Annotated in this window: 48 protein-coding genes (1 of these 48 running past the window's edge); 31 read left to right on the top strand and 17 right to left on the bottom strand. The window is 37.8% G+C overall.

What is annotated here, in order from left to right; all coding sequences use genetic code 11:
* Nucleotides 1–1,965: the 5' portion of an elongation factor G gene (gene fusA, locus J4Q03_RS19385; RefSeq protein ID WP_426049761.1), read on the bottom strand. The gene continues 102 nt to the left of window position 1, outside the view; the window shows 1,965 of its 2,067 coding nt (coding positions 1–1,965); its start codon is at nt 1,963–1,965; its stop codon lies off the left edge, out of view.
* 510 nt (nt 1,966–2,475) lie between these two features.
* Here fusA and J4Q03_RS19380 point away from each other — a divergent pair.
* The 7 genes from J4Q03_RS19380 (at nt 2,476) to J4Q03_RS19350 (ending at nt 8,548) form a co-directional block, all read left to right on the top strand.
* Nucleotides 2,476–3,144, top strand: coding sequence for an HAD family hydrolase (locus tag J4Q03_RS19380; RefSeq protein ID WP_426049760.1), 669 nt, complete (start codon nt 2,476–2,478; stop codon nt 3,142–3,144).
* Between the two features lie 7 nt (nt 3,145–3,151).
* On the top strand, nt 3,152–3,976 hold the full coding sequence (locus tag J4Q03_RS19375; RefSeq protein ID WP_426049759.1) for a phosphoribosyltransferase family protein: 825 nt from the start codon (nt 3,152–3,154) through the stop codon (nt 3,974–3,976).
* Complete coding sequence (locus tag J4Q03_RS19370; RefSeq protein WP_073331796.1) at nt 3,966–4,523, top strand: TerD family protein; 558 nt, start codon at nt 3,966–3,968, stop codon at nt 4,521–4,523. The genes J4Q03_RS19375 and J4Q03_RS19370 overlap by 11 nt, the downstream gene beginning before the upstream one ends.
* Before the next feature lie 2 nt (nt 4,524–4,525).
* On the top strand, nt 4,526–5,695 hold the full coding sequence (locus J4Q03_RS19365; protein WP_426049758.1) for a toxic anion resistance protein: 1,170 nt from the start codon (nt 4,526–4,528) through the stop codon (nt 5,693–5,695).
* 166 nt (nt 5,696–5,861) lie between these two features.
* Entirely contained in the window at nt 5,862–6,659 is a 798-nt protein-coding gene (locus J4Q03_RS19360) for a hypothetical protein (protein WP_426049757.1), read from the top strand.
* A 61-nt stretch (nt 6,660–6,720) separates the two neighbouring features.
* On the top strand, nt 6,721–7,329 hold the full coding sequence (locus J4Q03_RS19355; protein WP_426049756.1) for a TerD family protein: 609 nt from the start codon (nt 6,721–6,723) through the stop codon (nt 7,327–7,329).
* 175 nt (nt 7,330–7,504) lie between these two features.
* Nucleotides 7,505–8,548, top strand: a complete 1,044-nt coding sequence (locus J4Q03_RS19350) for a TerC/Alx family metal homeostasis membrane protein (RefSeq protein ID WP_426049755.1) — start codon at nt 7,505–7,507, stop codon at nt 8,546–8,548.
* Nucleotides 8,549–8,669: 121 nt separating this feature from the next.
* Here J4Q03_RS19350 and J4Q03_RS19345 read toward each other — a convergent pair whose 3' ends face one another.
* Nucleotides 8,670–9,674, bottom strand: coding sequence for a catalase (locus J4Q03_RS19345; protein ID WP_426049754.1), 1,005 nt, complete (start codon nt 9,672–9,674; stop codon nt 8,670–8,672).
* A 220-nt stretch (nt 9,675–9,894) separates the two neighbouring features.
* Here J4Q03_RS19345 and J4Q03_RS19340 point away from each other — a divergent pair, with 220 nt between their 5' ends.
* The 5 genes from J4Q03_RS19340 to J4Q03_RS19320 all read left to right on the top strand — a co-directional run bounded on the left by J4Q03_RS19340 (nt 9,895) and on the right by J4Q03_RS19320 (nt 13,922).
* The gene (locus tag J4Q03_RS19340; RefSeq protein ID WP_426049753.1) at nt 9,895–10,329 is read left to right on the top strand and encodes an FKBP-type peptidyl-prolyl cis-trans isomerase; all 435 of its coding nucleotides are present in this window, start codon (nt 9,895–9,897) and stop codon (nt 10,327–10,329) included.
* 258 nt (nt 10,330–10,587) lie between these two features.
* Nucleotides 10,588–11,538 carry a hypothetical protein gene (locus J4Q03_RS19335; RefSeq protein WP_426049752.1) on the top strand — a complete coding sequence of 317 codons (951 nt, stop codon included), beginning with the start codon at nt 10,588–10,590 and terminating at the stop codon, nt 11,536–11,538.
* 66 nt (nt 11,539–11,604) lie between these two features.
* Nucleotides 11,605–12,015: an Rrf2 family transcriptional regulator gene (locus J4Q03_RS19330; protein ID WP_426049751.1), complete on the top strand. Its 411-nt coding sequence runs from the start codon at nt 11,605–11,607 to the stop codon at nt 12,013–12,015.
* 60 nt (nt 12,016–12,075) lie between these two features.
* Nucleotides 12,076–12,729 (top strand): NAD(P)-dependent oxidoreductase, encoded by a 654-nt coding sequence (locus J4Q03_RS19325; RefSeq protein ID WP_426049750.1) that lies wholly within the window; start codon nt 12,076–12,078, stop codon nt 12,727–12,729.
* A gap of 17 nt (nt 12,730–12,746) precedes the next feature.
* On the top strand, nt 12,747–13,922 hold the full coding sequence (locus J4Q03_RS19320) for a MoaF-related domain-containing protein (protein WP_426049749.1): 1,176 nt from the start codon (nt 12,747–12,749) through the stop codon (nt 13,920–13,922).
* Between the two features lie 574 nt (nt 13,923–14,496).
* Here the strand turns inward: J4Q03_RS19320 and J4Q03_RS19315 are convergent.
* Complete coding sequence (locus tag J4Q03_RS19315; RefSeq protein WP_426049748.1) at nt 14,497–15,528, bottom strand: M23 family metallopeptidase; 1,032 nt, start codon at nt 15,526–15,528, stop codon at nt 14,497–14,499.
* Between the two features lie 226 nt (nt 15,529–15,754).
* Here J4Q03_RS19315 and J4Q03_RS19310 point away from each other — a divergent pair, with 226 nt between their 5' ends.
* Entirely contained in the window at nt 15,755–16,795 is a 1,041-nt protein-coding gene (locus tag J4Q03_RS19310) for an NAD(P)H-dependent glycerol-3-phosphate dehydrogenase (protein WP_426049747.1), read from the top strand.
* A gap of 120 nt (nt 16,796–16,915) precedes the next feature.
* Here J4Q03_RS19310 and J4Q03_RS19305 read toward each other — a convergent pair whose 3' ends face one another.
* Nucleotides 16,916–18,313, bottom strand: coding sequence for an aminopeptidase P family protein (locus J4Q03_RS19305; RefSeq protein ID WP_426049746.1), 1,398 nt, complete (start codon nt 18,311–18,313; stop codon nt 16,916–16,918).
* A 259-nt stretch (nt 18,314–18,572) separates the two neighbouring features.
* Between J4Q03_RS19305 and mqo the strand changes: the two genes are divergently transcribed.
* From mqo to J4Q03_RS19290, 3 genes are all read left to right on the top strand, one after another.
* A complete protein-coding gene (mqo, locus tag J4Q03_RS19300; protein WP_426049745.1) occupies nt 18,573–20,078 on the top strand; it encodes a malate dehydrogenase (quinone) in 1,506 nt (501 codons plus the stop codon).
* Nucleotides 20,079–20,168: 90 nt separating this feature from the next.
* Nucleotides 20,169–20,570, top strand: coding sequence for a hypothetical protein (locus tag J4Q03_RS19295; RefSeq protein ID WP_426049744.1), 402 nt, complete (start codon nt 20,169–20,171; stop codon nt 20,568–20,570).
* A gap of 13 nt (nt 20,571–20,583) precedes the next feature.
* On the top strand, nt 20,584–21,450 hold the full coding sequence (locus J4Q03_RS19290) for an AadS family aminoglycoside 6-adenylyltransferase (protein ID WP_426049743.1): 867 nt from the start codon (nt 20,584–20,586) through the stop codon (nt 21,448–21,450).
* Here J4Q03_RS19290 and J4Q03_RS19285 read toward each other — a convergent pair whose 3' ends face one another.
* Nucleotides 21,451–23,034: a GMC oxidoreductase gene (locus J4Q03_RS19285; protein ID WP_426049742.1), complete on the bottom strand. Its 1,584-nt coding sequence runs from the start codon at nt 23,032–23,034 to the stop codon at nt 21,451–21,453.
* Between the two features lie 137 nt (nt 23,035–23,171).
* Between J4Q03_RS19285 and J4Q03_RS19280 the strand changes: the two genes are divergently transcribed.
* The 4 genes from J4Q03_RS19280 to J4Q03_RS19265 all read left to right on the top strand — a co-directional run bounded on the left by J4Q03_RS19280 (nt 23,172) and on the right by J4Q03_RS19265 (nt 27,980).
* Nucleotides 23,172–23,789 carry a DUF1684 domain-containing protein gene (locus tag J4Q03_RS19280; protein WP_426049741.1) on the top strand — a complete coding sequence of 206 codons (618 nt, stop codon included), beginning with the start codon at nt 23,172–23,174 and terminating at the stop codon, nt 23,787–23,789.
* Between the two features lie 4 nt (nt 23,790–23,793).
* Entirely contained in the window at nt 23,794–24,267 is a 474-nt protein-coding gene (locus J4Q03_RS19275) for a GNAT family N-acetyltransferase (protein ID WP_426049740.1), read from the top strand.
* Nucleotides 24,268–24,340: 73 nt separating this feature from the next.
* Nucleotides 24,341–25,150, top strand: a complete 810-nt coding sequence (locus J4Q03_RS19270; RefSeq protein WP_426049739.1) for a glucose 1-dehydrogenase — start codon at nt 24,341–24,343, stop codon at nt 25,148–25,150.
* Nucleotides 25,151–25,322: 172 nt separating this feature from the next.
* Nucleotides 25,323–27,980, top strand: a complete 2,658-nt coding sequence (locus tag J4Q03_RS19265) for an MGH1-like glycoside hydrolase domain-containing protein (protein WP_426049738.1) — start codon at nt 25,323–25,325, stop codon at nt 27,978–27,980.
* A 32-nt stretch (nt 27,981–28,012) separates the two neighbouring features.
* Here the strand turns inward: J4Q03_RS19265 and recO are convergent, their stop codons facing one another.
* Genes recO through J4Q03_RS19245 form a run of 4 tightly spaced genes read right to left on the bottom strand, consistent with a single transcriptional unit; the run spans nt 28,013 to nt 32,667 of the window.
* On the bottom strand, nt 28,013–28,699 hold the full coding sequence (gene recO, locus J4Q03_RS19260) for a DNA repair protein RecO (protein ID WP_426049737.1): 687 nt from the start codon (nt 28,697–28,699) through the stop codon (nt 28,013–28,015).
* Nucleotides 28,699–30,957, bottom strand: coding sequence for a hypothetical protein (locus J4Q03_RS19255; RefSeq protein WP_426049736.1), 2,259 nt, complete (start codon nt 30,955–30,957; stop codon nt 28,699–28,701). The genes recO and J4Q03_RS19255 overlap by 1 nt, the downstream gene beginning before the upstream one ends.
* 1 nt (nt 30,958) lies before the next feature.
* A complete protein-coding gene (locus tag J4Q03_RS19250) occupies nt 30,959–31,909 on the bottom strand; it encodes a bifunctional metallophosphatase/5'-nucleotidase (protein ID WP_426049735.1) in 951 nt (316 codons plus the stop codon).
* Nucleotides 31,909–32,667 (bottom strand): 5'-nucleotidase C-terminal domain-containing protein, encoded by a 759-nt coding sequence (locus J4Q03_RS19245; protein WP_426049734.1) that lies wholly within the window; start codon nt 32,665–32,667, stop codon nt 31,909–31,911. Before J4Q03_RS19245 ends, J4Q03_RS19250 begins: the two co-directional genes overlap by 1 nt.
* A gap of 106 nt (nt 32,668–32,773) precedes the next feature.
* Here J4Q03_RS19245 and dapA point away from each other — a divergent pair, with 106 nt between their 5' ends.
* From dapA to J4Q03_RS19225, 4 genes are all read left to right on the top strand, one after another.
* Nucleotides 32,774–33,646, top strand: a complete 873-nt coding sequence (gene dapA, locus J4Q03_RS19240; RefSeq protein WP_426049733.1) for a 4-hydroxy-tetrahydrodipicolinate synthase — start codon at nt 32,774–32,776, stop codon at nt 33,644–33,646.
* A gap of 155 nt (nt 33,647–33,801) precedes the next feature.
* On the top strand, nt 33,802–34,305 hold the full coding sequence (locus J4Q03_RS19235; RefSeq protein ID WP_426049732.1) for a GNAT family N-acetyltransferase: 504 nt from the start codon (nt 33,802–33,804) through the stop codon (nt 34,303–34,305).
* A 294-nt stretch (nt 34,306–34,599) separates the two neighbouring features.
* On the top strand, nt 34,600–35,181 hold the full coding sequence (locus tag J4Q03_RS19230) for a helix-turn-helix domain-containing protein (RefSeq protein WP_426049731.1): 582 nt from the start codon (nt 34,600–34,602) through the stop codon (nt 35,179–35,181).
* Entirely contained in the window at nt 35,174–35,623 is a 450-nt protein-coding gene (locus J4Q03_RS19225) for a response regulator (RefSeq protein WP_426049730.1), read from the top strand. Before J4Q03_RS19230 ends, J4Q03_RS19225 begins: the two co-directional genes overlap by 8 nt.
* Before the next feature lie 592 nt (nt 35,624–36,215).
* On the opposite strand, the gene recG is transcribed toward J4Q03_RS19225, so the two are convergent.
* The 7 genes from recG to J4Q03_RS19190 form a co-directional block, all read right to left on the bottom strand.
* Nucleotides 36,216–38,300, bottom strand: a complete 2,085-nt coding sequence (gene recG, locus J4Q03_RS19220) for an ATP-dependent DNA helicase RecG (RefSeq protein ID WP_426049729.1) — start codon at nt 38,298–38,300, stop codon at nt 36,216–36,218.
* A 118-nt stretch (nt 38,301–38,418) separates the two neighbouring features.
* Complete coding sequence (locus J4Q03_RS19215; protein WP_426049728.1) at nt 38,419–38,952, bottom strand: thioredoxin family protein; 534 nt, start codon at nt 38,950–38,952, stop codon at nt 38,419–38,421.
* Between the two features lie 41 nt (nt 38,953–38,993).
* Nucleotides 38,994–40,505: a peptide MFS transporter gene (locus tag J4Q03_RS19210; protein WP_426049727.1), complete on the bottom strand. Its 1,512-nt coding sequence runs from the start codon at nt 40,503–40,505 to the stop codon at nt 38,994–38,996.
* Between the two features lie 22 nt (nt 40,506–40,527).
* On the bottom strand, nt 40,528–41,523 hold the full coding sequence (locus J4Q03_RS19205; protein WP_426049726.1) for a PDDEXK nuclease domain-containing protein: 996 nt from the start codon (nt 41,521–41,523) through the stop codon (nt 40,528–40,530).
* Nucleotides 41,524–41,580: 57 nt separating this feature from the next.
* The gene (locus J4Q03_RS19200) at nt 41,581–43,335 is read right to left on the bottom strand and encodes a peptide MFS transporter (protein ID WP_426049725.1); all 1,755 of its coding nucleotides are present in this window, start codon (nt 43,333–43,335) and stop codon (nt 41,581–41,583) included.
* A 132-nt stretch (nt 43,336–43,467) separates the two neighbouring features.
* A complete protein-coding gene (locus J4Q03_RS19195) occupies nt 43,468–45,123 on the bottom strand; it encodes a peptide MFS transporter (RefSeq protein WP_426049724.1) in 1,656 nt (551 codons plus the stop codon).
* 143 nt (nt 45,124–45,266) lie between these two features.
* Entirely contained in the window at nt 45,267–47,396 is a 2,130-nt protein-coding gene (locus tag J4Q03_RS19190) for a S9 family peptidase (RefSeq protein ID WP_426049723.1), read from the bottom strand.
* 118 nt (nt 47,397–47,514) lie between these two features.
* On the opposite strand from J4Q03_RS19190, the gene J4Q03_RS19185 reads away from it, so the two are divergent.
* Complete coding sequence (locus J4Q03_RS19185; RefSeq protein WP_426049722.1) at nt 47,515–47,988, top strand: hypothetical protein; 474 nt, start codon at nt 47,515–47,517, stop codon at nt 47,986–47,988.
* 10 nt (nt 47,989–47,998) lie between these two features.
* Nucleotides 47,999–48,187, top strand: a complete 189-nt coding sequence (locus J4Q03_RS19180) for a DUF6496 domain-containing protein (RefSeq protein WP_426049721.1) — start codon at nt 47,999–48,001, stop codon at nt 48,185–48,187.
* A gap of 707 nt (nt 48,188–48,894) precedes the next feature.
* Here the strand turns inward: J4Q03_RS19180 and glgP are convergent.
* Nucleotides 48,895–50,553 carry an alpha-glucan family phosphorylase gene (gene glgP / locus J4Q03_RS19175; RefSeq protein ID WP_426049720.1) on the bottom strand — a complete coding sequence of 553 codons (1,659 nt, stop codon included), beginning with the start codon at nt 50,551–50,553 and terminating at the stop codon, nt 48,895–48,897.
* A gap of 202 nt (nt 50,554–50,755) precedes the next feature.
* Between glgP and J4Q03_RS19170 the strand changes: the two genes are divergently transcribed.
* From J4Q03_RS19170 to J4Q03_RS19150, 5 genes are all read left to right on the top strand, one after another.
* Complete coding sequence (locus J4Q03_RS19170; RefSeq protein WP_426049719.1) at nt 50,756–51,553, top strand: hypothetical protein; 798 nt, start codon at nt 50,756–50,758, stop codon at nt 51,551–51,553.
* A 169-nt stretch (nt 51,554–51,722) separates the two neighbouring features.
* Nucleotides 51,723–53,831, top strand: coding sequence for a T9SS type B sorting domain-containing protein (locus J4Q03_RS19165; protein ID WP_426049718.1), 2,109 nt, complete (start codon nt 51,723–51,725; stop codon nt 53,829–53,831).
* A gap of 93 nt (nt 53,832–53,924) precedes the next feature.
* Complete coding sequence (locus J4Q03_RS19160) at nt 53,925–54,512, top strand: DUF1572 family protein (protein ID WP_426049717.1); 588 nt, start codon at nt 53,925–53,927, stop codon at nt 54,510–54,512.
* Nucleotides 54,513–54,581: 69 nt separating this feature from the next.
* Nucleotides 54,582–55,928: a tRNA (N(6)-L-threonylcarbamoyladenosine(37)-C(2))-methylthiotransferase MtaB gene (gene mtaB, locus J4Q03_RS19155; RefSeq protein ID WP_426049716.1), complete on the top strand. Its 1,347-nt coding sequence runs from the start codon at nt 54,582–54,584 to the stop codon at nt 55,926–55,928.
* Between the two features lie 51 nt (nt 55,929–55,979).
* On the top strand, nt 55,980–57,497 hold the full coding sequence (locus J4Q03_RS19150) for an FMN-binding glutamate synthase family protein (protein WP_426049715.1): 1,518 nt from the start codon (nt 55,980–55,982) through the stop codon (nt 57,495–57,497).
* Nucleotides 57,498–57,671 lie beyond the last annotated feature (174 nt).

Below are 57,671 nucleotides of genomic sequence, written 5' to 3'. Positions count from 1 at the left end.
AATATATCCGAACGTAGAACCTAACGGAACTTCCGCTGTGAAAATCTTTCTTCCTGATCTTTCATCAATAGACGAAATAATTCCCCTTCTCCGGTTGATATCAGCAGTCACAGCGCCTGTGTATTCTTCAATACTTTGGATCTCAACCTGCATTACCGGTTCCAGAAGCTTAGGAATGCATGATAAAGCAGCCGCTCTGAATCCGTCTCGTGCAGCATTTTCAAAATCAAATGCAGCAGAATCCTGAGGATGGAAAGCACCGTCCAGAAGTCTGATCTTCATACTTTCCAAAGGATACCCTTTCAATGGTCCGTTTTCCATGGCTTCTCTGAAACCTTTTTCTATGGAAGGAATGAATTCTCCCGGAATAACACCTCCTTTGATCAGATTAATGAATTCCAGTCCAGGCTCACCGTTCTCTCTGGGTCCGATTTCAAAAGTGATATCAGCAAATTGTCCACTTCCTCCATTCTGCTTGGAAAGTCTCTCCCTGTAGGTTTTGGTGTCTGTTAAAATCTCCCGGTAAGATACTTTAGGTTTCCCCTGATTGACTTCTATACCATAATTCAGGCGGATTTTTTCCAAAGTGACTTCAAGGTGAAGTTCACCCAGGCCGCTCAATAAAGTTTCTCCGGTCTGCCGGTCTCTTTCCACCACTAAAGAAGGATCTTCTTCCTGAATCTTAGCCAGAACCAACCCGAAAGATTTTTCGTCACTGTTCGTTTTAGGCTCTATGGAGACTCTGATCACAGGAGCAGGAATGGTAATGGCTTCCAGAAGTACAGATTTACCAACCGCTGATAAAGAATCTCCCGTTTTAGCATCCTTTATTCCTGTTAAAGCTACAATATCCCCTGCTTTTCCTTCCTCAATAGATAACGTTTTATCAGACTGCATCTTCAGAATTCTTGAAATCCTGAAACTTTCCCCTGTTCTTACATTCAGGACCATATCACCGGATTTTATCGTCCCGGAATACAGACGGAGCATAGCTAGTCTCCCCATGTGTTTATCGATCACGACCTTAAAAACAAGGCCTGAAAAAGATTCCGTTTCATTTCTTACCAATTCTACAGCTTCTTCCGTGTAAGGGTCTTTCCCCTGAACGGCGGGAAGTTGATCCGGTGCCGGAAAATAAGTCACTACCGCATCCAAAAGAGGCTGTACCCCTTTGTTTTTGAAAGCAGAACCACAGAGAACCGGAACGGCAGCTCCAGATCTGCAAACTTTCTGTAAAGCTTCAGTGATCAGTACCTCAGTAATTCTGTTGTCAGAATCCATGAAAATCTCAAAGAACGTTTCATCATATTCTGCGAGCGTTTCCATTAATTTCGTTCTGTATTCAGCGGCATCGGCTTTGTGATCTTTAGGAATTTCCTTTTCAACAACGGTTTCCCTGTTTTCATCCGTCCAGTATAAAGCTTTCTGTTTGATTAAATCAATCACTCCTTCAAACTGGTCCTCAGCGCCGATCGGAATTTGAAGGGCTATAGGAACTGCATTAAGTTTCGTCTCAATTTCGTTAAGAACGGCAAAGAAATCGGCTCCGATCCTGTCCATTTTATTGATGAAGCATATCTTTGAAATTCCATGTTTTTCAGCCTGGAACCAAACATTTTCAGTTTGTGGCTGAACACCTGAAGAGGCACAGAAAACAGCAATTACACTGTCCAGAACTCTTAAAGAACGCTCGACTTCCACTGCGAAATCGATGTGTCCGGGAGTATCAATGATATTGATGTTATAAACTGTTTCCTCTTTCTTCCATTGTGTGGAAACCGCCGCGGATGAAATGGTAATTCCTCTGTTTTTTTCCTGGATATCTTTATCCATGGTCGTATTGCCATCATCTACATTTCCGATCTTATGAATAAGTCCTGTGTAATAAAGAAGCCTTTCTGTTAAAGTGGTTTTTCCTGCATCTACATGCGCTATGATTCCTATATTTCTTGTGTTATATTTCATTTTGCTGAATTTAAATTGTTGATTTTAAGAATACGGTATGTATTCTCCTCTTTTTGAGATCTGAAAATAAGGCAGCAAAAAAGACCCATCTGAACAGATAGGTCTTCAATATATTTTAGTAATAAAAGATCTAAGGAACTATTCAGATAAATATTGATTGCTGCCAGAGTACACAGCTCTCACAGGGTTGTTTAAAGTTATTATATTTATCATTATTGTTGACATTGTTGATTTTTAATCGGTTGCGAAATTAGATAATTTTTTTAATTGTTCAAAACTTTTTAGAAAAATCTTTTGCGAAATGAATTTAAACAAATTGTTAAGTCCGGCTGTAATCAGTAGAAAAGTGGGCGAAAATTCATAAAAATTTCTTAAAACAGAGAAGTACGTCATGCTTTTATGAGAAAAATTTTATCTTTGGGAAGAATACCTAATGAAACACCTGTTGATGATTAAACAATTTTAAAAATCTTTTTCAAAAAGCTAAATAAAACTTTTAACTTAAAACTATTGAAAACGGATATCGACATTCACAACCACTGTCATTTTTCTTTTGACCTGTGGCTCACCTTAATCAAATCTCACCCTGAATTTAAAACAAAAAGAGTTGAGCTGTTCACCTCGTTTTTTGATATTGACAAACCTGTTGAGGAAGTTGCGAAAACAGTAAGATATTACGATGATTTGTGCAATACGATTAATGAGGTGACAGGCGGGAATATTGATACTTTTGAAATGTACTTACTCATCCTCGGTTCGCTGGATGTAGATGTAAAACAATTAGATAAAGAAATATTGGACGGGTTTTATCTGAAAAGCGAAGACTTGTTTTTAGAATATAAGCCTGTTGTCATTTTTGAAAGTATAAAAGATTTTTTTGATCAGATCAAAAATCAGGGAAAAACGGTGAATATTCTGAGCAACACAGGATTTATCAAAGGAAGAACCATGAGGAAATTTCTGATTCAGGAAGAGCTGGATCAGTATATAGACTTCCATATTTATTCTGATGAGATCAATATTTCCAAACCGAACCCCCTTATTTTCCAGGAAGTGAAAAATAATCTTAAGGATCAGGATCTTCCCATGCACCGTATTCTTCATATTGGAGACAATCCGGTAGCTGATTTTAAAGGGGCAAAAGATTTTGGTTTCAGTGCACACCTACTTAAACACTAAAATTAATATGAATAAGAGATACAGCTTACACCACATTCATTCGGCGGATGAGTTTACTTTTTCACCCGCAGAATACAGCTATTTTAAGTATGGCGATAAGTCGTATGCTGAAAAGTTTGCTAAAGAATTATTCAGCGGGTTTATCGCAGGACATGCAGAGCTTTTAAACACAGAAAAGGAAATTGTAGTTCTTCCAAGTCCGTATATGGCGATTCCTACAGCTTCTAATTTTTTATGTTTTTTCTTTAAAAAGCATCTTGACCTGTACCTTTTTCAGATGGGAATGAGATCCAGTATTTTATCGAAGATCAACCGTAACCACACCTATATCACGGATTATGGCAACCTTAATTTTGAAGACCGGAAGAATCTGATCGCGAATGATACTTATTATATTGATAAAGATTTTTTACGCGGAAAACTTTGTATTTTTATAGACGATATAAAAATCACAGGAAGCCATGAATACACGGTAAACAGGATTTTGAACGAATATAATGTAGAAGCAGACTTTATGTTTCTCTATTATGCGGAACTGATGAATTTTGAGATTGATCCGACCATTGAGAACTTCTTTAATTATTATGCAGTGAAAAATATAAAACACGTTGCAGAAGTAATGGGAAAGCCAAGTTTTGAATTTAACACAAGAATCGTGAAATATATTTTAGGCCTGGATTCAAGTAATTTTGACTATCTTACGTCTAAAGTAAAAAAGGAGCAGATGGACCTGCTTTTGGAGCTGGCTATCAGCAATAATTATCATTTAATAAAAGAATACGAAAATAACATCAATACTTTAACGCAAACGGAACTATATTATGGCTATTAACTTACAAAAAGGACAGAGAGAAAACATTAACGCACCTAAATTCACTGTGGGCTTAGGATGGGATATCAATAATACTTCTACAGGAACAGGATTTGACCTTGACGCCTCTTTATTTTTATTGGGCGAGGACAAAAAGCTGGTTTCAGACAATCACTTTATTTTCTATAATAATTTAGAATCTCCGGACAAATCTGTGATCCATACAGGAGATAACCTTACAGGAGAAGGTTCAGGAGATGATGAGCAGATCAAAATAGATCTTACAAAAATAGATTCAGCGATTCAGGAAATTACAGTAGTGGTTACAATCCACGATGCTGATGCAAGAAAGCAGAACTTCGGACAGGTAAGAAATTCTTTCATCAGAATTTTCAATACAGATACCAATGAAGAGATTCTGAAATATGAATTAGACGAAGACTTCTCTATTGAAACTGCCGTAGAATTCGGAAGAATCTACAACAGAAACGGAGAATGGAAATTTGAAGCTGTGGGGGCAGGTCAGCGAGACGGTCTCGACAAATTCGTATCAATTTATCAAAAGTAATTATGGACAATCAGGACAACCAACCTATAGATCCAATGGGATCAATTGAACCTCTTAAAACATTTGAACCCACCCCAATGGCTCCACCGAGTCAGCCTGTACAAAATACAGCACCTGCGGTTCTTGTGGATAAAGAAGGAAATGTAAATCTGAATCAGCTGCAGGTAGAAGAACGTCAAAAATATGAGGTTCTTGCCAATTCTATCGATGAGAGCAATCCAAGCTCCATTGTGAATTACGGAGCAGAACTTCAGAAAACCTTATCCAACCAGAGTGACAGCTTTTTAGGAAACGTAAGAAGATCCAACTCAGGAGAAGTAGGCGTGCTTATCAACGATTTATTGGTAGAACTTAACTATGTAGACGTTGATGAACTTCAGCAGAATAAGGTGAAAAGCTTCCTTAGCAAGATCCCGTTCATGAAAAAAATTGTTTCGCAGGTAGAAAATCTGTTCGCGAAATATGATAAAATCATCAACAATATCGAGCAGATTGCTCATAAAGTAAATGCAGGAATTATTACATCTACCAAAGACAACGCTGTACTTCAGACGATTTTTGAGAGCAATGTGAATTCAATCAAGCAGATCGAAGAGCTGGTGATCGCCGGAAACGTAAGAATGGAAAGAGCTGCAGGAGAACTGGCCCAAATGGAAGCAGATCCTCAGAGCTACCAGGATTATCAGATCGCTGATAAGAGAGATTTTATCGCAAGATTAGACAGAAGAATGGCTGACCTTAAAGTGGTGCGTATCATCATGATGCAGTCACTTCCGCAGATCAGACTGGTACAGAACAACAACGTGTCTATCGCTGAAAAAGCACAGACAATTCTTACCACGACACTTCCTGTTTGGAAAAACCAGCTTTCACTGGCTGTGGCGATGTACAGACAGCAGCAGAATATTGAAATTCAGCAGAAGGTATCTTCCACTACGGAAGCGATTCTTAAGAAAAATGCTGAACGTCTGGGTCAGAATTCAGTGAATGTGGCGAGAGCAAACGAACAGACCATTGTATCTGTAGAAACATTGAGAGAAACGACCTCAATGCTGATCAACACATTGAATGAAGTGAAACAGATCCAAAAGCAGGGTGCTGAAGGAAGAAGAAAACTGGATCAGGATCTTCAGACACTGGAACATGAATTAAAAGCAAACGTAAGAGGTTAATAATCAGGATACCAAGGTGGGGGATGATGCAGCAACCATAATGTCTCAGAGTAAAAGAAGATTAACAAAGCTTAAACTTCTTGCTAATTTTTTTGAACATATTGATATCATATCTATTTACATCAAAACAGATATTATACACAATTTATTTCAGGAAAATAAGACTTTGGACTACAAGAAGCTGGAGCTTTTTCACCTGCAGTATACCGACAGTCTCATAGAACTTCTCACCAAGATCAAAAGGCAGAAGGAAAATGATATGCTGGCTGTGATTAACGAAATCGACGTTAATAATAAATATATTGAAGGTTTTGAAGAAAGGCGTGGAGACAGCTTTCAGACCGAACGGAAAATGTACAGCGGTATATTTTCCCAGCATCTGAAAACAGTTTATAAAGATCTTACCGAAAATATCTTTACGGCAGACTGGAACAAGGTTCTGTATTTCCATAAAAGATACGGACAGGAGTTCTACAGGTCTAATGCAGATGAAGAACAGCTGAAATCCCAGCCTTTTCCTGCCTACCAGTATAAAGATTATACGATAGAAAGGAAACTTTTGGGAAGACTGAATATTCAGAGCTTTAAAGTTCGCTTTGTCTGCGGTTATCTGATCGGGACTTATGAGTATGAGCTTTTTAAGATATTTCAGTCAGATGATTATTTTATTTTTGGCATTGATGAAAAAAAACTTTATCTGTTTGACGGTGATCTGGAAAAACTTGATATTTCTGAGAACCAGTCGAATCAGACGACGATCATCAATCAGCTGAAAAATAAAAATGAGCTGCTGGAAAATTCCATCAATGAAAGAAAGCGGATGCTTCCTGAAGAAGTGGAAAATGTGCTGAAAGATTATCTCAGAAACCTGGAAAATATAGATATTATGAGCAAAATATTTGATTTCGACGAAGAAACGAATATCCTGCGTGCCATGCTTAATTTAAATCTGAATAATAATTAAAGCGAAAAGAAAAACTTATCATTTCGCCCAATAATAAAATAACAATATAAACCATAAAAGAATGGCTATTAACTTACAAAAAGGTCAAAGAATTAACCTGAAAAAGGAAAACGGTGCCGAGCTTACCCAAGCCTGTGTGGGAATCAACTGGGGAGCAATTGAGAAAAAAGGACTTTTCGGAACTAAAAAAGAAGCAGTAGACTTAGACGGAAGCTGTATCTTATTTGATTCAAACAAAACGCTTACAGAAGTAATCTATTTCGGAAACCTGAAGTCAAGAAACGGTTCTGTAAAACATAGCGGGGACGACCTTACCGGAGATGTAAACGGAGACGATGGACTGGACAATGAAGTGATCACGATAGATTTCAGCCAGCTGGAACCTAATGTAGAACACGTTGCACTGGTACTGAACAGTTACCAGGGACAGGATTTCGGAACAATTCCTTTCGCTTCTATCCGTATCTATGAAGGAACTCCTACCAATGTAAGAGAGGTGTTTGCTAAATATGATATCGCCAATGATGCCTCATTCAAAGGACACGTTGCCATGGTAATGGGTGTTTTCTACAAAAGAAACGGCGAATGGAAATTCAATGCAATCGGAGATCCTACCTCGGACAGAAAGCTGGAACAGACGATCCAAACGGTTCGGGCCAATTATTTATAACCAATAGATAATCAGTAAGAATGGGCCTTGGCTCATTCAGGAAAAATGAATAGTTTTACAGGCTTAAGCCAAAACTTATTTATAATATTGATATCAAAATAAAAACATTAAAAATTAGCAATATTTGTGCATACCGTACATCTATTGCTTTTATCATATAATAACATAAACTGAAGTGGAACATCAAAGTATTTTAGAATTGCACCCGGGCTTGGTGTGGGGATTTGCGGTAACAGTCGTTATCATGTTGCTCCTGGATTTAGGAGTATTCAACAAAAAAAGCCATGAAGTATCGTCCAAAGAAGCTACCATCTGGTCTATCGTATGGATTTCATTATCTATGATATTCTCCGGAGTAGTGTATTGGGTTTTCAATACAGACGGAAGTCCTGAAAGCCATTCCGTGGCCGTAGAGAAATTTACGCAGTATCAGGCTGCCTACTGGATTGAAAAAGCCCTCTCTGTGGATAACTTATTTGTATTTATCCTTGTTTTCGGGTTCTTTAAAGTTCCGAAATACCTCCATCACAAAGTTCTCTTCTGGGGAATTATTGGAGCATTGATATTCAGAGCGATATTTATCTTTGCGGGAGTAGAACTTATTAACCTGACGTATCTTCCTGAAATGAATGTTTTTGGAGAGGCGGTGAAAATTAATGTGGTGATGACCCTCTTCGGTCTTTTCCTTGTGTATGCCGGAATCAAATCCTGGGGTGAAGGAGATGGTGAAGATGATGAAGATTACAGCAACACAGCTGGTGCAAGACTGATCAAAAGTTTCTGGAAAGTTTCCGATAACTATGATGGAGATAAATTCTTCACCATTCAGAACGGAATCAAAATGGCAACACCGCTTCTGGTAGTGGTGGGAGTTATTGAATTTACCGACGTTCTTTTCGCGGTAGACTCTATTCCGGCGATCTTTGCCATTTCCAATGATCCGTTCATCCTGTATACATCGAATATTTTCGCGATTTTAGGATTGAGATCTTTATATTTCCTGTTGGCGAACTTTATCTATATGTTCAGCAAGCTTCCGTACGGACTGGCTATTATCCTGGCATTTATTGGGGTAAAAATGCTGATTGCTCCTTGGATCCATATTCCGTCTCCGATTTCACTGGGAATCGTTGGAGGAGTATTGGTGCTTTCCGTTCTTGTTTCCGTTCTTTTCCCTGAAAAGAAAGACGATGAAAAAGAAAAGCTTGAAGAAGAATAAGCATTACAGATTCTTTTATAATATAGAAGCTCCTGAAGTCAAACTTTCAGGAGCTTTTTTTATGGTCTTCTTTATTGAAAAGAATATTGGCCGTATTAAACGTTAATAATTAATTCTGATTTTATTGATGCTTGTTCAGCAACTTATTAATTTTCCTTCTGGTCTGTAAAGAAATCTTATACGCCTCATCACGCAGTTTCTGTATTTTTCCTACAGGTTGGAAAAAAGGTTTGCTTTCAAATGGGTTGAATGAAAGCAACTCATTGGTACAGTCACGGGGGTCAAGAAGTGCTCCCTGATTGATGATCACTTCCCCGACTTTAATGTAAGGAGAATGTTTCCATTCTACATTCAGCCGGTTAATCGGCTGGTCTTTCAGATCATAGCAAAACTGTATAAAAACCTCCGCTGTATAACTATTGTCCCGGAAATAGCTTTTCAAAGCATCTTGCATTTTTAATTTCAGGCCGAATTTTTTATTGACAGATTTCGGAACCAGTTTTATCTTAATCATATTTTCACCAAGACGGTAAGCGCCCACAGAATGATAATCAAAAGAGAGAATAAAGTCATTCCTTTTGCCCAGAAGCTTTAAAATATTTTTGAAAAAAGACAGTGTAAAAAAATAAGGAATCATCTTAACAGCCTGAACGGCCAATGAAAACATACCTTTCCATTTCTTTATATACAACCGGTTTACCGCCGTAAAAAGTTTCAGAAAATGGGAAACCGAATTGGTGGGAAATAAAGGAAAATTAACCAGTGGAAAATTAGCGATCAGTCCACCGTTTTCATCCTTTACTTTTACTGCAAATCCATAAGCTGGAACATCTTTTTCAGTCGAATTGATTTTCAGATTGGCATTCGAAATCCTTATGGTCAGGTCAAATTTTTTACCGTCGAAAAACTGAAAAAGTTCTTCAGGAATATTTTTATCAATAATGAATGTGCCATCAGCTGCAGCGTAAGTTTTTGCATGGGCATTTCTGGTAGCATAATTGACATCGCTTATAGAAGAAGACTGTTCAACAAAGTCGGCAATCGACTTTTTATTGATTTCGAGAAGTTGTTTTTCCTCTTCATTAAGCTCATCGAATTTCTTATTATATTTTAGTGGTTGTGGCATTTAGTTTTTAAATTCAATTATAACGCCAAGTTTCCGAATCTGTGTTAACATAATATTAAAATTGTTTGAATTTTGAGAGAAAGGGTTTTCATTAGTGGTTACTGGTTGCTGGTTACCAGTTTTTTGAGATCTGGATAAGCAGAATTACTTTTAAACTTGTCGCTATTTGCTATCAATCCTCAACCAATAAAAACCCCTATCTTTGTAAAAAATATCAACAATGGGAGTAGCAGATATGTTATTTAAAAAGAAAAAAGAACTTGCCGAAAAGAATCTTAATGACGGTAAAGAGTATATGGAAGAATATGGTAAGAGAGAAAGTGTTGTACAATTGCCGAGCGGTTTACAGTATGAGATCATTACCGAAGGAAACGGGGCAAAACCGGGTCCTAAATCCACAGTAAAGTGCCATTATCATGGAACTACCATTTCCGGTAAGGTTTTCGACAGCTCTGTAAAAAGAGGAACTCCTGCATCTTTCCCTTTGAACAAGGTAATTAAAGGATGGACAGAAGCCCTTCAGTTAATGCCGGTTGGAAGTAAGTGGAGACTGATTCTTCCTCCTCACCTGGCCTATGGAGATCAGCAGATCAGTAAAGAAATAGGACCGAATTCTACCCTGGTTTTTGAAGTGGAACTGTTGGATATAAAATAATCCTGCTTAAAAATAGCTTAAAAAATTACCTGAATTCAGGTAATTTTTTTTATTTGTACTATATTCGTGTTGATCAATTTCAAAGAACAAAGATTGTTGTAATTTTTTAAGGTTTCAGAGAGTCCCGAAAGGTGATGTACAAAATATGCAGTTTAAATTTATCGGAGATAAAATCTTTGCGCCTTAAAAAGTAAACCATTAATCTCTTTGCACCTTTGCGATTAAACAGCACATCACAAAGCAAAAAATATAAACTGAATGAAAAAACTCTTTTACCTTTTTGCGGTATTCAGCCTGCTGGCTTCCTGTGTTTCAAAAAAAAATCAGGTAATTAAGCAGAATATTCTTACGCTGAAGGACAGTTACTGTAAAGCACCCTTTAAATACAACTACAGCAACAGAATCCCATCTTATAATTCGGATTCTATCCTGACAGCTAATAAAGAACTGCAGGGTATGTTTTCCGATCAGAGCATCCTTATTCTGAATGCTTTGGATAATCTGGATGAAGTTCACGAAATTATCGATCTTAAAAAAGACTCATCCATTGCTTCCCAGGTTAAAGTACTGCAGCTTAAAACGAAGATCAACAGTAAAATCACCATTGCCCTCACAGAACTGGATGCTGTAGCTGCGGAATTTGACTGTGAAGGAGAAAGAGTTGCCCAAATTGGAAATTATGTGGATAATCTTAACGATTCCAAAAATAATAAACTGATCCTGCTTTCCATTGTAACAGGGGCTGCTGCATCTGTCGCCGGAGGAATCATCAGTGATGGAGGCTGGAGTAATGCCGTTGATATCAGTGGAGGAGTCCTGGGAGCAGGCTTCGGGCTTGCAACCCTTAATCCAAAAGGTAAAAAAGTGGAATTTATCCATCAGAGAAACCTGTTGAGAGACATTTGGAGAGAAAAGCTTGAATCTCCGAATTTTCCTCCCTTCATCTGGTATATGTATACAGAGAAAAAATTTTCCAATAAAGAAGAACATTCCATTATCAGCAGTATGAAGGAAAGATGGCTTCATTACCAGTTTGATGATGTTAAAATTGCTGCTGACCAGTCTGTGATTTTCAGTGATGGAGGCTTTTACAGGGCAGATGACCTTCATAACCGTGCTGCCATGCTGAACCAGATGCAGTCTGCAACCAGAACCATTAACCAGAATATCAATTATCTGCTGCTGGATCTGGATAAATTAATCCTTTAAGAAAAAAATAACTGTAATAAAATTTGTTACATTTAAAAATTTGTTTACCTTTGTCCTGTAATTACAATGAACAATACAAGATTTGCTACGGCAATACATATTATGACCTTATTGGCAAAAAGTCCTCAGGAGTGGCTCACTTCTGACTGGATGGCGGGGAGCATCAATATCAATCCGGTGATTGTCAGAAAAGAGATCAGCGTATTGAGAGAAGCAGGCCTGATTGCCAGCAGACAGGGAAAAGACGGGGGAAGTCAGCTTGCCAAAAATGCAGATCAGATCAGTATCTCGGAGATTTACAGAGCTGTGAAGAATACTGAGGTTTTAGGTAAGAAAAATCAGAATCCCAATCCTGCATGCAGTGTTGGAAAAGAGATTAATATCCATTTGAATACCTTATTTGAAGAAACAGATGTATTGGTTACTCAGTTTTTAGGCGATAAATCCCTGAAAGAATTTTCGGAGCAGTTTGAATAAAAATTTTTTAACCCAAAATGTAACAAGTTTTATTACAATTTAATTTTAAATAAAAATATTATGAAAAAAGTATCAGTAATCGGTGCGACCGGTTTTGTAGGAAAAAAAGTAGTTAATGAATTAGCGGAAAGAGGTTATGTTGTAGAAGCTTTGGTAAGAGATGCCTCTAAAGTAGAATCACAGGAAAATGTAACAGCAAAAAGTGTTGACGTAAACAATACAGAAGAACTTGCAGAAGCTTTAAAAGGAAGTGATGCTGTGATCAGTGCTTTCAATGCAGGATGGACGAATCCAAATCTTTACAACGATTTCCTGAACGGGTCCATTAATATTGAAAAAGCAGTAGAGCAGTCAGGAGTAAAAAGACTTATCGTAGTTGGGGGAGCCGGAAGCCTTTACACGCCGGACAATGTACAGATTGTAGATACCCCGGATTTCCCTGAAGCGTATAAGCCGGGAGCAACAGCCGCAAGGGATTATTTAAACAAAATTAAAGATAACAATACACTGGACTGGACTTTTTTCAGCCCTGCCATTGAAATGAATCAGGCTAATGTAGGGGAGAGAACCGGAAAGTACAGAACATCTTTGGAAACTCCTGTTTTTGATGAAAACGGAAGAAGCCGTCTTTCCGTAGAAGATGTAGCAGCTGTTTTGGTAGACGAGCTGGAGCAGAACAACCACATCCGTGAACGTTTCACAGCAGCTTATTAATCTAATAAAAATAAACAATGTTAAAAAAGAAATTATTATCAATGCTGGCACTGCTGGGGTTTGTAAGCATTATGTTTGCAGGAAACCTGAAGATCAAAGTCTACAATCCCGGTCCTAAAGCCATCTTTCCTATTACTTCCACCATTATTTACGGAGATAAAGATGCTGTGCTCATCGATGCTCAGTTTCAGAAGCAGTATGCAGAACAATTGGTCAGGGAAATTAAGGCAACAGGAAAAAACCTGAAAACAGTTTTTATTTCCCACAGCGACCCTGACTTTTACTTTGGGCTGGAAGTGATCAAAAAAGCATTCCCCAATGCAAAAATCATTTCAACAGCACAGACTGCGTACCTTATATCTGCATCTAAAGATGAAAAAATGGCCGTATGGAAGTCGCAGCTTAAAGAAGATGCTCCCTCAGAAATCATTATTCCGGAAGCCGCCAATGCAATTCCGGATCTGGAAGGAAATAAAATTGAAATCCAACAGAATACTGAAGATACGGCTCACAGTTTTGTGTGGATTCCATCTTTAAAAACAGTGGCCGGCGGTATTTCTGTTTCCGTGGGTTCCCATCTCTGGATGGCCGATACCCAGAATATCAAAGCAATTGATCAGTGGATAGGACAGATTGATGCCATGAAAGCTCTAAAACCTGAACAGGTGGTCCCTTCTCATTTTGCAAAACAGTCTCTGTCTCCCCAGTCTCTGGATTTCGTTAAAAACTATCTGGAGAACTATAAAAAAGCAGTCACCGAAAATAAGGCATCTGCTGCCGTTGTAGATTTTATGGTTAAAAAATATCCTGATCTTCACGGAAAAGAGGAACTGGAAATGGGAGCAAAAGTTTTCTTTGGCGAAATAGACTGGGATCTGAAGTCTCCTTATCCGGTGATAGGAAAAAAAGTGGAAGTTGATTTCGGAACACTAAAGTTCATCCTGGATTTTAAAGATAACAGAGAGATGTCTTTCACAGGAGTTTCAGGAATTGGAAAAGGCAATACAGATACCGTACAGTACACTGCTGTAGAAGTAGCAAAGAATGTCTTTATGGTATACTGGCACGAACCTAAATTAGGCTCTAACGTTACCCATATTCAGGATTACAATAAGAATATAATATATACCAATATTGCAGAACCTAACGGCTCGTTCACCCACCTGAAAGGAACCCTTAAAATTCTGAAATAATATATAAAACTGCTGTCCAACGATAGCAGTTTTTTTATTGATAATACAGGATATTTTCCGGTAACAAGATCATTGATGACAAACACTTCTGGGGGCTGAGGCTCCCGAAGCCCCCATGCACTTCAATTATTTTAACCACAAAAGTCACAAAAGCTTATAGTTTTAAACACTTTAGATCACTTTAGTTTCAAAAGTTTTATCATCCTGAAAAATAATAAGACCACATAAAGCAGAAAATCAAAGATTTTCATAAAACTTTAGTGTACTTTATAGGTATATTATATTTAACTTAAAAAAATAACTTAAGTGTTTGAAAAGCTTTTGTGTGAGTTTTTATTGACCACAGATTTTCACAGATGTTATACATGTTGTTTACTATAAAATCTTTGATTTTTTTTTAACTTATGTGATCTTCTTATTCACAAAGTATTTAAGCTTCAAATAACTTGAGTGTTAAAAGCTTTTGTGACTTTTGTGGTTGATGTTTTTCGTTTTCCGCGGAGTTTTCAGAATACACAGATACTCTTTTGATAGTATTACATAAAAATGGCCGTCCAACAGACAGCCATTTTTTTTATAAATTCATAAACAGTTTCGGGTTTACCGGAGTATTGTTTTTATGGACTTCGTAATGAAGATGAGGTCCTGTAGAACGCCCGGAATTCCCGGATTTGGCAATAACCTGTCCCACTTTTACCTTATCGTTTACTTTTGATACCAGCTGTGATAAGTGGCCGTAAAGCGTAGCCAGCCCGTTTCCGTGAGAAACAATAACACAGTTTCCATAACCTCCTTTCTGACCGGAGAAAATAACGGTTCCGGCGGCAGCGGCTCTCACATCTGAGCCATAAGCAACTGCAATGTCCAGTCCTTTATGAAACTGCATCTGGTCTGCTTCGGCAGGAGGATTGTTTTTTTCCATGGGAGCCTTCGCTGATGAGGTATTGCTGGCAACAGCTTTTGTGGACGCAGCAGCGGGAGATGGTGCCGGAGCAGCAGGTGCCGCTTTTGGAGTCACCATTACTTTTACTTCTCTTTTATTACCGTAACTGTCTGTTAACTCAATGATTTTCTCAACAGGTTCAGCTTTTACTTCCGGTTTTGGTGCAGCAGCAGCCATTGGTTTGGATTCTGCGGCACTGGACTTTACAGATGCAAACACGGTTTTAAAAGGAATTGGATTTTTTCTGATGCCGAAATTAGAGGAGATATATCCATCGGTAGGCATTCCCAGGGGAACTTCCATCAGTTTTTTCTGAAGATTCATCAGATACTGGCTGTAGCGGTTGGCCTGTTTGGCCAGGTATACAGAATTCGAGATACTGTCTTTACTCAGGATCATCACTTTTTCGTTAGTGATATCTTTGGACCTCAGAAATGAATTGAGTTCGGCTACGGTCTGATCTACCAAAGTAAGATCTGTTTTCATCTTTAAATAATCTACACTGTCTTTTTCAGTGTTTATTTTGACAAGGTTCACTTCATACTTCTTGTCATCCTTCTCAGAAAATAACCTGGCAATAAAGATCGCCTGTGCAAAAACTACTAGCAAAAGTCCTCCGAGGAGAACATTCACGTTCTTCTTGCTGTTTAGAAATTTCTTCATTTTTCTTCTCTTAGTATATTACAAAACAGTTTTAAGCATGCAAATTTAATTAAAAATACTCTTTTAGGGATATTTTTAAAGAAAACTTAGTTTTTTCTGTATTTAACGTCTGATTAGATATTTAATTGTGTTCGAGTGTTAATTTTTTCAGAAAGTGGTTTTTATCATAGCTCCAAAGTCTGCGTTCCGTCTTTGTTTTAATATATTTGCAGTTCACATTCCAATTATGGCTAAAAAGAAAATAATTTCAGAATCTTCTCATCCAAAAAAGAATAAGAAAGACATTTCTGTAGGAGTAGTAGGAAGCGGAAGTTTTGCAACCGCTATCGTAAAAATGCTTGTTGAAAACTGTAAAACAGTACACTGGTGCGTAAGAAGTGAATTCGTAAAGGGAGCCATTGAACTCCGCGGACACAATCCTTCTTATCTTACAGCAGTTAATTTTAATCTTAAAAGTCTAAAACTTACAACAGATATCAACGAACTGGTGAGTGCCTGCGATGTGATCGTATTGGCAACACCTTCCATTTACCTGTCGGATACCATGGATAAAATGACCTGTGAATATGGCGACAAGATCTTTGTTTCCGCCATTAAAGGGATCATTCCTAAAGTAAATGATGTGGTAGCGCATTATTTAAGAGATGAATTTAAGATCGGTTTCAGAAATCAGGCTGTGATTGCAGGACCATGTCATGCAGAAGAAGTCGCTATGGAAAGACTTTCCTATCTTACTGTTGCTGCCGTAGAGGATGAAACGGCTGACAAACTGGAAGGAATTTTCAGTTCAGATTTTATTAAAGTACATTCCAGTAAAGATATTTTAGGAAACGAATACAGTGCCATTCTTAAGAATATTTTTGCAATTGGTGCCGGTATAGCAAGCGGGCTGGGTTATGGAGATAACTTTACAGCTGTTTTTGTTTCTAATGCGATCCGTGAAATGGAAATCTTCCTGGAAGCTGTATACGAGGCCCCAAGAGATGTTAACGAAAGTGCTTACCTTGGTGACCTTCTGGTAACAGCCTACTCTCTGTTCTCAAGAAACCGAAGTTTAGGAAATCTTATCGGAAAGGGATATACCGTAAAATCTGCAATCCAGTCCATGAACATGGTGGCAGAAGGTTATTATGCAGCAGATTCAATCTATAAAACGGCTAAGCAGAAACATCTTAAACTTCCGATCATCGATACAATTTACGCCATCCTTTATGAAGGTAAAAATGCAGAAAAACAGTTTAAGAAATTAACGGCAAAACTGAATTAAGCTATATAGTTTATACAGTGTAAAAAAATAATAAACCGTCATTTGCTCTTTTGAGCGGATGACGGTTTTTTGTTAGCTATCATATATTCATGATTTGTATCTAATGGAGTGTGGATTTTTCTAATAAGCCTGGCTCCTGATCGATTCGATTTCTTCAGTAGTTAAGGCTAAATGTTTACCCAACATTCTGCTGCCGCTTTCCGTAATCAGAAAATCATCTTCCACTCTGATGCCGCTGAAGTTTCTGAATGTTTCCAGTTTATCATAATTGATGTATTCGGCAAACTGATCAGATGCTTTCCAACGGTCGATAAGTTCCGGAATAATGTAAATACCCGGTTCCACGGTTAATACATAACCTGCTTCCAGTGCTTTGCCCAACCTTAAAGATTTAAGGCCAAACTGAGTAGTATTTTTAACAAGATCATCAGTATATCCTACGTATTGCTCACCCAAATCTTCCATATCATGTACATCCAGACCCATCATGTGGCCTGTACCGCACTGAAAAAACATAGCGTGGGCACCAGCCTGGACCGCATCTTCAATATTACCTTTCATCAGACCGATGTCTTTTAAGCCCTGTGCCAGTATTTTGCAGGAAGCCAAATGCACATCCAGATATCTTACACCAGGTGCCAGAAGACTTTTTGCATGGTGATAGGCACTGAGTACAATATCATAAACATCCTTTTGCTCCGCACTGAATGTTTTGCCCACAGGGAAAGTTCGGGTAAGATCTCCGGCGTATCCTAGAGCAGTTTCCACTCCGGAATCGTTCAAGACTAATTGACCTTCCCTGAGTTGATTACCATAATAATGATTATGGAGGATTTCACCCTGAACCGTTAAGATTACGGGATACGCCAGACTGCCTCCTGAAGCCAGTACCTCACTTTGTATTTTTGCAGCAAGTTCACGCTCATACATTCCGGGCTTAGCCTGCTGCATCACCATCAAATGAATATCAGCCGATGTTGATGCTGCACGATCAAGTTCTGCAACTTCCTCAGCCGATTTTATTGAACGCTGTGCAACAACGGCTTTTATAAAACTTAATGAAGCACGTTCTTTAAGCTGATCTACAGGAATGTCAAACCAATTTGTCAGTTTAATTTTATTTTCCGGACGGTAAGGCGGTAAAAAATGGACGGGACGGTTTTTCTCCTGGTATTTTTTGAGATAAATATCGAGCTGGTCCAGCGGAAGAATATTTGATAAGCCGGAATCTTCACTTTTTTCAGCTAACGTTTTCTGTCTGCCCATCCATACAATATCATCAATACTCATCTCATTTCCGAAAAGAATGGTTTCATCTTCATCCAAATCGATAATGGCTGCCAGTGAAGGTTCGTTAATTCCAAAATAATACAGAAAGGTACTGTCCTGTCTGAAGTGATAAATATTATCTTTAAAGTTCATCGGGCTGTCTTCATTACCTAAAAAGAGCAATATCCCTGAATTTAATTTCGATTTTAATGCAGAACGTCGTTGAACGTACACTTTCTTTTCAAACATATCATTAAGTATTAAAACAAATATCTTAAAAAGCGTTCATGAATCGATATTTGCAAATTATAAGCTAAAATATAAAAGTTATAATAAATAATGAAGGGATTATTCAATTACTTATTTCGATAGGACAGTATATTGACCGTTTCATAGATTTTTTTGTCTGTTTGAATACTTTTTAAGTACAAAAATTAACGTGTTAAAATCGTTAAACCCATCTTTATTTATAAAACTTTTCCCGAAATTTGATGTAAATTTTAGAATTATGCCACACTCGCTTACAAGCAGAACACCGAAACCAAAATATGACGTTGTACTGATAGGCGGCGGAATTATGAGCGCCACTTTAGCAACACTGCTTCACGAATTTGATCCCAATCTGGAAATTGCCATATTCGAGAGGCTTGGGAGGTTTGCGAAAGAAAGTACCGCAGCGTGGAACAACGCAGGAACGGGACATTCTGCTTTTTGTGAACTTAATTATACTCCTGAAAAACCAGACGGAACTGTTGATATAACCAAGGCAGAAAGTATTGCGGAACAGTTTGAAATGTCAAAACAGTTCTGGGCCTATCTGGTTACCAAAGGATATGTTCAGGATCCTAAAGATTTTATCAATTCATGTCCGCATATGAGTTTGGTATTTGGTGAAAAAGATGCTGAATATCTTAGAAAGCGTCACGAAAAAATGTCCGGATCCGTCCTGTTTTCCGGTATGGAATATTCTACGGATCATGAACAGCTCAGAGAATGGCTCCCCTTGGTAATGAGCAAAAGAAATCAGTCGGAAGTAATGGCTGCGACCAAAATGGATATGGGAACGGATGTGAATTTCGGAACATTAACAAGAAAAATGGGAAGGCATTTGCTTGAAGATTCAAATGTTGAGGTATTCTTATACCATGAAGTAAAAGATGTTGATCTGAGAGAAGACGGAAAATGGGAAATGAAGGTGAAAGACAGGATCCACAATCATAAACAGGAAGTCGTTGCAGATTTTGTATTTATCGGTGCCGGTGGCTATGCCCTTCCGCTGCTGGACAGTTCAGATATTAAAGAGAGCGAAGGGTATGGAGGTTTCCCTGTTTCCGGACAGTGGTTAGTGAGTCATAATCAGGAACTGGTAGAAAAGCATCATGCGAAAGTATACACCCAGGCCACTGTAGATGCTCCGCCAATGTCTGTTCCTCACCTGGATCTTAGAATTATTGATGGTAAAAAAGCACTTCTTTTCGGCCCTTTTGCCGGATTTTCTACAAAATTCCTGAAAGAGGGAAGTTATCTGGATCTGCCTGAAAGTGTTAATACAAAAAATTTAAGATCATTATTTGGTGCCTGGTGGCATAATCTTCCTCTGACTAAATACCTTATTCAGCAGGTGGCGATGACGAAATCCCAGAGAATGCAGCACCTGAGAGAATTCATCAAGGATGCCAAAGAAGAGGACTGGGAACTGAAAGTAGCCGGGCAGAGAGTACAGATCATCAAAAAAGATGAAAAAGAAGGCGGAAAGCTGGAATTCGGAACTGAAGTGGTTGTAAATAAAAGCGGAACCATTGCTTCATTGCTCGGTGCTTCCCCGGGAGCCTCCACAGCAGTATATGCAATGCTGAATGTTCTTGAAAAATGTTTCCCTGAAAAATTAAACGGAGAGTGGAAAGATAAATTATTCGAAATAGTTCCTTCCTATGGCCACAAATTAGCCCAGAATCCTGAACTTACAGAGAAAGTAAGAAACTATACCAAAGAAAAACTGGAATTAGAATACTAACATAAGTAATAAGCAATGGGTAATCAGTAATACCATTACTAATTTTTCACATTACTCATTGCTTATTTATTGCCCATTACCCATATAGAAGTGGAAGAAGTAATTGTAAAACCCATTATTGCTAAAGAACTCCTGGCATCTCTTCAAACTAAAGTAGAAGAGGAGAAGCAGGTTATTGTACACTGCTGTTTTCCGGCATCACCGTTTTTGGGCAACCTGATCCGGATCTGGAATTCCACTTACCTTATTGATAACCAGTCTGACCATAAAAGTAAGCTGATCCATGCCGAGAATATTACGATCTATCCCAACTGGACAGCTGTTCCGTTTATGCAGGATTTCTGGTTTACTTTAGTGTTTTCCGGCTTGCCGAGGGACTGTAAAAGTTTCGACCTGAAAGAAGTTATTCCGGAAGAAGGAGGTTTTTTTGTGGAGTCTATTAAAAGAAATTCTCTGGACGTTTACCGCGTGAAAATCTCAGAATCCTATTAACGTAACGGAAGGGATGAAAGTACGCGAAGAAAAACTGAAGCAGATCATCATTTGGGCAGAAAATAATCCTGATATCCGTGCTGTACTGCTGACCAGTTCACTGGTGAATCCATATGCGCCTGTAGATGATTTCAGTGACCTCGATGTAGAACTGGTTTTTGAAAACATGAAAGAATACGAGGTTGATAAAAAATGGATTTATCTTTTTGGTGAGCCGATTTCCATGGTGGAAGAAGATGAGACTTGTTTTGAAGGAAAACACGCCATGAAAATGGTACTGTACGCAGATCATGTGAAGGTTGATTTTAAACTTTATCAGAAATCAAAATTTAGAAAAGAAGCTCAGGAGGAATGTCTTCCGGAAGATTGGGATGTAGGCTATAAAGTTCTGGTTGATAAAGACCGGCTTACTATAGATCTGAAACCGCCGACCTATCAGTCCATCATGATCCATAAGCCGACACAACAGGGATTTCATCAATTGATGAACGATTTCTGGTGGGATACAACCTATGTGGCAAAATGCCTTAAACGCGGTGACCTTTTTTATGCTAAATTCATGTCCGAAGATGTGATCAGGACAGATTATCTCGTTCCTCTTATCGAATGGTATATTGCCAGCGGTCATGACTGGGAAAATATAACGACCAATAAACACGGGCGTCTTTTCAGAAAATATCTTTCTGCAGAACTCTGGAGGCGGGTAGAAGCTACATTTTCAGGCAGCAATATTAATGATAACTGGCGTGCCCTGTATGCTGCTGCGGATCTTGTACACGATCTGGGAACAGCTTTGGCACAGAAGCTTGATTTTGAATATCCTCAGAAACATGAAGATGATATCAGGAAATACCTGGATGAGGTGAAATTCATGTCTTAATCAGGCAAATTCATTCTGTGTAATCAGGTTTTCCATACAGTATTCTGCAATGGCGGTGATCGTAACAAAGGGATTGACACCAATAGTCCCCGGAATCAAAGATCCATCCAGAACATAAAGATTTTCATGATCTTTTAATTTTCCGTATTCATTAGTAGCCTTACCCAAAACACAGCCGCCCAGCGGATGATAGCACACATCTGCCCCGAAACCGTTATTAAATAAGAAATGGCTTCTCGTTCCGCCATTGGCTCTGTTCATTTTTTTTATGAAATAATCAGCATTTTCCCTCATTTTAATGGTATGGCTCTGGTCCCAGTCCAAACTGAGTTTTTTGTTTGTACTGTCATAAAAAACTTCTCCCTTTTTATCCACCCGGTTGATCAGCAGGTATAATGCTGTTGCTACGTCCATTCCCATAGGAAGCGGAGCGATTTCTGTAAAAAAAGGATGTTCATTATCGTCCCAGTTATCTATACCACCCACAGGAATGGTCGATTGCCTGGAGCCTGTTCCGCCTGAAAGAGGCTTTACCCAGTTTCTGCCGGTCATAAAATTACCGTTGTTTCCCCAGTTTTTTCCAACCTGTTCATGAATCGGGAAACCATTGACGGCATTGGAATGTAACAGCAGTTTTAAAGTTCCCATTGTTCCTGCAGCCATAATCAGCTTTTTACAGTTGAATAGTTTATCAGCAATTCCAGCGCCTGATGTATCGGTTTGCCGTACTTGTAAAGTATAGGTTTTATCATCATTAAGTTTAATATTTTCAACACAGTGAAGGTCCAGGATCTCAAGATTTCCGGTATCCAGAGCTTTTTTCAGGTACGTTTTATCCAGACTGTTCTTACCGTGATTATTTCCATAAATCACTTCTGTGTTAAAAGCAGAGCGGGGAACTTCATTTCTATATTCCTTTTCCATATACTGAAAATCGTAGACATTGGGAACCCGTATGGTTTTAAAGCCTGCTTTATGGGCTTCTGCTTCACCTACTCTTGTAAATTTATAATAGGAACAGTCTTTTAAAAACTGCTCTCCAATAACATTTACCTTCAGTTCTTTGTGTACCAAAGGAAAATAGTGATTGTAGAACTTATCAGTATCCAGATCAGGAAATACCTCTTTAAAATAGCTTTCTTTAGGAGTAACGGCCATTCCGCCATTAACAAGAGAGCCGCCGCCTACACCTCTGCCTACCCAGATATTAATATTTTCAAAATCCATTCTGTCCAAAGTTCCCGTAAAAGGAGTCAGAGAAAAAATATTCATAAATGGGGCAATGGTCTTTTTTTTCAGCCATGCGGCACTCTTCCCCGGTTTCAGCATATTCGAAAACGGAATCCCAGATTTTTCCCAGTTGAGACCCATTTCCAGCATAACGACCTTTTTTCCGGCTTCACAAAGCCGGAGGGCAGAAACAGAACCTCCGTATCCGCTTCCAATAATAAGTATCGGAGTCTCTATGATCTCTTTTTCCTGTTTTCCTGTCCTGGGCTGTATAGCCTGAAATAAATTAGAGTTGAGGAAATAAAAACCTGATACCGCGAGAATGCCTGTCTTAATGAATGTCTTTCTGTCCATGTGCTCTGTAGGGTCAAAAAATATGCTAAAAAAATTGAAGTACGGATTATTTAAAACAGATTATGTGTTTTTATTACAATTTTAACTTTTCATGCCATGAAAAATTCATAGTTTTACTTATAATTTTGAAAGGGATCATGAAAAAATATATTTTATTATTTTTGTTTTTTCCGCTTTTTATGTTTTCTCAAAAAATGGTTTCAAAAGAGATCATGGAGATCAGGAAATTTCAGGAAGAGCTCAATGCAGAATATCTTAATCCAAAAAAAACACCTTTGCGTGGAGATAATTTTACGAATTTTAAGGAACATCCATTCTTTCCGGTAGATTTTAAATATAGGGTCACTGCCAAATTCAGTAAGACAAAAAATGCCAGGCCTTTTGAGCTTCCAACCTCTTCAGGAAAAACGAAATCTTATAAGGAATACGGAAAAGCAACATTTCAACTGGATGGAAAATCCTATGCGCTAACCTTATATCAAAGCCTTGATCTGATTAAGCAGAAAAAATATAAAGACTATTTATTTCTTCCCTTCAGGGACGCTACCAATGAAAAAGAAACCTACGGCGGCGGAAAATATATGGATCTGAAAATCCCAAAAGGAGATACCATTATCCTGGATTTCAATCAGTCCTATCAGCCTTATTGTGCATACAATGCCTACGATTACAATTGTCCGATTGTTCCTGAAGAAAATAAGCTTCCGGTGGAGATCAGAGCCGGTGTAATGTACCAGGATATTTATCATCATTAAGAATATGGTCAGATTAGAAATTTTTAAAGAATCCGATTTCACGGAGCTTAATTATGCACTGGATGAAAATCAGCTGCAGTATACTTCAACGGTAGAAAAAGCTTTGGATAGAATTAAAGAGAGGAATGATGGTAAAGCGTTTGCCGTTACCATTTTTGAAGATGAGAAGCCTGCAGGTTTTTTTGTCCTGGATTTTGGAGAAGACAAACTGGACCTTACTGACAACGAAAAATCTGTTTTACTGAGATCTTTTTCTATAAATCCCGGCTTACAGGGAAAAGGAATAGGAAAAACAGCGATGCATAAAGTGGGTGATTTTGTCAAAGAAAATTTTCCTTATTGCAATGAGATTGTTCTTGCGGTTAACCAGAAAAATGTTTCAGCGTATCATACCTACCTGAAAGCAGGTTATCTATACAACGGTAAAACAAGAATAGGAAGAAGCGGTCCCCAATATCTGATGGATAAAAAACTTTAAGAAAATTTTAAATTCAAAAATTCCATCCTGCTGAATTGTTTCCATAACTTTGAGTAACATCAAATCAAAAAATATGGAAATATCACTTCGAAATCAGGTGGCTGTCGTTACAGGAGCTTCCAGCGGAATAGGTTCGGGAATAGCAAAATCCCTGGCTTCTGCGGGGGCAACAATTATTGTCAATCATTCTTCAGAAAGATCAACAGGTGAGGCACAGGCTGTCTTAAAGGAAATTACAGATGCAGGCGGACACGGGATCACTTACCAATGTGATGTCTCCAAAGAAGATCAGGTCATCAAAATGTTCCAGGATACCGTTTCACAATTCGGAACCGTAGATATCCTGATCAATAATGCCGGGATCCAGAAAGATGCCAAGTTTACTGACATGACCCTTGACCAGTGGAATGCGGTAATAGGAGTGAATCTTACCGGACAATTTCTCTGTGCAAGAGAAGCTATAAAAGAATTTCTGCGCCGTGGTATAGACCCGTCCCGTTCTATTGCCTGCGGAAAAATTATTCATATCAGTTCAGTTCACGAGATTATTCCCTGGGCAGGACATGCCAATTATGCTGCGAGCAAAGGAGCTATCAGAATGCTGATGCAGACTCTGGCACAGGAATATGGAGCTGACAGAATCCGTGTCAATTCCATTTGTCCGGGCGCGATCCAGACACCAATCAATAAAGACGCCTGGAGTACTCCGGAAGCATTGAATTCACTGCTTAATCTTATCCCTTACAACAGGATTGGGCAGCCACAGGATATCGGAAATTTAGCTGCCTTTTTAGCAAGTGACCTGGCGGATTATATCACCGGAACCAGCATTTTTGTAGACGGGGCAATGACCACTTTTGAGAGCTTTTCTACTGGAGGGTAGTTGGGTTTGAGAGTATTAGAGTATTAGAGTATTAGAGTATTAGAGTATTAGAGTGGGGATGAGTTATTGCCGGTTATGATAACAGGACTTCATATTTCAATAATCTGATGTCTGCCATCCGATATCTCATGTCTAAAATCTTAACACATTTCACATTATACAACAAAAACAGATGTCAGAAAAACAGAGACTTTCAGATATGTCATGGAAAAAATGGGGACCTTATGTCAGCAATCGCGAGTGGGGGCTGGTTCGTGAAGATTACAGCGAAAGTGGAGATGCATGGAACTATACCACTCATGATACCGCGGAATCTAAAAGCTACCGATGGGGTGAAGAAGGTATTTGTGGAATCTGTGATGATCTTCAGCAGCTGGTTTTTTCTATAGGATTCTGGAATAAGAAAGATAAAATGGTAAAAGAACGTTTTTTTGGTCTTACCAACGGGCAGGGAAACCATGGAGAAGATGTAAAGGAATATTTCTACTATCTGGATTCAACGCCCAGCCATTCTTATATGAAGATGCTGTACAAATATCCTCAGAATGCTTTTCCTTACGAAGATCTTTTAAAAACCAATGCAGAAAGAAATAAAAATGAACCTGAATATGAACTGATCGATACGGGAGTTTTTGATCAGAACGAATACTTTGACCTATTTATAGAATATGCTAAGGAAAGCGAATATGATATTCTGGTTAAACTTACAATAATCAATAGATCTCAACATGAAGCACCCATTGTCCTGTTGCCGGCAGTTTGGTTCAGGAATACATGGAAATGGGGCTACGATAACTATAAGCCACAGCTGAGCAGTGAAGATGCACAGCATATTGCCATTAACCACAAAAATATTGAAATTAAAAATGTGTATGCAAAACAGTCGCTTAAGACCTTGTTTTGTGATAATGAAACCAATACCGAAAAACTTTACCAGTCGCCCAATGAATCAAAATACTGCAAAGATGGCATCAATGAATTTGTTATCAACGGAAATTCCCAGGCTGTAAATCCACAGTGTATGGGAACTAAAGCTTCTTTTCTTCTTGATGAGATACTTCAAGCCGGGGAATCTAGAATTTTTGAATTCAGAATGACGGATAAGGATTTGAAAGATCCATTTGCAGATTTTAATGATATTTTTGATCTGAGGAAAAAAGAAGCTGATGAATTTTATGCTGAAATTCAAAAAGGGATAGAGTCGGAGGACGAAAAATTGGTACAGCGCCAGGCATTTGCGGGAATGCTCTGGAATAAAATGTTTTATCATTATAATGTCGAAAAATGGCTGAAAGGAGATCCTGCAGAAACGCCGCCACCTCAATCCCGGGAAAAGATCAGAAACTACGACTGGAAGCATCTCAATAATGAGCATATCATTTCTATGCCTGATAAGTGGGAATATCCCTGGTATGCAACCTGGGATCTGGCATTTCATACCATTAGTTTTTCCTTAATAGACCCGGACTTTGCTAAGCAACAGCTGAAACTTTTCCTGTTCGAATGGTATATGCATCCCAACGGGCAGCTTCCTGCGTATGAATGGAATTTCAGTGATGTAAACCCTCCGGTTCATGCATGGGCTGTGTTCAGGGTTTTTAAAATTGATGAATACATCAAAGGAAAACCTGATATTGAATTCCTGGAAAGTGCATTTCAGAAGCTGCTGATGAACTTTACATGGTGGGTCAACAAAAAAGACAATAATGGCAATAATATTTTTGAAGGAGGTTTTTTAGGCCTTGATAATATTGGTGTTTTTGACCGGAACACAACACTTCCGAACGGTGAACAGCTGGAACAGTCAGACGGGACAAGCTGGATGGCCATGTTTGCTCTTAATATGATGAGAATTGCTCTTGAACTGGCCCTTTACAACAAGGTGTATGAAGAAATGGCGATGAAATTTTTTGAACATTTCCTTTCTATTGCTAACTCGCTGGATAATATGGGAGAGGAGAATTTCAGTCTTTGGGATCAGGAAGATGAATTTTTCTATGATGCTATTTCTTCCAGTGATGGAAATCATATGTATTTAAGATTAAGAACTATCGTAGGGCTGATACCTATGTTTGCCGTTGAGGTAATTGATGATGAAATGATCGAAAATCTTCCCAATTTTAAGAAAAGAATGAAATGGGTTCTGGAAAATAAACCGGAACTGGCTTCCCTGGTATCAAGATGGGAAGTGAAGGGACAGGATTCCAAGCACCTTCTGTCGCTATTGCGCGGACACCGGTTAAAAAGGCTGCTGAAAAGAATGCTTAATCCTGAAGAGTTTTTAAGCGAGTATGGAGTGCGGGCATTGTCGAAAGAATATGAACAGAATCCTTATACCTTGAGTTTGAACGGAGCAGATTATTGTGTAAAATATACTCCTGCGGAAAGCGACAGCGGTCTTTTTGGCGGAAACAGCAATTGGCGCGGACCGATCTGGTTTCCAATCAATTTTCTGATTATTGAGAGCCTCCAGCGGTTTTTCTTTTATTACAGTCCCGATTTTCTGGTGGAATATCCTACCGGAAGCGGAAATTATTCCAATCTGGACCAGATTGCAGATTCTTTAAGTAAAAGACTGTCCAAAATTTTTTTAATGGATGACAACGGGAAACGTCCGGTAAATGGGCAGTATGAAAGATTCCAGACGGATCCGGATTTCAAAGACTATATTTTATTCTATGAATATTTCCATGGCGATAACGGAAGAGGAGTAGGAGCATCCCATCAAACAGGATGGACGGGCCTTATTGCAAAAATTCTGCAGCCAAGATTCTCTAAAAAAGAAATGGCGGAATCCGAAACGGAAATGCCTGAAGAGGCTAAGGGGTAAAGGCTGGGGGTTCAAACTTTCTTACCTTCAGATTATTCAAAAATCTGTTGGATAACCTCCAGCGATGTGGGGATCTTAAAATCTGTAATATGATAATGGTAGTAGACGAGAAGACTATCTAAAAAATCTTTTCTTAATGAAGAGTGTATCTTTGTAGCATAGAGATTTTCTGAGCAAATGGCTGTTTTCCAGACGGCTGATATTTCTTCGGTAAACAGTTGGTGACAAGGACTTATAGAGAATGTTCCGGTTTCGGGATCTAAATATTGCCCGTCATTGATCAGAGGAGCAACTCCCTGAATTTTTAATACTGTAATTAAAAAAAGCAGATGACACTGATAGTTTTTGCCTGCCAGCTCATTGACAAATTCATCGATACTGAAAAAGAGATTTGGATTTTTATTTTCGTGCCTTAAAACCTGATTCAGGAAATCGGAGATGAAGAATATGACCGTATTGGCTTTGATATCCATATACATATCATGGTTCTTTACCAGCTCAAATCTTGATACTGAAGGGATTCCATTACCCCTTGCAGGATTAATGGTAAAACAGAGCATATTCAAAGGCTGAAGCAGGGCTTTCTTTTTATTTCTTTTGGAATAAATCCCTTTTACGAAATAGGTCTGAAAGCCTTCCTCTTCTGTAAAACAATGCAGGACTGCATCATTTTCTCCGTATTTTATAAATGATAATAAAAAACCGTTTTGTGAATTCATTAATTAACCACAGCTATTTTTGCAGTAGCTTTATCCGAACCGTCTTCATTGGTCATCAGTACAAAATAAATACCTGAAGCTACTCTGTTCCCTTTCATGTTGTTTAGATCCCACTCATAATAACCTCCTCTGGCTACTGCAGAATGTATTACATTTCCTGCCGCATCAGCAATTCTGATATTTGTTTTTTCCGCAAGCCCTTTAATGGTAACTTTTCCTTTAAAGTTTGAATATACTACAGGATTAGGATAAATCACTACATTTCCGAAGTTAGCGGTCACATCTGCTACATCTCCCTGATAAGCTACAATGCCATTAAATGTTACAAAATATACTTTTCCTGTTTTTCTGTCTACCTTTATATCAGTAACGGAATTGGTTGGAAGAGGGGAATTTTCCTTTGTAAAATGCTTTATCGTTTGCTGTCCGTCGGAAGAAAGGTAATATACACCGCCGCCATCTACAGAAATCCATTTATAATCTCCGGCATCTACTTCTATTTGTTGTATTTGGGCATCTCTGAAAAGCTCTTCTCCAAGTCCACCCTGTTCTATAATAATAGGTTCTACTTTTGGATCCGGATTTTTTATTTCTGCAGCAGCATTAGGTAATATTCTTAGGCCACTGTCGGTACCTATCCAGGCATCTCCTGACTTACTAAAAGCTACAGACAGGGTCCCTCTTGAGTTTCCTGCAAATCCATTGGTATCTTGTAATATATAATCACTGTCATCAGAAAGATTGGTAGCATTTTTGTAGTCGTAAACTATAAAATTATTGCTTCTCGAAGTTGGGATCCAAAGCATATTTTCGTAATAAACAGGAGTTTGTACAGCATCACTTGTTATTCCGAATTTTTTTATTACGAAATCATCAGTTCCTCTATCATAAATTCCAATAGACGGACTTCCATCGTTGAAACCAAAAGAAACAAAAAGATTATTTTGATTATCATGTGCAAACCCTACTGGGCGGCGGTAAAATATACCAGGTGCTCCTAGATCATAATATTTTACTAAGTCAAAATCCTTATTGCCAGTATTATATTTCATTTTATATACACCTTGTGAACCCACTGTATAATTTGTGAAAAAGACCTCACTGTTGTCAGCAGGATTCATTACTGCATCTAGAACATTGATTGGAGCGGCAGTTGTTGAAAAAAAAGAAGATCGAAGCCACTCTGATCCGTTAAAATAATAAAAACCAGGCTTTTTCGGATTTTCTCCGGGCTGGTTATATCTGTTCACTCTGGATCCGGACGATACCAACATTTGATTGTTGTCATACAGATTGATCTTGTATGATGAGTTTGAATATGGACCTGACGGCTTATAGGTAGTACCACTTTCTTCCTTTATTCCGGACAGTATTGTTCCGCCGTATACCTTTCCGTTGGCTGTTATGGCTGTATTGCAGTCTTCTCCCATACTTACAGCGTTTAAAGACACTCCGTTTAATCCGAATGTATAAATTCTGCTGTCTGTTACGATAATATTGGTTGAATTGATCACAATATCCTGAATGTTTCCGAAACTTGCCGGAAGCGGAGTACCCGTACCATTATTGTAGATAAATGCGGAGGTGGCAGATGAAAATATAAGTGAAGACTCCGCGTCAATATGTTTATAAGATCCCGGTATTTCTGTCGACCAGGTGGAAAACACCGGAAATGTAGTATTCATTTCGTGGCTTTTAAGTCCGGTATTGGTTACAGAATATACTTTGTTTCCAAATATAGTTGCTTCGTTGCTGGCTTCATATACACCACCGCTTACAAAGAATGCAGAATCCCCGAATTCTTTTTTGTTAATGTTAAATATAGAAACTCCATAGCCTACAGATACTACAGCCTGATCTCCCGTAATCGAAATATGATTGATTCTTTTACTTCCGTTATAACCGTTTGCAATAGGAATATCCACAATATATTTGATTTCCTGCGGGGTAATCACATCCATAGAACCGTTTGCATATCCTATTACACCTATCTTAGTTTGCGGGTTATAGTCGAAGGCGGATATATTAACGTCATGGAGGCCGTTAGCTTTTGACAGCTTTGTAATCTCTCCGGTTGAAATGGTATAGTAGAATATCCCGTTTTCAGTAGCGGCAATAATCTTTCCATTGTCTTCCTTCATAGCCAAAACATTGTTGTAGGAAAAAAGATCCGTCCATTTTTTTGATGAAATCACCTGCGCATTCACGAATTGCAGGGAGGCTAAAATACCGAGAGAGATTAAAGAGAGTTTTTTCATATTATACGGTTATGCTGCTGTCTATTGTCTGGTTGTTCCAGGAAATATGCTTTACGTTTTTATTGGCATCAAAGTAAAAATCTATTCTGCCGAGAAGAAGACCTGCCCATCCTACCTGATTCACCAGAACGTTTTTACCCTGTCTGTTGGTGAATGTCTGTGGTTCAGGTAAAAAAGTATGGGTGTGTCCGCCTAAGATAATATCAATATTTTCTGTTTTAGCAGCCAGAATTTTGTCGCTTACTTTATTAGGTTCATCTTTATAATCATAGCCGATATGGGAAAGGCAGATCACAAGATCACATTTTTGTTCGTTTTTAAGGAAATTGGAGTAATGCTGGGCTACATCTACAGGATCTGAGTAGATGGTTTCACCATACTGTTTCTTGCCTACTAAGCCGTCCAGCTGAATACCTACTCCGAAAATTCCCACCTTTATTCCGTTTTTATTGAAGATCTTATACTGTGATGTCTTTCCGTCCAGAACCGTATTTTTAAAATCGTAGTTTGAACAGATGAATGGAAATTTCGCATTAGGAAGAACTTTCAGAAAACCGTCCAGGCTATTGTCAAAATCATGATTTCCCATTGTAGAAGCGTCATACTTCATCATAGACATCAATTTAAATTCCAGCTCGCCTCCAAAGAAATTAAAATAAGGAGTTCCCTGAAAAATATCACCGGAATCCAGAAGAAGAACATTACTTTCCTGACTTCTGATCTGCTGTATCAGGCTTGCCCTTCTTGCAAATCCTCCCTGATTGGGATTCTTTGTATAGCTTGAGTCAAAAGGTTCTATTCTGCTGTGCTGGTCATTGGTATGTAGAATGGTGAGTTTATTTTCAGACTTAAAAGGATTGAGTTTCAATTCTTCCGCCATCATCATATTGGGAGCTAAAGCTGCTGCTAAAGATCCTCCACCTATTACTTTTAAAAAACTTTTTCTATCCATTATTTCTTACCGGTAAAATTTAAACGAACATCTGTATTCGGAACCACTTCGGATGTTTTCTTGAAATATTCAATGAAAAGATCCCTTAATCTGATCCCTGTAGAAATAGATTCCCCTTTGGAAAAGAATTTCATATTGTCTCCGCCAAGTGCCAGATAATCTGAAGTAGCGATGTAATAATCCTGATCAGAATTTACAGGCTTTCCATTGATCAGAGATTGGGTAAGCTGTCCGTTATTGGTTTCAATATATAAGTGAGAAACAGGATTGTTGACCTGAGTTTTTGCATAATAATCAAAAAGTCCCTGAAGATCTGAACCTTTCATTTTTACAATGATCACTTCATTTTCAAAAGGCATTACTTCAAAAACACTTTTCAGAAGAATATCGCCTTTACCAATTGTAGTACGTATTCCGCCGATATTGATCAGAGCAGCATCTACGTTTTTATTAAGATTCTTTTTCGTCCATGCATCAGCACCTTCAAAAGTATAGTCGGCCAAAAGATTACCCAGATTGCTGTTATCACCCTGCTTTGTAAGATCTACGCTGGTATGGGAGATCTTTTGGTTCATCTCTTTGTCCAGCTTCTGCTTATAAGGTTCAATAACTTTTACAAATTCCTCATCATTTTTCAGCTCATTATTAATAGAAATATTTTTCTGAGGCTGAACTTGTGCCAGCTGCAGCGTAGAAGCTGTTTTGCAGGCGGTAAGTGCGGCCAGAGCAATTCCTAGTAACAAGAATTTATTTTTCATATATCTTTTAGTATATGCAAATATAATTATATGTATAATAAAACATTATTATTTATTACAAATTCTTATCGTAAATTATTAAATTTGAAAAAAATAATTCTAACAGATGAGCATTTTAAAAGGAGTAGGTGTTGCGTTGGTAACACCCTTTAATGAAGATTTATCCGTTGATTTCGATAGCTTAACAAAACTTGTTGAGTATAATATCGAAAACGGAACCAATTATTTAGTTGTTTTGGGAACTACAGCAGAAGCTGCAACGCTTTCTGAAGAGGAGAAGAAACAGGTGATTGAGCATATCATTAAGGTTAATAATAAACGTCTTCCCCTGGTTTTGGGAATTGGCGGGAATAATACTCTTGAAGTAAAGAAACAGATAGAAGAAGCAGATCTTTCTGCATTTGATGCCGTACTTTCTGTTTCTCCATATTACAATAAACCTAATCAGGAAGGTCTTTATCAGCACTATAAAATGCTGGCATCTACCGGTAAGAATATCATTATTTACAATGTTCCTTCAAGAACAGGACAGAATGTTGAGGCAGATACCACGATTCGTCTGGCTAATGAATTCCCGAATCTATTCATGATCAAAGAGGCGGCACCCAATATTCTTCAGTATTTTGATATTCTGAGAAAGAAACCTGAAGGATTTTCATTGGTTTCAGGAGATGATGAATACACACTTCCTGTAACCTTAGCAGGTGGGGACGGAGTGATTTCTGTAATAGGGCAGGGGTATCCGAAAGAATTTTCTACCATGGTTCAGCTGGCTTTTGAAGGAAAAGTGAAAGAAGCTTATGAAATTCACAATAAACTGGTAGAGATCACAAGATTGATTTTTGCAGAAGGAAATCCTTGCGGAATTAAAGTAATCCTTACAGAAAAAGGAATCATTAAAAATTATTTAAGACTTCCTTTAGTTCCTGCTTCGGAAGGACTTTATGCGAAAATTAAAGCTGAAATGGCAAAAATTTAATAGTTAATAGGTAAAATGTGAATAGTGAATTCTGCTTTGCAAGTGAGGAGTCAATTTTTGAGAATTAATTAAAATTCACCATTCACCATTGACCATTCACAATAAAATAACAGGTGAAAAGCTCCGGCTTTTCACTTTTTTTAATCAAGAAGAATATGAAATTAACTGCAGCAACAGAAAAAGACATTCCCCTTATTCAGGATCTGGCGAGAAGATCCTGGAAAAACGCTTATGCAGAGATTCTGTCGGATGAGCAGATGGAATATATGCTTTCAGAGATGTACTCTGAGGCTGAAATCGGGAGTCATTTACAGAATCCGGATTATCATTATTACCTGATTCAGGATGAAAATAGTAACTCTTATGAAGGGTTTATCGGGTACCAGCACCATTATGAAGAGGGAACTACAAAATTGCACAGGATTTATTTGGTTCCTGAGAGCAAAGGGAAGGGCTTTGGTAAAAAAGCGCTTCAGTTTTTAAACAGTAAAGCGTCTGAGAATGGAGATCGGAGAATTATTTTAAATGTCAATAAACATAATGCCGCCCGAAACTTCTATGAATCCCAGGGATACAAGGTTTATGATGAAGGAATCTTTGATATTGGAGGCGGTTATGTAATGGATGATTACCTTATGGAATTCTTAATTCACAAATAATTGACTTAAAATTCTGTAACATTTAATTTTAATTCTATAACGGGTGATGTTTTTTTTTATTTGATATTTGTATCAGAACCAAATCACTTTCAATATTACATTCATATGCTTGGTTTTGAGCTTTTGCAGCTTTTTATCAGTATATTTTTTTCATCCTTAGTGTTTAAATTCCTGTATTCAATATGCAGGAGTTTTTTTGTTTTTTGTATATTATGTTAAAAAATATAACCTATTTCACTTTTAAATGAAATAAATTATTATATTTACTTCGAAATTTGACACACTTATACCAGGATGAAAATGTATGTAAAATTTGATTTCAATGCTCTCTGTAAGAAGGTGTTGGATGAGAAACTAAAGGAGCACGGGCTGAAATATCACCTGCTGAACTTTGGAGAAGTGGAGCTCTATGAACCCATCACCCAGGAGCAGCATAATCTTTTTAAGAAGAATCTTAAAGATTACGGCATAGAGATAATTGAAAGCCAGAAGACGGCTTTAGTACAGAAAATAAAAGATGTAATTGTAGAACTTGTTTTCTCTGAAAATGCTGTTCCCGTTAAAGCATCTATTTATATTGCTGAAAAACTTAACCACAGTTATGGATATCTTTCCAATCTTTTTTCTGAGGTTGCTTATACCTCTATAGAAAACTTCATTATTCTTCAGAAAATAGAATATGCCAAGGAACTGATTCTGAATAATAAGCAGAGCCTTACAGAGATTGCCCATAAACTGAATTATTCCAGCGTGGCCCATTTGAGCACCCAGTTCAAAAATACAACGGGTATCACCCCTTCCCAGTTTCATAAAATCATTACAAAAAGAAGAAAAAACCAGAGCATTAGTATCAATTCAAAAGTGCTGTATGAATAAGGAATATTTGAATGTAATAACATTAGATGATGATGAGGGTAACATTATATTCTTTAAAAATATTTTCAAGGATTTAAAGATAGGGGTAAAGTCCCAGTGTTTCTCTCAAGGAGATGATCTGATGAAATATTTGAACAGCAGTGGCGTAATTGTTCCGGAAATAGTTTTCATTAAGTATGACATTTCTGGAAAAAGCTGGATGGAATGCCTAAGAGAAATTAAGATAAACCCCAGATTCAGCAACATTGTAATTGCAGTGTATGGCGGCCAGATTTCCGAAAACGAAATAGAAGAAATTTTCGTTAACGGAGCCAATATTTTTATGAAAAAGGCGGAAACCTATGAAGGCCTCAAAAAGTCACTTACAGAAATTATTACCATAAACTGGCAGTATCATTCTTCAGGCCTGAACAAAGATAGTTTCATTATGAAAGTAGGATGAATAAAGGTTTATGTGTTTATATTTTTAATTAAAAAGATGGTATTTATCGCATACTATTCACATAAAAGTGAAAATTGTATAATTAATAATTAAAATAATATAAGAAGAAATCCAAGCAATATCATCAATTTTGTAAATGTAACATTGCAACACAAATTAGCTATATATAAAAGCAATGGATGGTAGAGAATAGATTATTTCATTAGAAATCAAGATATAAGTCACAATGTTAGTTTAACAAAATGAATTATGTTTATTTCCAGCTATAAAGCATAGAAGATCTTTAAACAAAACGGTACAATCATGAAAACTTAAGAGAGTTGAAGAGTATTTATTCGTTTCATTTCCCATACCTTCAACTTGAATCAGTTAGTTTTTATAATAAGCAAGTTGGAAAAATAATTCATTTTGTTTTTTTAATTTATTTTAATAGTCAGAGCTGAGAATTCAATACATATAAATATTTTCACAACAAATCACAAAATATTAGTTCTTGCTATTAAAATAAATTTTTAAAACAGACCAAAAGTAATTTCTTCTAAATAACAGTTTTATAAGGGGGCCGCGGAAAGATTTTCTTTTCGCGGTTTTTTTATGAAATCTTACTCCATTTATTCTTTCCCTTGTAGTGTTTCAAATAATAACTTTTAATGATCAGATTGTCCGGTCTCGCCAGGTGTGGATCTGCTTCCAGAATCTTATCAACTGTATTTTTTGTCGTTTTAATAATTGCAGAATCATTCACAAGGTCAAGCCTTTTAAAATCCACCACACCACTCTGCTGTGTTCCCAGGATATCTCCCGGACCTCTCAACTGCATATCCACCTCAGAAATCTTGAACCCATCGTTCGTCTCCGTCATCGTCTTGATACGGGTCCTGCTTTCCTTCGATAGTTTATCAGAAGTCATAAGAATACAGTAGCTTTGCTCCGCCCCTCTTCCTACACGCCCGCGCAGCTGATGAAGCTGGGAAAGCCCGAATCTTTCTGAGCTTTCTATCACCATTACAGAAGCATTCGGAACATTAACGCCTACTTCAATCACTGTGGTAGCGACCATAATTTCGGCTTTTCCTGAGGCAAAATAATTCATGGCAATATCTTTTTCGGCAGGTTTCATTTTTCCGTGAAGCATCGTGACATTGTAATCGGAGAATGCATTCATCACATGATCCAGTCCTTCCATCAGATTTTTATAGTCCAGAGTTTCAGATTCCTCGATCAGCGGATATACAAAATAAACCTGTCTTCCTTTTTTTATTTCATCTCTGCAGAAATTATACACATAGGTTCTGTCTTTTTCACGTCTGTGGGCAGTAATGATAGGTTTTCTTCCTACCGGCATTTCATCGATCACAGACACGTCCAGATCAGAATAAAAACTCATAGCTAATGTCCTGGGAATAGGCGTTGCCGTCATGACCAGAATATGTGGAGGAATTTTATTTTTGGCCCATAGTTTTGCCCGTTGTGCCACGCCAAACCTGTGTTGCTCATCAATAATGGCCAGCCCAAGATTTTTAAATTTTACCTTATCTTCCAGAACCGCGTGCGTTCCTACCAATATAGACAGTGTCCCGTTTTCCAGCTCTTCGTGAATGATCTTTCTTTCCGAGGTTTTGGTGGAGCCTGTCAGAAGACGGACATTGATATCTGTAGCTTCCAAAAGATCCTTGATGCCGTTATAATGCTGTTGCGCAAGGATTTCCGTAGGAGCCATCATACAGCTCTGAAAACCATTATCCATAGCAATCAGCATGGTAAGCAATGCGACCATCGTTTTTCCGGATCCTACATCTCCCTGAAGAAGTCTGTTCATCTGAATAGGTCTTTTCATATCCAGTCGGATTTCCTTTAAAACCCTTTTCTGTGCATTGGTAAGGTCAAAAGGAATATGATGATTATAAAAGCTATTAAAATGATCACCCACAACAGGAAACGGGTTTCCCGGCGAGTGGGTTTTATGATGAATCTTTTTGAGGGCATAACCCAGTTGAAAAAAGAAGGATTCTTCGAACTTAAGCCTGTTATCCGCTTTTTCAAAATGCTTCATATCCTTTGGAAAATGAATATTTAAAAAAGTATGCTGCCTTGATAAAAACTTAAATGCTTTCATCATATAATCAGGAAGGTTTTCTTCAATAAGATGGGGGATCTCTTTGCAGATATTCCTTAAAACCACCTGAAAGAATCTTTGGTTCAACCCTCTTTTAGTCAGCTTTTCGGAGCTTGGATAAATAGGTTTCAGGCGGCTGTCGCTTTCCTTATTTTCCTCAGCTTCAATTTCAGGGTGAGGCATGGAAAACTGACGGTTAAAAACATTGATTTTTCCGAAAATATAAACTTCACGGTTGATCGGAATCTGTTCTTTCAGCCATTTTGAATACTGGAACCATACCAGATCCATTGTTCCGGTATCATCATTGAATTTGGCAGAAAGTCTTTTTACCTTTCCGGTCTGAATTTCCTGTACCTGTGTGATTCTCCCTTTAAGCTGTACCTCAATGCTGCTTTCCTCGAGCTGAGAAATTTTAAATACTTTACTTTTATCCAGATAGCGGATAGGGTAGAAGTTCAGAAGGTCATCAACGGTCGAAAGACCCAACACATTCTTGATGAGTTTGGCTCTCTCGGGACCTATGCCTTTTACGTATTCTATGGAAGTTTCTAAAGTCATTTTAAAATGAGCCCTAATTTCGGGAAAATAGGCCTAAGATTAAAATTTTTTATTTGAAATTATTAGCCGCTGAGATCAAAAAAAACGGCTTCCCATTTCTGAAAGCCGCTGTATGGTTTTAATCTTTGATTTTAGATTTGAATTTTTTCTGGTAATCTTCCCATTGGTCCCTGGTACGGATCTTTTTGAAAAAATCTTTTGATATAAATTCTAAATAGGGTTCAAGTTCTTTGGCCGACAGTTCTCCCTGAAGGATTGTGATAGGCCCGCCTTTCTCATCCAGGAATACAGTACTTGGAACAGCACCAACATTCATATATTGAGTAAATTCGTGTAAAGAATTTTTTCCCTTTTTATGTTCAGTATTTTCATTGGAAAATGTTCTTCCGAAAGCATCAATCGAATTTTTTTCTTCTGCATTAAATTTTACAGGATAGTAATTTTCATTTAAGATTTGGGCGATAATATCGTGGCCGTATGTTTTTTTATCCATGATCTTGCATGGTCCGCACCAGTCTGCATAAAAATCGATCAGGATTTTTTTGGGATTTTCTTTCTGGGCTTTTAAAGCTTCTTCAATAGTCATCCATTTTACTTGGGCAAAGCTGAAACTTACTAAAAATAAGAATATTATACTTATAATTTTTTTCATAATTTGATATTTATGTAAAAATAAGCATAATCTGCTTATTATTATTTTACCTCCTGCATTAATTTTTTCACGAACGGAGATATCAAAATTAATACCACACCGGCAATTACCGCATATAATCCCAATTGTTTATATCCATCAGTATAAGTGATCAAAGCATCATAGTTGGTAGAACCCTTTTTTGCTGTAGCAAGTCCTGCACCGATAATACCTGCAACGTACTGTCCGTAAGCAGAGGCCAGGAACCACATCCCCATCATCATTCCCTGAAGGTTTTTGGTGGAAAGCTTGGTCATAATAGACAATCCTATCGGTGACAGGCATAATTCTCCAAGAGTGATGATCAATAATGCCAACGTGAAAAAATTCAGCGATGTTATTCCCTGAAGGTCTGCAAAAAGTCTTGTCGCAAATAAAACATAATATCCGATTCCCAGGAAAATAAATCCTAGACCAAATTTAACGATGGTATTGGGCTCAATTTTTCTTTTATTCAGCCATATCCATAGAAGCCCGATAAGCGGGGCAAGGAAAATAATAAAGAACGCTCCTCCGGAGTTATTAACTCCATTCGGGTCTAATCCAAGAAGGTCCTTATTAAGATTTTTAGCTGCGAAAATACTTAACGAACCGCCACTCTGCTCATAGATTCCCCAGAAGAGGATCGAGAAAATGATGAAAACTAAGGCAGCCCAAAGTTTTTTGCGCTCTGAAGCAGTTACTTTAGACATTTCATAGAATAGGTAGATCAGTGTCAAAGGCCCGATGGTCCACATAAAATAATCTGTATATTCCGTTTTGGCTACCATCTTCATGATAATAGGAACGAAAATAAGAGATAAAATGTATACTCCGTATTCTTTCCATTTTGGGATCGGAGCAGATTTTACTTCTGCTAAGGGATGTCCCGGTTGAAGGCCTATTGTACCCATTCTTTTTTGAGTAAAAATGAAATTGATAAGGCTTATGACCATGACCACCGAGGCCAGACCGAAAGCGACATTCCATCTCATAGCTTCAGAAATAGTACCGCTGAGAATTTCTCCTTTTCCAATAGCAATACATAGATATCCTCCAAGTAAAGCACCCAGATTGATTCCTGCATAAAAAAGAGAAAAGCCCGCGTCTGCCCTTGAATCATTGGGCTTATAAAGCTGGCCAACCATAGACGAAATATTCGGTTTGAAGAAACCTGTTCCTACTACGGTAAATGCAATACCTAAGAAAAAGAATTTGTGTGGATCAGTTGCCAGAATCAAACTTCCAACGATCATCAGAAGTCCGCCCCAAAAGAGGGATTTTCTGAATCCGAGGATTTTATCTGCAAAAAGGCCGCCCACAAAAGTAAAAGCATACACGAATGCCTGGGTGGCACCATATTGAAGGTTAGCTTCTTTTTCATGGAAATTAAGCTGTGAGATCATAAAGAAAACCAGCATTCCACGCATTCCGTAGAAACAGAAACGTTCCCACATTTCAGAGAAAAACAGGCTCCAGATCTGTCTGGGGTATTTTCCTTTGAAATTTTGTATTTCATCTAGAGTTAAGCTCATAATTGTATATGATTGATTTTAATTAGGGTTGTTTATTATTGTTTTGGTCCAGCTCAAAACGGATTCTGTCCTGGTCAATGATTTCTTTTAATTCTTCTTCTTTTGGAAGGTAGAGGAGGTATTTGCTGGCAAAGAGATTATTTTTGTCATTCAGAACTGAATATTTTACGATGGTTTCATCTTTTTCAGAGCAAAGTAAAATTCCTATAGTCGGATTGTCACCTTCTCCACGTTTCAAATCGTCATACATTCTTACGTACATATCGATCTGCCCGATGTCCTGATGGGAGAGCTCTCCTGTTTTAAGGTCGATAATGACAAAGCACTTTAGAATATAATTATAAAAAACAAGATCAATATAAAAGTCTGAAGTATCGGTAGAAATATGCTGTTGTCTTGCTACAAATGCGAAGCCTTTCCCAAATTCCAGAAGGAATTTCTGAATATGATCAATAATTGCCGTTTCAATATCTTTTTCTGAAATTTTTTCATCGGTTTTTAATCCTAAAAATTCAAAAATATAGGGATCCTTTAAAACGTTGTGAATGGTTTCGTTTGTTGATTTTTTATGATCTAAAATCCTTTCGTAGGCAAGTGAATTGATTTGTCTTTTCAGGTCTCTGTAATTCCAATTATTCTGGATAGCTTCATTGATGTAATAGTTCATTTTATCAATGCGATCAAGTCTTATAACCAATCTGTAATGCGTCCAGCTCAATTCGTGACGCAACGCGTCACATTTTGGAAATGTTTGGTAAAAAGATCGCATATTTCTTAAATTACTCTCATCAAAGCCTCTTCCAAATTCCAGAGAAAGTTTTTGAGAAAGATTTTTTAATGTTTGTTTTCCGTATTCAGCGCGTTCTTTTCCCTGCTGTTCATCTTCTACGATCAGTTTTCCGATCTGCCAGTAAGTGAGCAGTAAAGTAGAATTCGCGATCCGAAACACTTTTTCGCGCGACTGCCTAATAATTTCCTTTACGGATTGAAATAAAGAATCTTCGGAAATTTCCATCATACGAAAATAAAAAAAACCTCTGACTTTGCAGAGGTTTTGTTGTATTTATTGATGTGGTTATTTTACACCGTGCATCATTTTCTTTAAGATTGGAGAGATCAGACCCAAAATAACAGCTGCGATACCACAAAGTACTACGAATACCATAAAGAATTCGAATAGGTTGTGAATCTCAAATCCTGCAAATGTAGGATTGTGCAATGGTAGCTGAGCTTTCTCAAATGCTGCTGCCTGTTCAGCAGTCAACGTTACTTTTTTATCTAAAACATCCTGAAGGTTTACCCCTATTTCCTGTGCTTTTGTGAATTTATCACCTGTAGCAGGGATAAGAGCTCCCAATGATCCTGCCAGGGCATAACCTGCAGCATTGGAAATAAAGAATACTCCGTATAATAATGAAGCAAATCTTTTTGGAGCAAGTTTTCCTACCAGTGAAAGACCAATAGGAGATAAACAAAGTTCACCACAAGTCTGGATGAAATAAAGAAGCATTAACCATTTAATTGCTAATAATCCTGAATTTCCAAGATCCTTTACATTGTGTGCGATGATGAAATAAGAAAGAGCGATCAATGCTAATCCCATTGCCTGCTTGAAAGGTGAAACGGGCTCTCTTCCTTTTGTTCTTAATTTATCCCATGTTAAACTGAATGGAACAGCTAACAGAACTACGAAAATACCGTTGAAAATCTGAACCATTGAAGGAGGCATATTCCATCCGAAGATATTTCTGTCTGTCTGGTTGTCAGCAATAAATGTTAATGAAGATCCTGCCTGCTCGAAAGCTGCCCAGAAGAAAATAATAAAGAAAGATACAATATAGATTACCCAGATTCTCTGTCTTTCGATCTTGTTTTCTGCAGAACTCATGATAAGGAAGGCAAGGGAAATACCGGCCGCATAGATAAAAGGATAAATAATTCCTTTGATCAGCTGACCCATTTCTACAGCTTTAAATCCAAATTCTCCGACTAATAAATATCGGAAAGCGAAGAATAAAACGATAAATAAAAATCCTGTAATCCCTAAAGATGTTCCTGAGAATTTTGCAGTCTGAGTTTCACCTTCTTCAAAGTCTTCACTTGTATTGTTCTTTGGTAATCCACCGATAGGTCTTCCTTCAGGGTTTACCACATATTTATTTTTAAGAATAAAGAATGTTACGGTCCCAATTACCATTGCAATGGAAGCCGCTAAGAATCCCCATTTGAAAGCAAAGATATCTCTTACTCCGGTAGTTGCATCTTTCACATCTCCTACATATGGGCAGATAAACTGTCCAAGGAATGCTCCGATGTTGATCCCCATATAAAAGATGGTAAAAGCAGAGTCCAGTTTGGATTTCTCCTGCTTAGGATAAAGGCTTCCTACCATCGAGGAAATGTTAGGTTTGAAGAATCCATTACCGAAAATGATAACGAATAGAGCTAACCACATTACCATTTTGGAGCTGCCAAGATCGGCAGAGAAAGTGGAGGCACTGATAAAAAGCAGGAACTGGCCGATAGCCATTAAAGATCCACCGATTAAGATGGCATTTCTGTTTCCTATGTATTTATCTGCAATGAATCCTCCCAAAAGAGGCGTTAAATAACATAAAGCTAAAAATCCACCGTAAATGATTGCTGCATCAGCTTCTTTTATTAATAAGGAATTTACCATGAAGAGCGTCAAAAGGGCTCTCATCCCATAAAAGTTGAAACGCTCCCACATTTCTGTTCCGAAAAGAACCCACAATCCTTTTGGATGCCTTGAATTCTTATTCTCTACAAATTCATCCGGTTTCGGACTTAATGCTTCAATATTATCCATTCTATTGTTAATTTTTGTTAAGACTGACAAATATAGTTTTTTTTGAGTTTTTGGCAAGGTTTTAATTTTATATTTAAATAAAAAAGCTGCAGGATCATTCTGCAGCTTGATATTCTTTATGATAAATGAGGATTAGTGTCCTTTCTCTCTCATAATCTTGTTTAATCTTTTTAACATGGAAAGTCCTAAAAGTGTCGCAAATATTAACAGAGCAAAGTTGACGAGGAAATAATTCATTTTGTTGTCGTAGCTGTACCACGTACTCGCCAGGATTCCTGAAAGTTTGTTACCCACTGAGTTGGCCAGGAAGAAACCTCCCATCATTAGAGCTGTAATTCTTGCCGGTGAAAGCTTGGAAACGAATGAAAGGCCCATTGGAGAAAGGCATAATTCTCCGATAGTGATCACTCCATATCCTGCTACCAGCCACAAAGGTGAAACTTTTTCAGCTCCATTGTCTCCTGCCATAACGGCAAGAACCATAACCAGACATGATAATCCTGAGATAAACAGTCCTAAAACAATTTTTGTAGGCGTTAGCGGTTCTTTTCCTTTTCTTCTTAATAAAGCCCAGAATCCTACAATAACGGGCGTTAAAGCAATTACCCAGAATGGATTGATAGATTGAAACAATTCCGTATTGTATAAATAGACTTTAGATTCCGGATTTCTTTCCAAGGCGGCACGCTGTTCCGGAGAGATGTTTTTAAAATAGATATCTTTCCCGGTTTCTTTAATGGCTTTTCCGTCCTTATCTTTCTGAGACTGGAACTGATTATCATAAACAGGTACCTCTTTATCTTCATAACTTTTCCCCTCTACCATATAAATGTCCTCAAGAGGTTTTTCCAGTGAGGCAGGAACGCTTCTGTCCGTATAGTAGTTTGCCCATCTTGTTAAAGCCGTACCATTCTGTTTGAAAACAGCCCAGAAGAACATACTGATCAGAAATACTGAAAGCAGAGCCCCGATTGAGGGTTTCTCCTCCGGTTTAGCCTTAAAGTAAAGTGAAGCATAAAAATAAATAACAGGAACGCAGGCAAAAATAAAGGCATCTGTACTGTCGCTTCCGAAGATATTTCCGGGAATGAACCATCCAATAGCTCCAACAGCAATTGCAGGGACAAAAACTTTCATTAAAATTTCAGAAAGCTTGGTGTCTCCTTCCTCTACAGGCTTCATCTGTGCCGCATGGATATAATGTTTTCTACCGATGGTAAAGATCACAAGACCAACAAGCATTCCTACTCCTGCAGTGATAAAAGCTTCACCCCAACCGAATTTATTACGCATGAAAGCTGCAATAATATTACAGATAAATGCTCCGATATTGATCCCCATATAGAAAATATTATATCCGGAATCTTTATTGGCTTTATAAGGTTCCTCAGAATAAAGGTTCCCCAAGAGCGTGGAAATGGTAGGTTTGAAGAATCCGTTTCCAATGATAATTAATGCCAGAGAACCGTAAAAGAGAGGAAGCTCTTTGAAAACTCCCATTCCTATATATCCGGCAGCCATCAGGATTCCTCCTAAATAGATGGATTTAATATAACCCAAAACCCTGTCAGCCAAAAAACCTCCAAGGAAAGGGGTAAGATAGGTTAAAGCTATATAAGTCCCGAAAATATCATCAGCTGTTTTGTCCGGGAGTCCAAGTCCTCCTTTTAGCCCGGTAGGCTCAATGACATAAAGAACAAAGATTCCAAGAATCAGATAATATCCAAAACGTTCCCACATTTCTGTGAAAAAGAGGAAAGGCAGGCCTTTAGGATGTTTAGTCTTCATATAATCAATTTTCAAATTTCCCAAAAATAAGTTTTTAATTTCAATTGATAAAATAAATAATCTACTGTAGAAATCATCAATGATATAAATATAAAAACCTCTCAAGTATATTGAGAGGTTGTGAAATTTTATTTAGAAGGAGATTATAAATTATTCAGAATAAAATCCGTCATTTTCTGATACAGCTGTGGTCTTGTCTGGCCACCGTAAATTCCGTGATTTTTATCCGGATAGGCCATAAACTCAAACTGCTTTTTGTTTTGGATCAAAGCTTCGGAAAACTCCATAGAATTCTGGAAATGTACGTTGTCATCAGCTGTTCCGTGAATCAGTAAGAATTTGCCTTTTAATAGATTGGCGTATTCCGTTGGAGAATTTTTATCATATCCATCAGGATTTTCCTGAGGAGTTCTCATGAACCTTTCTGTATATACGGAATCATAATATCTCCAGTTGGTTACCGGTGCTACAGCAATTCCTGCTTTGAAGACATCAACTCCTTTGGTCATTGCCAGGCTGGTCATATAGCCTCCGAAACTCCATCCGAACATTCCTATTCTTGTTTTGTCAATATAAGACTGGCTTCCGAACCATTTGGCAGCGGTGATCTGATCTTCAATTTCATATTTTCCTAAATTCATATAGGTAACTTTCTTGAATTTAGTTCCTTTATACCCGGTTCCACGGCCGTCTACACAGGCAACAATATAGCCTTTCTGCACCAAATGATTAAACCATAAAGCATTTCCATTGTCCCATGAATTGGCAACCTGCTGTGATCCCGGACCGGAGTATTGGAACATAAACAGTGGATATTTCTTACTAGGGTCAAAGTTTTTAGGCTTCATGATCCAGGCATTCATCTGATCACCGGCATCATTTGGAATCGTGATGAATTCTTTGGTTACAAAATTATCTGCCTTTAATTTCTGCAGCTGTTCGTTATTGTTCTGCAGTTCTTTTACTGTTTTACCATTTCCTTCTTTTAAAACATAGGTGTGGGGTTTTGATGCAGTAGAAGACGTTTCAATGAAATAATTATAGTTTTTACTGAAATTCGCAGAATTGTTTCCTTCCGGATTAGAGATCAGCTGGGATTTTCCGTTTTCAATATTAACTTTTGAAACTACTTTATTAATACTTCCCTTTTCAGTGGTCTGAATATAAACTTCTTTAGATTTTGGATTAAATCCATAATAGTCGGTTACTTCCCAGTTGCCTTTTGTAATCTGTTTTTTTAACTTTCCATCCTTATCATACCAGTACAAATGACGGTTTCCGTCTCTTTCAGAAGCCCAAAGGAAAGAATCATCCTGAAGAAATTCAAGAGTAGGACTGTCCGTGTCGATCCATTTATCATCCGTTTCTGTAAATAACTTCTGAACGGCTCCTGTTTTAGTATTGACTTTTAAAACATCTGAAGCATTCTGAATCCTTTCGGAAGTAACCAGAACGATCTCATCAGGTTTTGCCGTCTGGATAACATTCGGGATATAGTAGTTTTTAAAGGAACTTAAATTGATCGGCATTGTTTTTCCGGTATCAAGACGGTACAGCTGCGCAGAAACGATAGAGTTTTTTTCTCCTGCTTTAGGATATTTGTAACGCATCTCCTCCGGATAAAGCTTTTTCCCATAAATCGGAATATAGATTTCCGGAACCTGGCTTTCATCAGATTTTACAAATACAATGGCGTCTGAATTCTTTGTCCATTCATACTGTCTTGCATGCCCAAATTCCTCTTCGTAAACCCAGTCTGCAAGTCCGTTGATAATAGAGTTTTTCTTACCGTCATTTGTAATCTGAGTGATTTTTCCTGAACTCAGATCCTGATAGAATAAATTATTCTCCGCAATAAATGCTACTTTAGTGGCGTCAGGAGAAAATCTAGGCTCCTGGACTGTTTTACCCTCATTTAAGCTGATCGTTTTTCCCGATTTCAGATCTTTTACCTCAAACTTTCCAAGAAAAGAATGTCTGTAGATTGGCTGACTGTCTGTTAAAAGAAGAATTTTTGACTCATCATCAGAAAATTCATAGCTTTCAAATTTACCATCAACAATATTTCCTTCCTTTTGCGAAGTTTTGTAAGAATATTTGGCAATTCCTGTTGGTTCAATCACCAGATAGTTTTCACCGTTCTTCATGGATGCTATGCCCGCAATGCCTTTACCACGGTAATATCCTGAATATATTTTATCTAAAGTGATTTCCTGTGCCGATACATTATGGAATGCTACAGCAACAGTAAGAATTAAGAGTATTTTTTTCATTTCTAATTTTTAATGGATTTCAAAGATAATAATTTTATTAAATGCATAAAAAAGCTTTTTCATAGAGGTTTTGGCAAAAAAATTGAATGTATTACTGGACAATCAAATTATAATAATTATGGAAACGAATGCATACAACCAGAAACTGAACCGTTATGTTTTGGCCGACCAGATTGTTTATACAGGATTTTCAAGCTTTAAAGATGCGGAAGATTGTGCAAGCAAAAAAGGCGGAACTTTGGTAGAAGTTGGTTTTAAAGATGGGAATGATAATCCGCAGATTACAGATGAAGCCGGCCTTATTGAAAAAAAACTCCACTACTATGTTTATGCTGGCGATGAATATAAGTTCATTCATTCATCTGATCCGGGATTTAGAAAATACGCAGATGAGTTACAGAAAATAAAATCAGAAATGCGTCAGGATGCACCCGACGAAAGGTACCTGGCTAATTTTGAAATTGAAAATGCAGAAGATCCGATCATTGTGATCAAGAATGACCATTTTGAATCGGTAACTTCCAGAGAACGCTCAAAATATTTGAAGCACGCCGAAGTTTATGAATTAGGGGTATCCCTGCCAAAATCTTAAAATTTTTATCATGAGCAAAACCAAATATTCAGAAAAAGCTCAGGACAAAGTAGGAAAAGTAATGCACGAATTCAAGGAAGGAAAACTGAAATCTTCTTCCGGGAAAAAAGTGACAAATAGGAAACAAGCCGTAGCAATAGGTATTTCCGAAGCGAGAGAAGAAGGTGCTAAAGTACCGCCCAAAAAGAAAAGTAAATAAATCAGAATCCGGAAAGAAAGTTTTCCGGATTTTTTTTAATCTAAATTCTGTATTTGCTCAATTTCTAATAACAAAAATTTGAAAAAAGATAAAAATATTGGCAAAAGAATTAACTGATCTGCCTTTTTTAATGTTGTTTTTTTTCGCGATTTATAGTATTATGAATATTAAATATGTTGTAAATCAGTATTTTGTATTATTGCTGTATATCTGATGTAGGTCATTTTGCGGAACTTGTTTTTTTTTATTGCAACTTCGTCTTGTTCATAAATCATATTTCTTAATTTCAAAAAAACACAAATGATGAAAAAGAATACTTATTGTTTTGTGAATGTTGCATTCTTCATTTAATTAAGAAGAAAACATCAATACCAGCCTTGCCAATTCTTTTCTATCACTCTACTTCAAAATTCAGCAAGGCTGGTTATTTCAAAAAAATTATTAATATGTCGGAATCTCAAAATTTAATATCTGAAAAATGGAGGTAAGCTAACAATAAATACTAAGAGCACCCCTCCCAACAAATCTTATGATTTTCAGACAGCCTATAGTGTAAAGCACAGTCTGCGTGGAGGAAGCTTTTTATGTAATGAACAGGGTACATGCCGTATGAAAAGCAGCCCGGATACAAGCCTTGAACACACCGGAATACAATGTGTTCAAGGATATTGTACAGTCACATACTAACTGTATTTTTTTATTTTCTTCTAATTGTTATACAGGATTCTGTAGTATTCATCTGCCATTCTATCACTGTTAAATTGGTCCTGAACGTCATTCATAGCTTTGTACTGAATTTTTCTCCACTGGTCCGGATTGTCGTAATAAGTAGGAAGAATTTCGTTTTCAAGAATTTCGTACAGCTTATTCAGATCATAAGTATCCTGTTCGTAAATACTCATATTTAAATAATCAGCTTTCGGAACGACAAAAGAATTTTCTCCCGGCTGGGCAAATTCAGGGATCCATCCGTCATCAGTAGAAAGATTTACAGACCCGTTCATAGCAGCGGTCATTCCTGAAGTTCCCGAAGCTTCTCTCGGGACCCTTGGATTGTTGAGCCACAAATCTGAACCCTGTTTCATAGACTTACTTAAAGAGAGTTCGTAACCGGTAAGGACAGCCATATTTTTGTGATTCTTGCTTTCCTCTACCAGGATATTAAAGGTAGAAATCGCGGAATAATCCATTGGGTAAGGTTTCCCTGACCAGATGATCTGTACCGGGTATTTCTGATTATTCAACAACCTGTAGAATCTTTCTTTATCATGAAGCAGTAAATCTGCGCGTTTGTAACCCGCAAATCTTCTTGCCCAGACAATAGTGAAAATGTTGGGATTGAAAAGATTCCCGGTCTGATCTGCAACAATTGTGAACAGTTTTTTCTTTAAATGTTTTTTGCGGTAATCAAAAACAGTTTCGTCATTTTCGTCTTTGGCATTATAAAGAGGCTTATCTGCCCAGTATTTAAATTCCTGTGCATTCGTAATGGAAGTAATTTCACAGATTCCTGGGTATTTACTCCACAGAGCCCTGGAAACCTCACCATGCAGTTGGGATACGCCGTTTGCTTTTCTTGCCATTTTTAAAGCACACAGCGAATGATTGAAACGGTCATCATTCCCTCCTTCAATACTTTTTACATCTTCCATGCTGAAGCCTGAAAAATAAGACATATCATAGCACAGTTTCAGATTATGCTTTTCATTTCCGGCCTCTTCAGGAGTGTGGGTCGTGAAAACAAGTTTTTCTTTCACCCGGTTCAGATCTCCATTATACTTTTTCAGCAGGTAAAATGCGGCGGGAAGTCCATGAGCTTCATTCAGGTGGTAAACCTCTCTTTCGGCATTCATTTCGTCCAGTAACTTAGCACCTCCTTTTCCCAGTAATATATACTGAGCGAGTTTTGTAGCTTCGTTGGCATCGTACAATTTGTGGCAGATCGTTTTAGAAACATGATCATTTTCCGGAACATCTGTAGAAAGAAAAAACATGGGTGCCGTATTGAAAATTTCAGGATCAAGGTACCATACTTTTACCCAAACCGGAGCACTGTGGATCTCAATCTGAAATTTTATTCCGGTATCTTCAAGAAAGCTGTACATCTTTCTGGTCCAGACCGGCTGAAGCGTCTGGTCATGATTTCTGGCCTGGTCATAATAACCGAATTTCCAGAGAATTCCGATCCCGATAAGATCCTGCTTTAGGTTGTATGCACTTCTCATATGGGATCCTGCAAGGAATCCCAAGCCTCCCGAATATATTTTCAAAACCTGTTCAATGGCAAATTCCATCGAAAAATAGACGGCTTTTTTAGAATATTGTGGATTGATGCTGTAAGGTATTTTAAAATTTTTAAAATCCATATAAATCACAGTTTTATAATTTGAACGCTAAAGGTATTGATTATGAAAATAAACTTTACATTAATTATTTGATAAATTAATTTAAAAGTATCCTGTGAATAGTTTTTTTACTTACCTTTAATATGTAAATTTTTGAAAATCAAAAACTTCTAACGGTGAAACCAATATGGCATGTGCTCTTGGTCACATAAAAAAATCACCTATGAAAAAGACATTTTCTGATGAAGATTTAATAAAGAATCTGAGCCTATACTATATGAACCGGCATTTGAAAAAAAAGCCGATGGAAAAGTATCACCGTAAAATAGACGAATCTCTCCTTCATGACCGCGAAAAGTATAGAAAGAAATCTGAGATTCTACTGCTTAATTCGTTTATGCATCATTTCCCTGATGTCAAATTTGAAAATCTTACCTGCGAAAGTCCTGACTTTATCGCCAAACTCAACGACAAGAAGATCGGAATAGAATTGACCGAAGTGATCAATCATCTGGAAATGAAAAAGGTAGAAAGTACTTTGAATAAGATGTTCCGCCAGGCAGAAATACTATTAGAACAGGAAGACACCGCGAAATATCGTGGTGTTTATTTTTTAGAATTTCACCCGAATATCAAATTTGACAATATAGAACAACAGGAGGACAACATACTCAGTATTTATAGAAGCATTAAAAAGAACAAACCTTTAGGCTGCGTGAAAGGGATGAGAAAATCTTTTCACCGCAGAAATGTTTTTATTACCCATGAATACAGCATGAACCTTTTTGATGAGCTTTGTTCTGAAAAGATCCTTGAACTTATCGATAAGAAAAATGAAAAGTTTCCATATTATGATACTTCCGTAGATGAATGCTGGCTGGTGATTGTTTCAGATATGAATTCCATTGCCTCAAGATATACATTTATTCAGGATAAAGAACATTTGCAGGAAGTGAAAAGCCCGTTTCATAAAATTTTCCATCTCGAAAATCTCTGTGGGAATATTACGAGCATAAAATAGTTGGGTTTTATTGTGTTATATCGTAATTATTTAGTGTTTTCATTTAAAATAATTTAAGGATTTTTAAAAATCCATTGTTTGTGATTAAAATATAGGTATATTTGATGTATGTGTTGTCAACCAGCACATGTATTTGGTTTTCAAATCAATAACTAAAAACTATATATCTATGAAAAAACTTTTACTCCTTATTTTTTTAGGTATTTCTCAGGTATTCTTTGCACAGGCAGACTGTTCAACAGCACTTGCCGTCTGTGGAAATTCCAATATTACTTACAGTCCGACCGGATATGGCAATATTAAAGAATTAGTCAATTCTGGAAGCTGTATAGATGGAACCGGTGAGCACAATTCGATCTGGTATAAAATAACGATTGCTACAGGAGGAACGCTTACCTTCGATCTGGTCCCGAATAATCCGGATGCCGATTATGACTGGGCTATTTTTGGGCCTAATGTCAACTGTGGAGCTTTGGGAGCACCGATACGCTGCAATGCTGCAACGGTTATTGGACCAGGACCGGCTACAGGCTTAAATATGACAAGTACTCTTACCAGTGCTGTCGGAGGCTCACTTACGCCTTATTGCAAATACCTGGATGTTTTACCGGGGCAAACCTACTATTTATTCATTGACAACTGGGTAAGCAGTACCAGTTCGACAACAGCTCCGTTTTCTTTAACCTGGGGTGGAACTGCAACACTGGCATCTCCGTTTACAGATCCTGCTTTACAGCCGTATCCGTTTATACCTCCGGGAGTTCCGGCTGCTAATCCGGCAGATCCAAAAGAGGTAATTATATGTGTAAACCCTGCCGTATTTGACTTCTCTACACTTTCTGCAGGGATTTTAAACGGGAACTCTAATTTTAGCGTAAGTTATCATACAAGTCAGAACGATGCATTAACCGCAAATAATGCCATTACAGTTCCTACAACTGTAAATACAACTTCTGTATATTATTACAGCATAGGCTATACGGATCCAGTCAATCCAAACAGTCCGCTCAATAAATGTAAACAGATCGGAACATTTAAATTTAAGGACGGTAAGATCACGGCAAAAAATGCAACGCTCACCCAATGTAACAACAATAATGCAGGAACAGCAGTATTTGATCTTACAACAGCAGATGTTATTGCAGACCCAACCGTGACCAAAAAATATTACAACACACTTTCAGATCTGAATGCCGGCATCAATGAAATTACAAATCCGTCAGCATTTACTTCTGCAGAAGGAACTATTTTTGTTAAAGTGATTTCATCCTTCGGATGTACTGCTGTTGCCCAGATTACATTGAAATTCTATCCAATTGTTGTGGTAAATGATACTACATTAAGATCCTGCTCTATTGAGACTGCTCCTTCCACGGCATCTTTCAACCTTACGGTAGCATCAGTAACCTCTCAGACCGGGGCCAATAAAAAATATTATCCTTCAGCAGCGGATGCCGTGAATCAGACTAATGAAATTTTAACACCTGCAGCATACATTGCTCCCAACGGAGTGGTTTATGTGAGGGTTTCCAATGCGCAGGGTTGCTATAATATAGCCAAAATTACATTAACCGTTATTCCACCGGTTTATTCTACCGTTCTTAAAGATAAAATTATTTGTGTGGAAGATAAAACAACTTTGGATGCGGGCCCAGGATTTAACGGTTATGAATGGAGTACGGGAGCAACCACCCAGACGATCACGAATGTAGGGGTAGGTACTTATTGGGTAAAGCTTAAAACAGGAGACTGTACTGTTGTACAGAACGTAAAAGTATATCCTTCTGAGCAGCCTGTGGTTTCAAGTATAGAAATTTCAAACACTACTGTTACCGTATTTGTAATAGGAGGAACACCACCTTACAAGTATTCCATGGATAATATAAACTGGCAGGATTCTAATGAATTCAGCAATGTTAAAAGAGGCGATGCCACTATATTTGTCAAAGATTCTTACGACTGCGATCCGATAGACATCAGTATCATTGTCCCTAATCTTGTCAATGTAATCACGCCAAATGGTGATGGATACAACGATTTTATTGATTATTCTGCACTGGCCAATAAGAAGAATTTGGTGATGAATATTTTCGATCGCTATGGAAATATGATCTATCAGATCGATAAATTTACCGGCTATAAATGGGATGGAACCAGCAAAGGCGGAGTGAAGGTGCCTACCGGAAACTACTGGTATTCTGTGGGCTGGAATGAAAATGATAAAATGAGCACCCCTGTTAAGTATTCAGGGTGGATCGTGGTCAAGAACAGGGATTAGGTCTTTTAATAATAAACTATATAGATAAAACCATTTCGAAAGAGATGGTTTTATCGTTAAAATAATTTTAAATTAGTAAGACAATAATAAAAAATGAAGGATCTTTTTGTAAAACGTTTTCAATATTACAAATCACTAGGTGATAAATCATTCGGACAGCTTTCTGATGAACAGATATTCTGGCAGTATAATGATGAAAGTAATTCTATTGCTGTTATTGTTAAACATATCGCTGGTAATATGCTTTCAAGGTGGACAAACTTTCTAACGGAAGACGGAGAAAAGTCCTGGCGCAACCGGGATGATGAATTTGTCAATACTTTTAAAACAAAACAGGAAGTTATGGATTCTTGGGAAGAGGGTTGGGCGTGTTTTTTTGATGCTTTGAGCCGGATCAATGATGAAAATTTGTATTCCACTATTTATATCAGAGGAGAAGCACACTCGGTGTTAGATGCAGTTTTGCGTCAGCTCGCTCATTATCCCTATCATATCGGACAAATTGTTTCTATTGCGAAAATGATTAAGAATGACGACTGGAAAACACTTTCCATTGAAAGAAATAAGTCTCAGCAGTTTAATGCAGAAATGAATGATAGGCTTTTTAAAGAAAAACAAACTTCCAATTCATCTCCGGTATGCTTTCAGAACAGCCCTGAGGTAAGAGATGAATATAAATAATAGATTGAATCGATTCGGAATTATTATTAAAATTACTATCTTTGCACCCATAAAATTCAGGAGGAATAAATGTCTACTTTTCACGGAACTGCCGCATTTCATACACTCGGCTGCAAATTAAATTTTGCGGAAACATCTACTATTGCCCGTCAATTGACAGATGCAGGTTATGACAAAGTAAGTTTTGATGATAAGGCAGATGTTTATGTCATCAATACCTGTTCAGTCACTGAGAATGCTGACCGTGAATGTAAATTGCATGTAAAACGGGCTATGAAAGCCAATCCGGAAGGGCTGGTCGTTATTGTAGGATGTTATGCGCAGTTGAAGCCTGAAGAAATTTCACAGATCGACGGAGTAGATCTTGTTTTGGGAGCTAAAGAGAAATTCAATATCTTAAGCTACCTGGATGATCTGGAAAAATCGGAAAGTGAAGGTATTGTTCATTCTTGTGAGATTGAGGAAACCGATTTCTTTATCGGAAGCTATTCAATAGGCGACAGAACAAGGGCCTTTTTAAAGGTTCAGGACGGATGCGACTATAAATGTACCTACTGTACCATTCCACTGGCAAGAGGGATTTCCCGTTCAGATACCATAGAAAACGTTCTTAAAAATGCCAAAGAAATTGCAAGCAGAGATATCAAAGAAATCGTTCTCACAGGAGTTAATATTGGTGACTACGGTAAGGGAGAGTTCGGAAATAAAAGACATGAACATACTTTCCTGGATCTGATATCAGAACTTGATAAAGTAGACGGCATCGAAAGAATACGTATTTCTTCCATTGAACCCAATCTTTTGAAAGACGAAAGTATTGATCTCGTTTCCAAAAGCAAAAGCTTTGTTCCCCATTTCCACATCCCGTTACAGTCAGGATGTGATGATCTGCTGAAAAAAATGAAACGCCGTTACCTTACCAAATTGTATAATGACAGAGTCAATAAGATCCGTGAGGTAATGCCTGATGCGGCTATCGGTGTAGACGTTATTGTAGGATTTCCTGGTGAAACAGAGGAGAAATTCATGGAAACCTATAATTTTCTGAATGAACTTCCTATTACTTATCTTCACGTATTTACCTATTCTGAAAGAGAGAATACGGAAGCAGCCGATATGGAAGGTGTGGTTCCTATTCCTGAAAGAAAAAAACGGAATAAAATGCTGAGAATACTTTCTGAAAAGAAAAAAATGGCATTTTATCAGACTCAACTTGGAAAAACGCTTCCTGTTCTTTGGGAGCATGAAAATAAAGACGGAAAAATGTATGGCTTCACAGAAAATTATGTGAGAGTCCAGAAAGATTTTGATCCCGCATTCGTTAATCAGATTGAATTTCTAAATTTAGAAAAAATCCTGTCAGATGGCACGGTTTCTGTGCAGTCATCCTTCGAAAGTTTTTTAGCAAAAGCGTAGTCTCTTTGCAAAATTTCAACTAAATTTATTTTAACTTTAAATACTACATTCATGAGAGATAAGTTTTTATCTTGGGGAATTGTATTAGTAACTGCTACATGGATCGTCGCATTACTGATCAGAGCGCATTACTGGATACCCATCCTGTTATCTGCCATCTATGCATTGGGTGTTTACAATGCTTACCAGTCGAAACACGCTATTTTGAGGAACTTTCCCGTATTGGGCTACTTCAGATACTTTTTCGAAAGTATTTCACCCGAAATGCAGCAGTATTTCATAGAAAGGGAAACAGACGGGAAACCTTTTCCCCGGAACCAGCGTTCTGCAGTATATAGGCGAGCTAAAAATCTAAGCGATACTGTGGCTTTCGGAACTCAGTTGGAAGTTAATCACCGTAAATATGAAGGAATCAAGCATTCTATTTATGCAAAATCACCTGCAGAAGAACTTCCAAGAGTATGGGTAGGAGGAGAGCAGTGTACACAGCCTTACCACGCTTCTTTATTCAATATTTCAGCCATGAGTTTCGGGGCATTAAGCGACAGGGCGCAGATTTCTTTAAACAGAGGTGCAAAAAAAGGAAATTTTTATCATAACACAGGAGAAGGAGGGATTTCTCCCTATCATCTGGAAGGAGGGGATCTTTGCTGGCAAATTGGAACCGGATATTTCGGTTGCCGTGACGAAGAGGGGAAATTTAACCCTGAACTGTTTGAGAAGTACGCAACCCTTCCCAATGTGAAGATGGTTGAAATTAAGCTGTCTCAAGGGGCAAAGCCAGGACATGGAGGTGTGCTTCCAGGGGTGAAAAATACACCGGAGATCGCAAAAATCCGTCACGTCACTCCGGGAGTTACTGTTATTTCACCGCCATCCCACAGTTCATTTTCTGATGCTGCAGGTCTGCTGAGGTTTGTACAGCAATTGAGAGAGCTTTCGGGTGGGAAGCCAACCGGATTTAAACTTTGTATTGGGGATACCAAAGAATTTGAGGATATCTGTGTGCAGATGAATGTTTTAAAGATCTATCCGGATTTTATTACCATAGATGGGGCAGAAGGAGGAACAGGAGCTGCACCACCGGAATTCTCAGATGGAGTAGGAATGCCTCTGGAACCGGCTCTTATTTTCGTTAACAGGACCCTTAATAATTATAATTTAAGAAGTAAACTAAGAGTTATTGCCAGCGGAAAAGTTCTGACAAGCTTAGATATTCTGAGAGCAGTAGCAATGGGCGCGGATATGTGTAATAATGCGAGAGGATTTATGTTTTCATTAGGCTGTATTCAGGCCTTAAGATGTAACAATAACAATTGCCCGACAGGAGTTGCCACTCAGGATAAAATGCTGGTTAAAGGACTGGATGTTACTGACAAAAGTGAAAGAGTATATCATTTTCATAAAAACACACTGCATACCTGTAATGAGCTGATCGCAGCGGCAGGAAGAAGTTCTTATGAAGAAGTGGATGCCACAATGTTCATGAGAGGGGATGAATTTGACCATCTGGCGGATCTTTATTTCCCGGATATTTTAGGAAATGTAAAGCAAAAAGCAAGAAATTAAAAGCATATAAAATAAAAACCGCCTACAAAGGCGGTTTTTTTATGTCGTGTCTCGTCCTGAAAAAGGTTGACTATAAAACCATAAAAACAGTCATCCTTATGAATTTAAAAAAAAGATTCCTCCCTGTACAAGAATACAGTGAGGCGTTCAAAAGACAAGTTGTCTCCGAATATG

Origin of the sequence: Chryseobacterium sp. NFX27, from assembly GCF_049887855.1 — a bacterium.
Lineage (GTDB): Bacteria > Bacteroidota > Bacteroidia > Flavobacteriales > Weeksellaceae > Chryseobacterium.
This window is presented reverse-complemented; position numbering and strand designations above follow the sequence as displayed.

Bases quoted from the DNA above. Each gene is read 5' to 3' on its own strand.
- J4Q03_RS19245 (WP_426049734.1), bottom strand. From the start codon at position 32,667: ATGAAAAATAAATTCTTGTTACTAGGAATTGCTCTGGCCGCACTTACC.
- J4Q03_RS19345 (WP_426049754.1), bottom strand. From the start codon at position 9,674: ATGCCACAACCACTAAAATATAATAAGAAATTCGATGAGCTTAATGAA.
- J4Q03_RS19270 (WP_426049739.1), top strand. From the start codon at position 24,341: ATGGAAATATCACTTCGAAATCAGGTGGCTGTCGTTACAGGAGCTTCC.
- J4Q03_RS19170 (WP_426049719.1), top strand. From the start codon at position 50,756: ATGAAAAAGACATTTTCTGATGAAGATTTAATAAAGAATCTGAGCCTA.
- J4Q03_RS19195 (WP_426049724.1), bottom strand. From the start codon at position 45,123: ATGAAGACTAAACATCCTAAAGGCCTGCCTTTCCTCTTTTTCACAGAA.
- J4Q03_RS19210 (WP_426049727.1), bottom strand. From the start codon at position 40,505: ATGAGCTTAACTCTAGATGAAATACAAAATTTCAAAGGAAAATACCCC.
- J4Q03_RS19255 (WP_426049736.1), bottom strand. From the start codon at position 30,957: ATGAAAAAACTCTCTTTAATCTCTCTCGGTATTTTAGCCTCCCTGCAA.
- J4Q03_RS19250 (WP_426049735.1), bottom strand. From the start codon at position 31,909: ATGGATAGAAAAAGTTTTTTAAAAGTAATAGGTGGAGGATCTTTAGCA.
- J4Q03_RS19290 (WP_426049743.1), top strand. From the start codon at position 20,584: ATGAAAGTACGCGAAGAAAAACTGAAGCAGATCATCATTTGGGCAGAA.
- J4Q03_RS19185 (WP_426049722.1), top strand. From the start codon at position 47,515: ATGGAAACGAATGCATACAACCAGAAACTGAACCGTTATGTTTTGGCC.
- J4Q03_RS19200 (WP_426049725.1), bottom strand. From the start codon at position 43,335: ATGGATAATATTGAAGCATTAAGTCCGAAACCGGATGAATTTGTAGAG.
- J4Q03_RS19215 (WP_426049728.1), bottom strand. From the start codon at position 38,952: ATGAAAAAAATTATAAGTATAATATTCTTATTTTTAGTAAGTTTCAGC.
- J4Q03_RS19335 (WP_426049752.1), top strand. From the start codon at position 10,588: ATGAAAAAACTCTTTTACCTTTTTGCGGTATTCAGCCTGCTGGCTTCC.
- J4Q03_RS19355 (WP_426049756.1), top strand. From the start codon at position 6,721: ATGGCTATTAACTTACAAAAAGGTCAAAGAATTAACCTGAAAAAGGAA.
- J4Q03_RS19280 (WP_426049741.1), top strand. From the start codon at position 23,172: ATGAAAAAATATATTTTATTATTTTTGTTTTTTCCGCTTTTTATGTTT.
- J4Q03_RS19190 (WP_426049723.1), bottom strand. From the start codon at position 47,396: ATGAAAAAAATACTCTTAATTCTTACTGTTGCTGTAGCATTCCATAAT.
- J4Q03_RS19330 (WP_426049751.1), top strand. From the start codon at position 11,605: ATGAACAATACAAGATTTGCTACGGCAATACATATTATGACCTTATTG.
- recG (WP_426049729.1), bottom strand. From the start codon at position 38,300: ATGACTTTAGAAACTTCCATAGAATACGTAAAAGGCATAGGTCCCGAG.
- J4Q03_RS19305 (WP_426049746.1), bottom strand. From the start codon at position 18,313: ATGTTTGAAAAGAAAGTGTACGTTCAACGACGTTCTGCATTAAAATCG.
- J4Q03_RS19370 (WP_073331796.1), top strand. From the start codon at position 3,966: ATGGCTATTAACTTACAAAAAGGACAGAGAGAAAACATTAACGCACCT.
- glgP (WP_426049720.1), bottom strand. From the start codon at position 50,553: ATGGATTTTAAAAATTTTAAAATACCTTACAGCATCAATCCACAATAT.
- mtaB (WP_426049716.1), top strand. From the start codon at position 54,582: ATGTCTACTTTTCACGGAACTGCCGCATTTCATACACTCGGCTGCAAA.
- J4Q03_RS19205 (WP_426049726.1), bottom strand. From the start codon at position 41,523: ATGATGGAAATTTCCGAAGATTCTTTATTTCAATCCGTAAAGGAAATT.
- J4Q03_RS19160 (WP_426049717.1), top strand. From the start codon at position 53,925: ATGAAGGATCTTTTTGTAAAACGTTTTCAATATTACAAATCACTAGGT.
- J4Q03_RS19150 (WP_426049715.1), top strand. From the start codon at position 55,980: ATGAGAGATAAGTTTTTATCTTGGGGAATTGTATTAGTAACTGCTACA.
- J4Q03_RS19315 (WP_426049748.1), bottom strand. From the start codon at position 15,528: ATGAAGAAATTTCTAAACAGCAAGAAGAACGTGAATGTTCTCCTCGGA.
- J4Q03_RS19310 (WP_426049747.1), top strand. From the start codon at position 15,755: ATGGCTAAAAAGAAAATAATTTCAGAATCTTCTCATCCAAAAAAGAAT.
- mqo (WP_426049745.1), top strand. From the start codon at position 18,573: ATGCCACACTCGCTTACAAGCAGAACACCGAAACCAAAATATGACGTT.
- J4Q03_RS19320 (WP_426049749.1), top strand. From the start codon at position 12,747: ATGTTAAAAAAGAAATTATTATCAATGCTGGCACTGCTGGGGTTTGTA.
- J4Q03_RS19325 (WP_426049750.1), top strand. From the start codon at position 12,076: ATGAAAAAAGTATCAGTAATCGGTGCGACCGGTTTTGTAGGAAAAAAA.
- J4Q03_RS19235 (WP_426049732.1), top strand. From the start codon at position 33,802: ATGAAATTAACTGCAGCAACAGAAAAAGACATTCCCCTTATTCAGGAT.
- J4Q03_RS19285 (WP_426049742.1), bottom strand. From the start codon at position 23,034: ATGGACAGAAAGACATTCATTAAGACAGGCATTCTCGCGGTATCAGGT.
- J4Q03_RS19365 (WP_426049758.1), top strand. From the start codon at position 4,526: ATGGACAATCAGGACAACCAACCTATAGATCCAATGGGATCAATTGAA.
- dapA (WP_426049733.1), top strand. From the start codon at position 32,774: ATGAGCATTTTAAAAGGAGTAGGTGTTGCGTTGGTAACACCCTTTAAT.
- J4Q03_RS19375 (WP_426049759.1), top strand. From the start codon at position 3,152: ATGAATAAGAGATACAGCTTACACCACATTCATTCGGCGGATGAGTTT.
- recO (WP_426049737.1), bottom strand. From the start codon at position 28,699: ATGAATTCACAAAACGGTTTTTTATTATCATTTATAAAATACGGAGAA.
- J4Q03_RS19180 (WP_426049721.1), top strand. From the start codon at position 47,999: ATGAGCAAAACCAAATATTCAGAAAAAGCTCAGGACAAAGTAGGAAAA.
- J4Q03_RS19340 (WP_426049753.1), top strand. From the start codon at position 9,895: ATGGGAGTAGCAGATATGTTATTTAAAAAGAAAAAAGAACTTGCCGAA.
- J4Q03_RS19265 (WP_426049738.1), top strand. From the start codon at position 25,323: ATGTCAGAAAAACAGAGACTTTCAGATATGTCATGGAAAAAATGGGGA.
- J4Q03_RS19230 (WP_426049731.1), top strand. From the start codon at position 34,600: ATGAAAATGTATGTAAAATTTGATTTCAATGCTCTCTGTAAGAAGGTG.
- J4Q03_RS19275 (WP_426049740.1), top strand. From the start codon at position 23,794: ATGGTCAGATTAGAAATTTTTAAAGAATCCGATTTCACGGAGCTTAAT.
- J4Q03_RS19225 (WP_426049730.1), top strand. From the start codon at position 35,174: ATGAATAAGGAATATTTGAATGTAATAACATTAGATGATGATGAGGGT.
- J4Q03_RS19165 (WP_426049718.1), top strand. From the start codon at position 51,723: ATGAAAAAACTTTTACTCCTTATTTTTTTAGGTATTTCTCAGGTATTC.